This window comes from Kutzneria sp. 744 (genome assembly GCF_000568255.1).
Lineage (GTDB): Bacteria > Actinomycetota > Actinomycetes > Mycobacteriales > Pseudonocardiaceae > Kutzneria.
The window spans coordinates 4,849,799-4,895,730 of sequence record NZ_KK037166.1 but is presented as its reverse complement, the minus strand read 5'-3'; the positions used below and the strand labels follow the sequence as shown (position 1 = coordinate 4,895,730).

The window sequence follows — 45,932 nt, the reverse complement described above, 5'->3', positions numbered from 1 at the left end:
TTCGCCCTGGGCGACGACCAGCACGTCGTCGAGCAGCGGGCCCGCTACCAGGCCCGGCGCAAGGTCCTGCGGGAGGCGCTGCTCGGCGCCGGCTTCCGCATCGACCACTCCGAGGCCGGCCTCTACCTGTGGGCCACCCGGGACGAGGACGCCTGGGACACCGCCGCCTGGCTGGCCTCGCTCGGCATCCTGGCTGCTCCCGGCACCTTCTACGGCCCCACCGGCAACCGCCACGTGCGAATGGCGCTGACCGCCACCGACGAACGCATCGCCGCCGCCGCCTCCCGCCTGGCTGGCTAGCCGGAGCCTAACGCCCCTACGTCTGGCCGCCCACTTTTTTGCCACATGCGCTTCCCACTTGGCACCAGACGCCACATAGGAAGCGCATGTGGCGTTTCCACCCCCAAACGCCACATGCGCTTCCCGTTTGGCGCCTGGTGCCACATAGGAAGCGCATGTGGCAAAAGAGGGGGTGTTCAGCGAAGGACGGTTCTACCCTGGCGGTCTACCGCCGACCAAGCGGCGTGCCACAGGTCGCGGGTGGTCACGCGGCGGACGTGCTCCCGCTCCACCAGCCGTCCGGCCACGAACACCAGGTCCCAGTCGACGACGTCGCCCTGAGCCGCCACCAGTCGCCGGACCTCCTGCTCGGCGACGCAGGCGTCCTGGTGCTCGCCCAGCACCTCCTGCAGCTCCTTCGACGCCCGCACCAGCTCCTTGAGCTGCTTGCCGGTGATGGGACGGACCAGCTCGGCGGCGTACCGCAAACGCTTGCCGAGGATGCGCAGCCGGTGCAGGTCCTCATCCGGCGGATCGGCCGGCAGGGCCCGCACCGCCTTGCGCAGCTTCCGGTACGGCGCCCGCACCAGATCCATCAGCTCGGGCTCCGACGCGGTTGGGTCGAGCTCGGAGTTGGCGGCCTGGGCCAGGTGCCCCAGCAGCGTCCGGTAGCGCGAGCTGTTCAGAGCCGAGGTGAGCCGCGCACGGGCGGAGACCCGCTCGTTGACGAGGCCGTCCAGCAGGGTGGTGGCGACGGTCCGCTCGTCATCGGGGAAGTCGTCGGACTCGGCCCGGAGACGATCGATCAGCACGTCCAGATCCCGCACCGGTCCCAGCGCGCCGCCGAGCCAGCCCAGCTCGACCCGCAGCTTGGCACTGTCGGGCGCGGACTTGAGCACAGCTCGCAGCCGCCGCACCGACACGCGCATCTGGTGCAGGTCCTCGGGATCCTCGCCGGTGCGGGTGCCCGGCTCGTAGTGCAGCATGGCCAACGTCTGGGCATGCAGCGCCGCTCGGACGTGGCGGGCGACCGGATCCTTCGCGGTGGCCGGGACGGGGAGCGGCGCCAGGCCCAACCGTTCCGGCGTGACGGGCCGGCGAGCTGGGGCGATGGACGTGCTCATTGGTGAATGGTAGGTGACATGCGGATGAATGGCTCCCCCGAAGAGACGCACGCGGACCTGCTCGAAGCGGCCGTTCGTGAGGCCAGGGCCGGTCGGGCCGAGGGCGGCATCCCGATCGGCGCCGCGCTTTTCCACGTGGACGGCACGCTGTTGGGCAGCGGCCACAACCGCCGCGTGCAGGATGGCGATCCCTCGATGCACGCCGAGACCGCCGCCTTCCGCAATGCCGGCCGGCGACCGACCTATCGGGACACGATCATGGTGACCACGCTGTCGCCGTGCTGGTACTGCTCCGGCCTCGTCCGCCAGTTCAACATCGGCCACGTCGTGATCGGCGAGGCCCGCACCTTCCACGGCGGCCACGACTGGCTGGCCGAGCACGGCGTGGCCGTGACGGTGCTCGACGACGCCGAATGCGTCAGCATGATGACCGAGTTCATCGCGGCCGAACCGCACCTGTGGTTCGAGGACATCGGGGAGACTCCGTGACCCACGCAGTGCCCAGCATCGACCTCCAGGCCTGGTTCCACGGCGACGACCGGGACCGTGCCGAGGTCGCCGCCCGCGTCGACGAGGCCTTGCAGACGGCCGGCTTCCTGCTGATCACCGGGCACGAGGTGAGCACCTCGTTGCGTGACGACACGCGGGCCGTGGCCCGGGAGTTCTTCGCGCTGCCCGAGGACGTCAAGCAGACCTACGCCACCGCCGTCGGCGGCCGCGGCTGGCTGCCGCCCGGGGCCGAGGCCAACGGCTACGCAGAGGGCACGCCCACGCCGCCGGACATGAAGGAGTCCTTCACCGCCGCCTGCGACACCCCCACCGGCAACCCCGCCGTCGACGCCGAGTGGTTCGCCCCCAACGTCTGGCCCGACGCCCAGCTGCCCCGGATGCGCTCCGTCGTCGGCGAGTACCTGGACGAGATGCACGCCCTGTCCGACGAGCTGATGGCCCTCTGCGCCGTCGCCCTCGGACTGGACGTCGACTACTTCGAGCCGTTCCTGTCCGAGCCCACCTACGGCTTCAACATCAACTGGTACCCGCCCCTGACCCGCGTCGGCCCCGCTGCCGAGGGCCAGTTCCGCATCGGTCCGCACACCGACTTCGGCACCGTCACCGTGTTGGACCGCGAGCCCGGCCTCGGCGGCCTCCAGATCTACACCGCCGACGGCCAGTGGATCGACGCCCCCTACGACCCCGCCGCCTTCACCGTCAACATCGGCGACCTCATGGCCCGCTGGACCGGCGACCGCTGGCGCTCCACCCGCCACCGCGTCCTGCCCCCACCCGCCGACGCCCCCACCGAGGACCTGGTGTCGTTGGTCTTCTTCTACGAAGCCAACCACGACGCCGTGGTGGAGTCCATGGCCCCGCCCATCGGCCGGCGCAGCTACCCGGCCACCAACTGGGGGCAGTACCTGAAGGAGAAGCTGGCCGCGATCAGCGTGGGGTGAACAGGCTCCCACCCAAGGTGGTTTCTAGTGGTCGTTGCAACACCTGAGTGATCAGGAGACGCAACGATGACCAGACGACACCGTGACCGGATCCCCGAGGGCATGACCAGGGACCCGTCCCGGCGTGGCAAGCGCCTGACCGCCGAGCGCGGCACTTACTTTGCGTTGGTGGACCTGGGTGTGGGCAGCCGGGAAGCGGCCCGGCGGGTCGGGATCAATTACCGCACCGCGAAGTACTGGCAGGCCGCCGCGAAAGCCGCCGCCACGGCGGCGCCACCAGCGCAGCCGGTGGTGTCGTCCCGCTACCTGAGTCTGGACGAGCGGATCGTGATCGCCGACCGGGTCCGCCAACCCGGAGTGTCGCCCGACCAACCAAGGTGGCATGTGAGTCACGAGACGATCTACCAAGCCCTGTATGTGCAGGCTCGGGGCGGTTTGCGGCGGGAGGTCGCCGGCTGGTTGCGGACCGGCCGTATCGCGCGACGCCCCCGCACCCGTGCGGATGCGCGTCGGCCGCGGATGGCCACCGACATGGTCATGATCAGCGACCGGCCGGCCGAGGTGGCGGATCGGGCGGTGCCGGGGCACTGGGAAGGCGATCTGGTCATGGGCGCGTTCAACCGGTCGGCGATCGGCACGCTGGTGGAGCGGACGACCCGGTTCGTGATGCTGCTGCACCTGCCGGATGGCTACACCCCGACGGCGGTCCGTGACGCCCTCGTGGCGAAGATCGCCACCTTGCCGGCGCAGTTGCGGCGGTCGTTGACGTGGGATCAGGGCAGCGAGATGCACCTGCACGGCCAGTTCACCGAGACGACGGGGATGCCGGTCTACTTTTGCGACCCGCACTCACCCTGGCAGCGCGGCTCCAACGAGAACACCAACGGCCTGCTACGCCAGTACTTCCCCAAGGGCACCGACCTGTCGGTCCACACCGCCGAGCACCTGGACGCGGTCGCGGCCGAACTCAACGACCGGCCCCGCGAGACACTCGGCTGGGACAGCCCAGCTGAACGCGTGACACGACTGCTCACCACCACCGGCTAGCAGCAGTGTTGCAACGACCACTAGAAACCGCCCAACCCGGGGGGCTGGCCCCGCTGCCAGTCTACTCGCGGCGGGGCCGGGTGATCTTGGTTGAGGGCTGCCTTGTGGATAACCGGTGAGCTGTGGATAACTGTCAGTTCGCGTGCAAGGCGGCGTTGAGTTCGATGCCCTGGCCCTTGCGGGCCTTGACCTCGACGACGCCGGTGGTGGAGTTGCGGATGAACAGCAGGCCGGACTGGCCGGCGAGCTCCAGGGCCTTGACCACCGAGCCGGAGGGCAGGGTGACCTTGGTGCCGGCGGTGACGTAGAGGCCGGACTCGACGACGCAGTCGTCGCCGAGGGGGATGCCGATGCCGGCGTTGGCCCCGATCAGGCAGCGCTCGCCGAGGGAGATGACCTCCTTGCCGCCGCCGGAGAGGGTGCCCATGATCGAGGCGCCGCCGCCGACGTCGGAGCCGTCGCCGACGACGACGCCGGCGGAGATACGGCCCTCGACCATGGAGGCGCCGAGGGTGCCGGCGTTGAAGTTGACGAAGCCCTCGTGCATGACGGTGGTGCCGGTGGCCAGGTGTGCGCCGAGGCGGACGCGGTCGGCGTCAGCGATGCGGACACCGGTGGGCAGCACGTAGTCGACCATGCGCGGGAACTTGTCGACGCCGTACACGGTCACCGGCCCACGGGACCGCAGGCGGAGGCGGGTGGCCTCGAAGTCGGCGACGGAGCACGGCCCGAAGTTGGTCCACACGACGTTGGCCAGCAGACCGAATTGTCCCTCCAGGCTCAGTCCGTGCGGCTTGACCAGGCGGGACGAGAGCAGGTGCAGGCGCAGGTACACGTCGTGGGTGTCGACCGGCGCGGCGGACAGGTCCTCGATCACCGTCTCGACCCGGACCACGGTCACGCCACGGGCCTTGTCCTCGCCGAGCACGTCGGCGAAGTCGGGCTGGTCGGCGGCGGGGGAGTCGAGGGTCGGCGACGGGTACCAGGTGTCCAGGACGGTTCCGTCGGCGGCGATGGTGGCAAGGCCGGTGCCGTAAGCGCTGGTGGTCACGGCACAACGGTAACGTGCCGGTCGTGACGACAAGCCTGGACCTGACCGCCGATCCCGTCGAGCTGACCGCTGCCCTGGTGGACGTGCCGAGCGTCTCCGGCGACGAGGAAGCGCTGGCCACGGCGGTCAAAGCGGCGCTGGAGAAGCAGGCCCCGCACCTGGAGATCAAGGTGTCCGGGAACACGGTGATGGCCCGCACGAACCTGGGCCGGCCGTCCCGCGTGGTCCTGGCCGGCCACCTCGACACGGTGCCGATCAACGGCAATCTGCCGTTGCGCCGCACGGGTTCGGGCGACGATCTTGTGCTGCACGGCTGCGGGGCCGTCGACATGAAGGGCGGCGACGCCGTCTTCCTGCACCTGGCCGCGACCATCGCCGAGCCGGTGCACGACCTCACCTTCATCTTCTACGACTGCGAGGAGATCGAGGCGACCCGCAACGGGCTGGGCCGCATCGAGCGGGAGTTGCCGGAGTGGCTGCGGGGCGACCTGGCCATCGTGGGCGAGCCGTCCAACGGCGTGATCGAGGCCGGCTGCCAGGGAACGCTGCGGATCGAGTTGCGCACCAAGGGAATCCGCGCCCACACGGCCCGGGCCTGGATGGGCGAGAACGCCATCCACGCCATGGGCGGGGCGCTGCACAAGCTGGACCTGTACGAGGCGCGGCAGGTGGACATCGACGGCTGCCACTACCGCGAGGGCCTGCAGGCGGTGAAGATCACCGGCGGTGTCGCCGGCAACGTGGTGCCGGACGAGTGCGTGCTGACGATCAACCACCGCTTCGCCCCGGACCGCAGCGCCGAGCAGGCGGTGGAACACCTTCGGCCGCTGTTCGAGGGCTACGAACTGACGGTCATCGACGCGGCGGAGGGCGCGCTGCCCGGTCTGTCCGCGCCGACGGCCCGTGAACTGGTCGAGGCCGCGGGCGGCACGCCGGTGGCGAAGCTGGGCTGGACGGACGTGGCGCGGTTCGCGGCGCTGGGCATTCCGGCGGTGAACTTCGGCCCGGGCGACCCGACGTTGGCCCATACCCAGCAGGAGAACGTGGCCGCCGAGCAGATCGCGCGGTGCGAGCGGGTGCTGCGCCGCTTCCTGAGTAGGGTTTCATGATGAACGAGAACCAGGAGCAGCCGCTGAACGAGCGGCAGCGTGGTCCGGTGACGCTGCGCCGGGACCGCTCCAGCGACTCCACCACCACGGACCAGCGGCTGCTGGACTCCCGCGGCCCGTCCGACTGGGTGCACACCGACCCGTGGCGGGTGCTGCGGATCCAGGCCGAGTTCGTGGAGGGCTTCGGCGCGCTGGCCGAACTGCCCAAGGCCGTCACGGTGTTCGGCTCCGCCCGCACCAAGCAGGACCACCCGGACTACGAGACCGGCCGCAAGCTCGGCGGCGCGCTGGCCGAGGCCGGCTTCGCCGTGATCACCGGCGGCGGCCCGGGCTCGATGGAGGCGGTCAACCGCGGCGCCTCGGAGGCCGGCGGCTACTCCGTCGGGCTGGGCATCGAGCTGCCGTTCGAGCAGGGCCTGAACCCGTGGGTCGACCTCGGCGTCAACTTCCGCTACTTCTTCACCCGCAAGACCATGTTCATCAAGTACGCCCAGGCGATCATCTGCCTGCCGGGCGGCTTCGGCACCCTGGACGAGCTGTTCGAGGCGCTGACCCTGGTGCAGACCAAGAAGGTCACCAAGTTCCCCGTCGTCCTGTTTGGACGGTCCTACTGGCAGGGCCTCTACGACTGGCTACACGATTCGGTGGAAGGCGGCGGCAAGATCGGGGCCAAGGACATGAAGCTGCTACATCTGACGGACGACATCGACGACGCCGTCCGTGTGGTCCAGGACGCCTATCGGGCGTGGGAGCAGGTGCACTGATTCCCGACTTTCGGACCTGACGGTTGGCACGCGGCACCCCCTTGAATGGGCGGGGTCGGCTGATCTGGAGGGAAGCCATGGTGGGACGTTCGGTCAAGTCCGCGGGTGTGCTGGTGGTCGGGGCCGCGCTGGCGCTGGGTGGCGTCGTCGCCGCCCCCGCCGTCGCAGCGCCCGCCCCGGGCCAGCACAGCTTCAGTGCGGCGGCGCGGTCCTTCGTGGGCGCGGACACCGTGGAGCAGAAGGTGCGGCGAATGGAGGCCGCGCTGGCCGCGCTGCCCCGGCTGGCCACCGCCTACGACGTGAAACCGTTGTGGGACAAGGGAACCGATGGCACTGGTATTACCGTGGCCACGCTGGTCTCCTTCGGCGACAAGGCCATTCAGTCGGTCATCGACTCCTACGACCAGCGCAACGGCCTGCCCAAGGCCAACGTGCAGATCCTCGAGCCGGTCGGCCACGTGCCCGGCTGCCGCGACTCCGGCGTGGACACCGCGACCTGCCAGTCCTGGGGCGGCGAGACCGACCTGGACGTGGAGATGATCCACACCCTGGCGCCGGGCGCGAAGATCGTCGTGATCGCCACCCCGGTGGCCGAGACCGAGGGCATCGACGGGCTGCCGGAGATGATGCGGGCGGTGGACTACGCCACCACCAACAAGTCCGCGGACATCATCTCGATGAGCTTCGGCACGGCCGAGGACAACTTCGACTCCAACGCCCAGATCACCGGCCTTGACCCGGCGTTGCAGCGTGCGAGTGCGGCCGGCATCACGTTCACGGCCTCGTCCGGCGACTCCGGCGCCACCAACCACAAGAAGGCCGGCGGCTACTTCAGCACCCGGACCGCCAGCTGGCCGGCGTCCGACCCGAACGTGACCGCCGTCGGCGGCACCAACTCGGTGAGCGGCAAGCCCAACACCACGCTGTGGGCGGACTCGGGCGGCGGCCTGTCCAAGGTCTACAACCGGCCCGGCTGGCAGGACAGCGTCTCGACGATCACCAAGAGCACCAAGCGGTCCTTCCCCGACATCACGATGGAGGGCACCAGCGGCACCTCCGAGTCCTCGCCGCTGTTCGCCGCCGTGCTGGCGCTGGCCGCGCAGGCCAAGGGCGGCCGCCTCGGCCAGGTCAACACCGCGCTCTACGGCGGCAAGGTCACCGGCTTCGTCGACGTGACCAGCGGCAACAACAGCTACAACGGTGTCACCGGCTACTCGGCGGCCAAGGGCTTCGACATCGTGTCCGGCTGGGGCACCCTCGACGCCGCCAAGTTCGTCCCGTCCCTGGTGGCAGCACTGCACTGAGCGTGACTCGCAAAGTTCGGAAGGGACCATTCCTCCACTCGGAGTGGAGGAATGGTCCCTTCCGAACGTCTAGATGGTTACTAGGAGTGATGATGCGGGGTAGATCTCTGGTGGGGGTGGCGGCCGGTGTGGCGTTAGCCGCCACGGCTCTGGCGGCGCCGGCGGAGGCTGGGCAGCAGCCGCGGGCGGCGCAGCAGGCGCACCACATGTTCAGCGCGGCGGCGGCGTCGTTCATCGGCGCGAACACGGTGCAGCAGAAGGTGGATCGCCTCTCCGCGGCGGCGGCCGGGCTGCCGCGGCTGGCCAACGCGTACAACACGCCGACGCTGTGGAACCAGGGCGTGACGGGCGCCGGGGCGACGGTGGCGACGCTGGTGTCCTACGGCGACGCGGACATCAAGGCCGTGATGGACGCCTACGACCAGCGCAACGGCCTGCCGCCCGCGGACATCTCGGTGATCACGCCGGCCGGCGCGGTGCCGGGCTGCGCGGATTCGGGCGTGGACACCGGGACCTGCCAGGGCTGGGGCGGCGAGACCGACCTGGACGTGGCCATGTTCCACACCATCGCGCCGGCCGCGAAGATCGTCATCGTGGCCACGCCGATCGCCGAGACGCAGGGCTTCACCGGCCTGCCGGAGATGATGGCCGCGGTCGACTACGTGGCCAGGCACAAGCTGGTCGACGTCATCTCGATGAGCTTCGGCACGGCCGAGGACACCTTCCCGTCGGTCGACTCGGTGAAGAGCCTCGACCCGGCGCTGGAGCGGGCCAGCAGGGCCGGCATCACGCTGGTCGCCTCCTCGGGCGACTACGGCGCCACCAACCCGGTGCTCGTCGGCGACGGCACGTTCCCCTACCGCGCGCCCAGCTGGCCGGGCTCGGACCCCAACGTCACCTCGCTCGGCGGCACGGTGCTGTCCACCGACGCCAACGGCAACCGGACCGCGCCCGACGCCCTGTGGCCTCGGTCCGGCGGCGGCGTCTCCAAGACCTACGCCCGCCCGTCCTGGCAGAACTCGGTGAAGTCCAGCACCGGCAGCAAGTTCCGCTCGTTCCCGGACATCACCATGGAGGGCATCCAGGGCACCTCGGAGTCGGCCCCGCTGTTCGCGGGTGTGCTTGCGCTGGCGGTGCAGGCCAACGGCGGGCACTCGCTGGGTCAGATCAACCCGGCGTTGTACGGGAAACTCGGCCCCAAGGCGGCCAAGTCCGGCATCGTCGACGTGACCAGCGGCGACAACAGCTACGGCGTGGTCACCGGCTACACCGCGGCGGCCGGCTTCGACACCGTGTCCGGCTGGGGCACGCTCGACGCCGCGAAGTTCGTGCCGGCACTGGTGAAGGCCGTCAAGTAACGCTATAAAGCCAGAAGGCGGGGGCTCCCGCGCCGGGGCCCCCGCCTTCCGCTGTTCCTAGCTGACCGGAACCGTCAGCGTGCCGGACAGCGAAACCGTGCTGCCGAGCTTGCTGGACGACAGGTAGCGCGGGTCGACGGTGTCGACGACCAGCGCGAGATGGTGCCCCGCCGGCACATTCCAGGCGATGGGCTCCAGACCGAGGTCGATGGTGCGGGTCACGCCCGGAGTCGCGCCCAGCACCGAGTACGGCTTGTGCGTGATCAGCGATCCGAGCCCCAGCGGACCCACGTCGTAGAGGTACGCGAACAGCGTCGTGTCGGCGGCGCTGGGCGTGACGGTCAACTGCGCGTGCGGTGTGCCGTTGACCTCAAAGCCTTGGGCGGCAACGGATCCCGACCAGACGCCGGCCGCGGCCCGGGAGACCAGCGGCATCGAGACGCCGTTGGGAATGCCCAGGTAACCCTGCAGGATCCCGCTCACGAAGACGACGCCGCTGTCGGCGACGGTGTCCACTCCGGCCGCGAACTTGGTGCTGCTCAACGAAATCGTCTGCCGCTGCCACGGCCACGACTCGGAGCCCTGCCAGCCGCCGCCGTTGGCCGGCTTGACCTGGATCGAGTGCTCGCGGTCGATGCCGTTGTCCACACCGAGCAGGTAGTGGTCGAACCAGCGGTCGGCCGCGTCCCAGATCTCGTTGGGCAGGCCGGCCGCGCCGAAGACCTCGGGCGTGCCGTGGTCGCCGGGGGCGAGCATGAGGCGCTTCGGGCCGGTCAGCTTGCCGAAGAAGTCGACGAGCTGGCTGGGCGGGAACAGCGAGTCCTCCCAGGCGTTGGCCATCATCACGGCGGTGCCGTGCTGGTTGATCGCGTCGACCTTGGTGGCGGCGGAGCGCACCGGGGCGATCGGCAGCGCATCGGCGAACCTGCCGGCCAGATAGGCCCTTTCGGCGTTCTGGAGATCCGGTCCGGGTCGACCGGTCAGGTGCCCGGCGGCCAGCAGCAGGTCGACGCCCGCCGCGCTGACCGTCTGGTTCGGATACAGCGAGGCGGCCAGGTCGGACCAGCCGCTCAGCGACACCGCGGCGCGGACCCGCGGGTCGGCGGCGGCGGTGAGCAGGCTGATGCCGGCCCCGTAGGAGATGCCGGCCATGCCGATACGCGACGGGTCGGCGTTCGTGTTGGCCAGCGCCCAGTCGATCACCTTGCTGGCGTCGGCCACGTCCTTGGGCCCGGCCACCTCGATCTGGCCGGCCGAGTCCCAGAAGCCGCGGGCGGTGTAGCTGATCACCACGTAGCCCGACTGGTACGCGAGTTTCGCGGCCGCGCCGACGTACTCGATGTCCAGCGCGCCCCAGCTGCTCGGCATGACCAGCAGCGGGAACGGCCCGTCGCCGCGGCCGGTCGGCCGAATCACGAACGCGCCGAGCGAGTCGCCGCCGTCGCCGGGGATGGACTGATAGGTGGTGCTGAAGCCGGCGGCCGGGGCCGCCGTCGCGGTGCCCGATAGGCCGACCAGCGCTAGCAGCACGGCCAGCAGGGTCGCCATTGACCTGCGCACTTGCCCTCCGGAGTGACCTCGGTCACGACTTGGCTACTCGGCAGTAAACTTGGACCTACTCTGGAGTAGCAATCGACTGTGACGTGCGTCACGGCCAAACGGCGGTGTCACCACCCTGCGGTGACACCGCCATTCGGTCATGCGTCGAGCGTCATCGCTCAGTGGTTGCCGACGCCGCCGGAGTTGCCGCCGCCGACGGTGTTGCCGGAACCACCGTTGCTGTTCCCGTTGCCGCCGTTGTTGTTGTCGCCGATGTTGTTCCCATTGCCGCCGATATTGCCCTGGCCGGCGTTGTTTCCATTGCCGCCGTTGTTGTTGCCCGGGTGCCAGCGACGCGGTTCGAGCAGCGTGCGCTCCGACGAGATGGAAGCCGGCACGACCACCCGGTGTGAACGGTGGTTGCCGATACCGCCGGAGTTGCCGCCGCCGACGGTGTTGCCGGAACCACCGTTGCTGTTGCCGTTGCCGCCGTTGTTGTTGTCGCCGATGTTGTTGCCGTTGCCGCCGACATTGCCGCTACCGGCGTTGTTGCCGTTGCCGCCGTTGTTGTTGCCGGGGCCACTGGAAAGGCTGCGGCCGAAATACGGGTTCTCCGGAAGGTTGACCGCGGCCGGGCTCACGCCGTGGCCGTTGCCCATGCCGCCCGAGTTGCCGCCGCCGACGGTGTTGCCCTCGCCGCCGTTGCTGTTCCCGTTTCCGCCGTTGTTGGCGGAACCGATGTTGTTGCCGTTGCCGCCGGTGTTCTCGGAACCTGAGTTGTTGCCGCCGCCGACGTTGGTGTTGCCGGGACCGGCGACCGGCGCCGAGTCCGACCGGAGGAAGTCTGCGAAGGGGACCGAGGCCGCCTGGGCGAGCTTGGTCAGGCCGTTGTGCGCGCCGCCGGCGTTGCCGCCGCCGACCGTGTTGCCGGCCCCGCCGTTGCTGTTGCCGTTGCCGCCGTTGTTGTTGTCGCCGATGTTGTTGCCGTTGCCGCCGACATTGCCGCTACCGGCGTTGTTGCCGTTCCCGCCGTTGACGTTGCCGGTCGGCACCACGTTCTGGCTCAGGACATTGACGTTGGAAACGAGTGGCTGTTGGAAAAGGGGGTTGTCGGCCGGTGCCTCCGCCGCGAATGCCGGTGCCCCGATGACCAGCATTCCGGTGGCGGTGACCGCCACGACAAGTGCCTTCTTGGCCACGGTCTCTCCTTATTGATCTTGTGTTGTGCGCCGCGACATCGAGCGGAAGTGCGCCCCCTCCAGCTCGTGGATCGCCTCGGCCCGACCGAGGCTAGCCCGGCAAACGGAGATCTCACGGGCCGTGCCCTCGTTCGGGTGGACCAATTTCCGGTAATCGGTATCACCCGGCGGTGTCGATTGACTAGGCCGAATGGGTAAAAGCGCGGGTGGGGGACTCGGGCGGAATACCCGGCCGGGGGACAACGGCGGACACTGATCATCCGGCCGCGATTTGCCCTCTCTTCGACCCCTGTGGCATACAGGAGGGTCGCCGTGTTGTCGGAGCAGTTATTTGTTCCGGCAACAGTGATGGACATTACTCCAAACAGGTGGATCGGGCGCGTCGTGGCACGATGACCGTTGTGCGACCGTTGCGATTCGGGACCAGGCAGGTCGGCGCCGACCGTGCGCTGGTCATGGCCATCGTCAACCGGACGCGCGACTCCTTCTACGACCGCGGCGCCACTTTCGCGGTGGATGCCGCGATGGCCGCCGTGGACGTGGCTGTCGCCGACGGCGCGGACATCATCGACATCGGCGGCGTGCGCGCCGGCTCCCAGGGCGAGACCGTCGACGCTGCGGAGGAAGCCCGCCGCGTGGTTCCTTTCGTGGCGGCAGTTCGCGAACGTCATCCGGACGTCGTGATCAGCGTGGACACCTGGCGGCACGAGGTCGCCGCCCAGGTCTGCCACGAGGGCGCGGACCTGATCAACGACACCTGGGCCGGGGCGGACCCGCGGCTGGCCGAGATCGCGGCGGAGCACGGCGTCGGCATCGTCTGCTCGCACACCGGCGGCCTGCCGCCGCGCACCGATCCCTTCCGGCCGCGCTATCGGGACGTAGTGGCCGAAGTCGCCGAGGAACTCGCCGCCGCGGCGGAGCGCATGGTGGCGCTGGGCGTGCCGGCCGACGGCGTGCTCATCGACCCGACCCACGACTTCGGCAAGAACACCTGGCACGGACTGGAACTGCTGCGCCGGGTGGACGAACTCGTCGGCACCGGATGGCCGGTGCTGATGGCGTTGTCCAACAAGGACTTCGTCGGCGAGACGCTGGGCGTCGGCCTGGAGGAGCGGGTCGACGGCACGCTGGCCGCCACCGCCGTCGCGGCCTGGAGCGGCGCTCGGGTGTTCCGCGCGCACCAGGTCAGGCAGACCCGGCAGGTGCTGGACATGGTGGCGAGCATCGCCGGCACCCGCCCGCCGGCTGCCGTGCTGCGGGCGCTGGCCTGATGCTGGGGGCCACCGAGCGGTGGTTCCGCGAGCGCACCTGGCAGGAACCCGGGTGGACGGTGCCGGAACTGGTGCGCGCCAAGGGTGATCGCACCGTGAGCGTGGTGCTGCCCGCATTGGACGAAGAGGGGACGGTCGGCCGTGTGGTGGCCGCCGTTCGGCCGCTGCTGGGCTCGCTCGTGGACGAACTGGTCGTGATCGACTCCGGCTCGACCGACCGGACCATCGAGAAGGCGCGGGCCGCCGGCGCGCGGGTGGTGCTGCGCACCGACGTCCTACCCGAGCTGGAACCGTTACCGGGCAAGGGAGAAGTCCTCTGGCGCTCGCTGGCCGCGACCACCGGGGATCTTGTCGTGTTCCTCGACTCCGATCTCGTCGACCCCGACCCGGCCTTCGTGCCGGCGCTGCTCGGCCCGCTGCTGACCGAAGCGGGAGTGCACCTGGTCAAGGGTTTCTACCGCCGTCCGCTGCGGCTGGAGAGCACCGGCGGCGGCCGGGTCACCGAGCTGTTGGCCCGCCCGGTGATCGCGGCGCTGCGGCCGGAATTGTCCGGCGTGGTGCAACCGCTCGGCGGCGAGTACGCCGCCACGCGCGAACTTCTGGAGTCCGTGCCCTTCGCCGCCGGCTACGGCGTGGAGATCGGGCTGCTGATCGACACGCACGCCCTGTACGGACTGGACGGCCTGGCCCAGGTGAACCTGGGCGTGCGCAAGCACCGGAACCGGTCGCTGTCGCAGCTGGGCGCGATGGCCAGCCAGATTCTCGGCACGGCACTGGCCCGATGTGGTAGCGACGTCGGCGAGGCCACCGTGCTCACGCAGTTCGTGCAGGTGGACGGCGAATGGCTGCCGGATCCGACCACCGTGTCGACCGCCGACCGGCCGCCGATGCGGACCCTGCGCGGGCGCGGCGGGCGGGTTTCGGACGACCCCCGTGCACGGGTGGCCCCGGACGTGCCACGATCGAAGGCGTGACCACCGTACTCATCTACCTCGTCGTGATGGCCGTGGTGGCCGGCGTGGTGTTCCTGGCCGCGTCGCTGGTGTTCGGCCGCGGCGAGGAGCTCGCCCCGCTGCCGCCGGGCGCGTCGCCGACGCGGCTGCCCGCCGACGCGGTCACCGAGCAGGACGTCCAGGACCTGCGCTTCCAGCAGGTGTTCCGCGGCTACAAGATGTCCGAGGTCGACTGGGCCCTTGACCGCCTCGGCCGCGAGGTGACCGAGCTGCGGGCCAGGGTGGCGGAGCTGGAGGAGCGGCTGTCGGTGGAGGAGAACGCCCGGTGACCACACCGGTCCGCTGCCCGTGGGGTGACTCCACAGAGGACTACCAGCGCTATCACGACGAGGAGTGGGGCGTCGAACTGCGCGGTGTGCCCGAGATGTTCGAGCGGCTCAGCCTGGAGGGCTTCCAGTCGGGCCTGTCGTGGATCACCATCCTGCGCAAGCGCGAGGCGTTCCGGGCCGCTTTCGATCATTTTGATCCGAAGAAGGTCGCCGCCTACGACGAGGCCGACGTGGAGCGGCTGATGGCCGACACCGGCATCGTGCGCAACCGGCAGAAGATCACCGCCGCCGTCCGCAACGCCGGCGTGGTCAACGGTCTGGACCAGCCGCTGGACGACCTGCTGTGGTCGTTCGCGCCGACCGGCCGCCGCCGTCGCCCGCGCACCGTCGCCGACGTGCCGGCGGTCACGCCCGAGTCGACGGCGATGGCCAAGGCCTTGCGCAAGCTCGGGTTCGCCTTCGTCGGGCCCACCACGTGCTACGCGCTGATGCAGGCCACCGGCATGGTCGACGACCACATCGCCGCCTGTTGGCGGGCCCGCCGCTGACCGTCCACACCGGACATCCGAGGGTGAGTGCAGGGGTGCGCGCGTGGGCCCGTACGGGCGCCGCCCGGCGTGCCGCCTCGGCGGCAGGGGGCCTGACTTGCCAAGATGGTGCCGGCGGCGTGCGGCCGAAAAGATCGGTTCGGTTTCACGCCCGATGGCGGATGGGGGAGAATGGACGTGACCCGGCAGGCTGGGAGGCGGTCGGGCCGAGCTGGACAGATGGAGGGAGCACGCTATGGCGGCCATGAAGCCCAGGACCGGCGACGGTCCCCTTGAGGTCACCAAGGAGGGGCGAGGCATCGTGATGCGGGTGCCCCTCGAAGGTGGTGGGCGCCTCGTCGTCGAGATGTCGGCGGAGGAGGCGAGCGAACTGGGCGATGCCCTCAAGGGCGTCGTGGGCTAGACGCCGCCCCCGCGTGCTGTGCCCCGAGCCCCGGTTTCCCTCGTGGAGCCGGGGCAGAATTCGTTTCCCTGCTGGAGGTTCTCCGTGCGCTCGACGGCGCCCGCCGTGCCAACCCCGTTGCCCGCGATCGAGGTCGCCGCGGCCCCGCGTCGCAGCCTCCCGGCGGTGGTGATCGTCACCGACGGCCCGCAGAAATTCGATGGAAACGCCATCAGAGTTAATCAAGATCACGCCGGGTCCTAAACTAGGTGTGGTCAACGGTAGTGAATAAGGCTGAATTATTCCTTCCCGTACCGGTTACTGTAGGATATTCTCTCGTCAACCTCTCCTCCGTATGGAAGTCCCGAACGTTATCCTTTTCCAGAGGGTAGCCGACCCACCTCGTGGTCCGGAGTGGCTCGTAACTATTCAGTGATAAAGAATGTCGAGACGCATCTGGACCGTGTGCAATCACTGGCTAGAGTAAGTACCGGGAAGGCGTCCGTCGCTGCGTCACTCCGGGCCTCGAGAAACTTCGTTATACCCTTCGGAAGTGTGGTCGACACTCCATTCGCCTACAGTACTAATATTACGCGTGCCGACTGCAGCCAATTATTATACAGGGGACTCATCTGTTGGACATTTATTGTCGCTCAGTCATAACAACGACACCTTTCACTCGAAAGTGTATGTTTCTTCGTCCCCTGGGGCGGTCCGCCGGCGCCGCGCTGGTCCGCGCGGCCGACGAGCGCGAGCTCGCCCGCTACCAGGTGCTGCTGCCCGAGGACGTCACCGCCGAGCAGGCCGGCGCGTTCGCGCTGGGCCTCGCGCTGGGCGGTTACCGGTTCAAGGTCACCGGCGACACGCCGGACGCCCGCACGAAGTCAGTGCTGCTCGTCACATCCGCTCCGGTGGCCGACGCCGTGGCCGAGGCGCTGGTCCTCGCCGCCGCGACCGCGTTGACCCGGGACCTCGCCAACACGCCGTCCAATGTGAAGGATCCGGCCTGGCTGGCCGGCGCCGCCGCGCGGCTGGCCGAGGGCGTGACCGGGCTGACCGCCGCCGTCCGTGACGAGAAGTGGCTGGCCGAGCAGGGCTTCGGCGGCGTGCTGGCCGTCGGCTGCGGCTCCGCGCGGCCGCCTCGGTTCGTGGAGTTGACGTGGCGTCCACGCGGCTCGGCCAAGGCGCCGCATCTGGTGTTCGTGGGCAAGGGCATCACCTTCGACACCGGCGGCATCTCGATCAAGCCCGCCGACGGCATGCACCTGATGCGTACCGACATGGCCGGCGGGGCCGCGGTGATCGCCGCCCTGCTTGCGGTGGCCGCACTGAAACTGCCCCTTCGTGTCACCGGTCTCGTGCCGTGCGCGGAGAACCACGTGTCCGGCACCGCCTACCGCCCCGGCGACGTGGTGACCCACTACGGCGGCAAGACCACCGAGGTCGCCAACACCGACGCCGAGGGCCGCATGGTGCTGGCCGACGCCATGACCTGGGCCGTGCGCAAGCACTCCCCGGACGTGCTGGTCGACGTCGCCACCCTCACCGGCGCCATGAAGGTGTCGCTGGGCGTGCGCACCGGCGGCCTGTTCGCCACCACCGACTCCCTCGCCGAGCAGCTGATCACCGCCGGCTCCGAGGTCGGCGAGGCGCACTGGCGCATGCCGCTGCTGGAGGACCTCGCGGACTCCGTGCGCAGCGACATCGCCGACGTCAAGCAGGCCCCCGGCGGCCCCGGCGCCATCGCCGCCGCCCTCTTCCTGCGCGAGTTCAGCGGCCAGCTGCCCTGGGCCCACCTCGACATCGCCGGCCCCGCCCGCTCCGAGTCCACCTACGACGAGGTCGTCCCCGGCGCCACCGGCTTCGCGGCGCGCACCCTAGTGAGATTCGCACAGAACTACGCCTGACACCCCCTCTTCTGCCACATGCGCTTCCTATGTGGCATCTGGCGCCACATAGGAAGCGCATGTGACAAACAAGGGGGGTGCCGGCGTTACGCTGTGACGAAGGCACGAAAGAGTTCCACGGCGGGCGGCAAGGGCACAGCGGCCGACCAGACCAGGCCGATGGTGCGGCTGGCCGACGGGGTGAGCGCCAGCTCGACGACGCCGTTCAACGCGGTGTCGGACTGCGGCAGCAGGGCGACACCGAGACCGGCGGCGACGAGACCGCGCACCGTGTCGACCTCCTCGCCCTCGAAAGCCAGCACGGGCAGGAAGCCGGCCTGCTGGCAGAGGCCGTCGGTGATGCGGCGCAGGCCGTAGCCGGCCTTCATGCCGACGAACTGCTCCTCGGCCACATCAGCCAGCCGCACTCGGCGCCGGTCGGCCATCGGATGCCCGGTCGGCACGGTCAGTAGCAGTGGCTGCTCGTACAGCGGCTGGCACCCCAGGTCGGCCTGGCCGACCGGCAGCGGAGCGGTCAACGCCAGGTCGACGTCGCCGGCCCGGACCCGGGTCAGCATCTCCTCGTGCGCGGCCTGCTCCAGGGCGAACTGCACCTTGGGGTGCTCGGTGCGAAACGCCCGCAGCAGCTCCGGCACCCGCACCCCGCCCATGGTGTGCAGGAAGGCCAGCACCACCTGCCCGCGCTCCGGATCGGCCTCGCCGATGGCCCGGCGGCAGCCCGCCTCCAGCACGCCCAGCGCCTGCTCGGCAGCCTCGGCCAGGATCTGCCCGGCCCGGGTCAGCCGCACACCCCGCCCGTTGCGGACGATCACGGGCGTGCCCAGCTCGGCGCTGAGCGTGGCCAGCCAGCGGCTGACCGTCGGCTGCGGCACGCCGAGGCGGTCGGCCGCCCGCGTGACGTGCTGCTCGGCGGCGAGCGCCCGCAGCAGGGCGAGCCTGGGGGCCAGTCCCGCGGCGAGCTGCTCGTGCGTCATCCGAAGTCCAGGGGCAGGTCGATCGCGCCGGTGGCGGTCAGGTCCACGCGCCCGAGGGCGGACACCTGGACGGAACCGACGCTCACGCCGATCTTCACCGACTTGACGTCGGCCGGCACCTCGAACACCAGCGCGGCCGGCAGCAGGTCGCCGTCGTAGCGGACGCCGACCAGCTTGGCCCTGGAGCCGTCGGGCAGCGTCATGGCGAAGGAGTTCTTGGTGACCGGGCCGCCCATGATCGCCGGCAGCTGGCCGGTCGTCCTGATCGCCACCTCCAGCAGCGCCTTGCCGTCGGTAGTCTCGGTGACCAGCTGGTAGTCGCCGCTGTCCAGCTTGATCGGCCGCTGCCGGCCCAGCCGCACGCCGGTCACGGTCAGCTCGGCGGCGTGATCGCCGGCCGGCAGGCCGCCGTAGGGGACGATCGTCCTGGCCACGAACTTCTGGGTGGCGTTGGCCGGCACCTTGCTCACGCCGCTGGCCGTCGCCAGCGAGTCCGGGGCCTTGGCCGCGCGCTTGCCGTCCGGGATCCGCACCGGCTGTTCCAGCGAGTTCGCGCCGACGCTGCCGAGGATCAGCGACTCCCCCGGCTCCGCCTTGTCCGGCACGGCGTAGATCAGGAACACGTCCCCGGAGTCGGGCAGCCGGTCCGGCGACAACACCGTCCGACGACCCTCGACCACCAGCGACAGCGTCGACTGCTGCGGATGCCAGCCCGTCCACTGCTGCGCCGAGAACGCGGGATCGGTCTTGCCCGAGCGTTCCACGTGCAGGCGCAGCACCCGCAGCTGGATGCCCTTGCCCGGGATGAGGGTCGCGCCGTCGCCGATCGGGAAGCTGCTCGGCCGGCCGTAGCCGGTGGCGTTCACCGCGAGCAGGTCGTCGTGCACGCGCAGGGTGGCCGGGTCGGTGAGGCCGAGATCGGCGTTCGACTTGTGCTCGGAGTCGGCCAGCACGGCCACGAAGTTGGCGCTGGCGGTGCGGTTGACCACGGCCTTCGGGCTCGTGGTGGTGCCGTCCGCGCGGATGAGGCTGTCGCTGACCGGCGTGCTGCGGTTGCCCGGGAGCGGCACGTCCGGCGGCTGCACCTGGAGCTGGATCTGGGTGTCGTTCTCGCCGGTCTTCTTCATGGCGATCGGGACCCAGGCGTTGGTCGGCGGGCTGCCCGGCACCTGCACCGGGCCGCACCACAGCCGCTCGTCCACCGAGCCGGACAGCCCGAGCTGGGCGAACCAGCAGCGCGGCAGCCCGGTCCCGGACGGCGAGACGTAGCCGAAGCCGACCGTGTAGGCCAACTCCCGTTCCCCATCGGCCTCCAGGCGCGCCGGATCGACGATCTGCTTGCCCCCGATGGTTAGGGTCGCCGTACCCGACGCGCCCGCATGGGACGTCGAACAGGCGGCCGCGCCCAGCAGCAGCGCGCCCGCCGACAGCAGGATCGCGGCACGGCCCCCAGGCCCGTGCACGGTGAGTGACACCCGTCCTCCGATAGCTCGATCAAAGTCGCTCTATCGGGTAAAGGTGGCCGGCGCGGGTTCCGGGTTGCCGTGACCAAACGTGACCTAAATCACACTGCGGTAGACGTCGACCGTCTGCGCCGCCACGCCGCCCCACGAAAACTCCCGAACTGCCCGGTCACGGCCCGCGCGGCCCATTTCCGCCGCCCGCGCCGGATCGGCCAGCACCCGCGAGATCGCCGCCGCCAGATCCGTGCGGAACGTCTCGGTGTCGGCCTCGTCGTAGTGCACCAGCAGCCCGGTGACGCCGTCGTCCACGACCTCCGGGATGCCGCCCACGTCCGACGCGACGACCGCGGTGCCGCAGGCCATGGCCTCCAGGTTCACGATGCCCAGCGGCTCGTACACCGACGGGCAGACAAAAACCGTGGCGTGGCTGAGCACCTGCTTGACCTCTTCGGTCGGCAGCATCTCCTGGATCCAGAACACGCCCGGGCGGGCCTTGGCCAGCTCGGCCACCGCCGCCTCGGTCTCCGCGGCGATCTCCGGCGTGTCCGGCGCGCCCGCGCACAGCACCAGCTGGGCGTCCCCGGAGATCCGGTGCGCCGCCGCGACCAGGTGCCCGACGCCCTTCTGCCGGGTGATCCGGCCCACGAACGCCACGATCGGCTTCGCCGGGTCGATCCCGTGCTCGGTCAGCGCGTCGGTGCCGGTCACGGACTCGTAGAGCGTCGTGTCGATCCCGTTGCGGACAACGTGCACCCGGGCCGGGTCCAGCGCCGGGTAGCAGTCCAGGACGTCGGCCCGCATGCCGTCGCTGACCGCGATGATCGCGTCCGCCGACTCGTAGGCCGTGCGCTCCACCCAGGACGACAACCGGTAGCCCCCGCCGAGCTGTTCGGCCTTCCACGGTCGCCTCGGCTCCAGCGAGTGGGCCGTGATCACGTGCGGCACGCCGTGCAGGATCTTCGCCACATGACCGGCGAAGTTGGCGTACCACGTATGTGAATGCACGAGGTCCACGCCCTCCACCGCGGCCGTGATCTCCAGGTCGACGGACAGCGTGGACAGTGCCGGGTTCGCGTCCCTGAGGCTCGGCGCCGGCTGGTGGGCGGTCGCATCCGGCCGCTCACCACCGAAACAGTGCACGTCGACGTCGACGATCTCGCGCAGCCGTGGCACGAGGAAGCCGACATGGACGCCTGCCCCGCCGTACACCTCGGGCGGGTACTCGCGTGTCAGTAATCCGATCCGCACAGCTGACAACCTAGTGCCCGGCGGATAGGGTCACTGATCGTGAAGGGCCAGCCCCACGTTCTGGGAATCGTGCTCGCCGGCGGTGAGGGCAAGCGGTTGTGGCCCCTGACCGCGGACCGGGCCAAGCCTGCGGTGCCGTTCGGCGGCAACTACAGACTTATCGACTTCGTGCTGTCCAACCTCGTCAACGCCGGCATGTCCAAGCTGTGCGTGCTGACCCAGTACAAGTCGCACTCGTTGGACCGCCACATCTCCACCACGTGGCGGCTGTCCAGTGTGCTCGGGCAGTACATCACCCCCGTGCCGGCGCAACAGCGGCTCGGGCCACGCTGGTACACCGGCAGCGCCGACGCGATCTTCCAGTCGCTCAACCTCGTGCACGACGAGAAACCCGACTACATCGTCGTCTTCGGCGCCGACCACGTGTACCGGATGGATCCGGGGCAGATGGTCGAGCAGCACATCGAATCCGGCTGCGGGGTCACCGTCGCCGGCATCCGGGTGCCGCGGGCCGAGGCCAAGGCCTTCGGCTGCATCGACTCCGACGCTGACGGCCGGATCACCCGGTTCCTGGAGAAGCCGGCCGATCCGCCGCACGTGCCCGACGACCCCGACGTGACCTTCGCGTCCATGGGCAACTACGTGTTCACCACCGAGGCGCTGCTCGACGCGTTGCGCACCGACGCCGCCGACCCCGACTCCGACCACGACATGGGCGGCAACATCATCCCCATGCTGGTCGACGCCGGCAGCGCCTACGTCTACGACTTCGACGACAACGTCGTGCCCGGCGCCACCGAGCGGGACCGCGGCTACTGGCGGGACGTCGGGACCCTGGACGCCTACTACGACGCCCACATGGACCTCGTGTCCGTGCACCCGGTGTTCAACCTCTACAACCAGGCGTGGCCCATCCGCACCGCCACCCCGCCCCTGCCGCCGGCCAAGTTCGTCAACGGCGGCATGGCCGTGGAGTCCATCGTCGGGCCCGGCTCGATCATCTCCGGCGCCACCGTGCGGGAGTCCGTGGTCAGCTCCGACGTCGTCGTCGAATCCGGTGCCATCGTCGAGGGCAGCGTCCTGCTGCCCGGCGTCCGCATCGGCAAGGGCGCCGTGGTGCGCAAGGCCATCCTCGACAAGAACGTCGTCGTCACCGACGGCGCCATGGTCGGCGTCGACCGCGCGTACGACCTGGAGCACTACACCGTCAGCGCGAGTGGAGTCGTCGTGCTCGGCAAGGGAGCGCGCGCCGAGTAGCTCTTGTTTCGAGGGGAACATGACCGGGCAACACCCGGACGAGGTGCGCTTCGAGCACAAGCGGTTCGCGCTGACCGCGGTCGACGGCTCCGGCCTGTTCGACCCGGTCCAGCACGACGTCGAGCCGCGGTGGCTCGGCACCGGTTGCTACCGCGGCTTCATCTGCCACTACGCCGTCGTCCGGCGGCGGTTTGTGCTGCGGCAGCTCGTACTCGGATCGGACGACGAGCCCGGTCCGATCGGCGGCGTGCGCCCGGTGATTGGTGACTACGGCTGGCAGTACCAAGGGATGGCCATGCCGGTCGCCTTCACCGGGCGCACGCTCATCGGCAACGACTTCGTCGGCCCCGGCGTGCGCATGGGGTTCGTGCCGGCCTGGCTCTTCACCCACGTTCGCGAACTGACTTTTCAGGACGGGGCCCTGCACACCGCCGCCGACCGCTCCGCCGAGCTGGCCGAGGTGCGAGAGGTCCTGGACGAGCTGGGCACCGGTCCCGACCTCGCCGAGGATGCCGGCGACTGGATCGCCCGCACCTTCTCGCTGAGCTACGACTACAGCTGGCCAGGACGTGAGCGATCGGACGATCAGTGGCACGCGCTTTCGGCCGCCGTGCTGAACCGCAGGTCAACCCCCATGCCCACAGCCGCCGCGGGGGATGGGCCCCCGGATCGCAAATCCTAGCCGGGTTGGCGGCTTGATCGCTTGGCCAAGATCATCAGCTTCGGGCTTCTGCCACATGCGCTTCCTATGTGGCAGCTGGCGCCACATAGGAAGCGCATGTGGCAAGAAGTGCTGCGTTCACGGCTGGAGGAGCTCCAGGTCGGCCAGCAGGCTGGGGTGCTTGGGCTGCCAGCCGAGGGTCTGCTGGGTGTGCGCGCTGGACGAGGGCTGGTCGTTGGCGAAGATCAGCCCGAGCGGGCCGTAGGTCTCGACGGGCACCGACGAGACCGGCAGGCCCAGGCGGCGGCCGATGACGGCGGCGATGTCCCGCACCTGATCACCCTCGTCGGCCACGGCGTGCCAGGCGGTGCCGGCGGGGGCCTGCTCCAGGGCGAGCCGGAAGAGGGCGGCGGCGTCGAGGGCGTGCACGGCGGGCCAGCGCTGGGAGCCGTCGCCGGGGTAGCCGGAGACGCCGGTCTGGCGGGCGATGCCGGTCAGGACGCCGGCGAAGCCGCCCTGGCCCTCGTTGTGAACGGTGCGGGGCAGGCGCACGGCAGAGCTGCGAACGCCCCGTGACGCCAGGTCGAGGACGGCCGTGACGGCGCGGCCACGGCCGCCGACGGGACCATCGGTCGGCACGACGTCGGCCTCGGTGGAGAGGCGGCCGGGCACCCACGGCGTGCCGGAGCAGGTGACGAAGGGCTTGCCGCTGCCGATCAGCGCCTCGCCCATGGCGGCGAGGGCGGCGCTCTCCTCGGCGACGCCGCTGGCGACGGCCTCGGCGCTGCTGAAGTCGTTGCTGAAGGCCAGGTGGATCACGCCGTCGGCCTGGGCGGCGCCGGAACGCAGCGTGTCCAGGTCGGACAGGCCGCCGCGGACGGGCTCGGCGCCGGCGGCCAGGGCAGCCTGCGCGGAGGCGTCGGAGCGGGCGAGTGCGAGGACGGAATGGCCGTTGTTCAGGAGCTCGGTGACGACGGCGGAGCCGATCAGGCCGGTGCCGCCGGTGACAAAAACGCGCATGGGACGCTCCCGTAGTGATGGGACTCTTGTCCCGTCACGCTAGCACGGTGATGGGACAAGAGTCCCATCACCTATGATGGGCGCCATGGGCCGATGGGAACCGGGGGCGCGGGAACGCCTGGTCGTGGCGGCCGTCGACCTGTTCACCGAGCAGGGCTACGACGCCACCACGGTCGCCCAGATCGCCGAGCGCGCGGGCGTCACGAAAAGCACCTTCTTCCGGCACTTCTCCGACAAGCGGGAGCTGCTGGTGGCCGGGCAGGAGACGCTGAGCCGGCTGCTGGCCGAAGGCATCGCCGAGGCGCCGGCGGCGGCCAGTCCCCTGGAGGCCGTCGCGGCCGGCCTCGTACGGGCGTCCGGCGCGATGGGGCCGATGAACCGCGAGCTCGGCCCACGCCTGAGGGCCGCCGTCGCCGCCAGCGCCGAACTCCAGGAGCGGGACGCCCTCAAGAGCGTCAGCCTCGCCGCCGCCATGACCGCCGCCCTGGTGGCTCGCGGCGTGCCCGACGCGACCGCGGCGCTGGCCGGTGAGCTGGGGGTTCTGGCCTTCAAGCGCGGGTACGCGGCGTGGTCGGACAGCGGTGACGACGACCTCGCCCCACACGCCCTGAAGGCCCTGAACGACCTCCGAGCGGCGAGCCTGTCGCTGGGCTAGCGCTTGGCGGCGACGAGGAGGCCGTCGCCGACCGGGAGCATGATCGACACCAGGCGGTCGTCCTCGCGGACGGCCTTGTTGGTCTCGCGGATGGCCTGGGTCTCGGCGTCCCGGTCGGCGGGATCGGCGACCTTGCCCTTCCAGAAGACGTTGTCGAAGGCGATGACGCCGCCGGGGCGCAGCATCCGGACGCCGTGGTCCAGGTAGCGCGGGTACTCCTGCTTGGCGGCGTCGACGAACACCAGGTCGTAGCCGCCGTCGGTCAGCCGGGGCAGCACGTCGAGCGCCTGGCCCATGATCAGGCGGGTGCGGCCGGGGCTGATCCGGGCCTCGGAGAAGGCCCGCCGGGCCACCCGCTGGTGCTCGGGCTCCACGTCGATCGAGGTCAGCACGCCGTCACGGGCCATGCCGCCGAGCAGCCACAGGCCGCTCACGCCGGCCCCGGTGCCGATCTCCACGACGGCCTTGGCCTGCAGGGACGCAGCCAGGAAACGCAGGGCGGCCCCGCCGGTGACGCCGATGGGCACACAGCCCAACTCGGTCCCCCGGGCCCGTGCGGCCGAGGTGACCTCGTCCTCGGCGGCGTAGCCGTCCACGTAGTCCCGGAGCGTCACAATGTGCGAGGTTAGCGGCGCGGAGGGCCATTCTGGGTGAACAACCCGCATCGGAGCATTCTCAGACTGCTCTCAGGCCTCTCTCACGATGGTTATAAGCGCGGCGGCGACAGTAGAGGGGAACAACGGGGACGTCCGCCACGTTGTCCCCACCGAAGGGCAGCCGCCCGCTGGAGGTGCCGTACCACCGATGCGCACTCAGACGACCGAACCGGCCGCCGAGCCGGTCGCCGCCGCCCCCGTCGCCGTCGCGCCGGTCGAGGCCGCCTGGACACCGCCGTCGTGGGACGAGGTCGTGCGCGAGCACGCCGACCGGGTCTACCGGCTCGCCTACCGCCTGTCGGGCAACCAGCACGACGCGGAGGACCTCACCCAGGAGACCTTCATCCGGGTGTTCCGCTCGCTGGCCTCCTACAAGCCGGGCACGTTCGAGGGCTGGCTGCACCGCATCACCACGAACCTCTTCCTGGACATGGCCCGCCGTCGCTCACGGCTGCGCATGGAGGGCCTGCCCGAGGACACCGACCGCCTCGTGGGCGACGACCCGAGCCCCGAGCAGGTCTACTCGGACACCCACCTGGACCCCGACCTCCAGTCCGCGTTGGACGAGCTGCCGCCGGAATTCCGTGCCGCTGTAGTGCTTTGTGACGTCGAGGGCCTGTCCTACGATGAAATCGGGGCCACGCTCGGAGTCAAGCTGGGCACCGTGCGCAGCCGTATCCACCGGGGCCGGCAGGCCCTGCGCGCGAGCCTTGAGCGTCGCGCCGAGCTTGCACGGAAGGACGTGGGATGACCGAGCTGCGCGGGTGGAGTCTGCCGAGCCTGCCGGAGCAGCACCTGCTGCCGGACGCGGTGGTGGCCTTCGTCGACGGCGAGCTGTCGGCCACCGCCCATGACCGTGTGGCGGCGCACCTGGCGCGCTGCCCGTTCTGCGCCGCCGAGGCCGCGACCCAGCGGCACGCCCGGTCGGCGATGAAGTCGGCGAACGCGCCGGTCGCCTCGGCCGGCCTGCTGGCCTTCGCTGATGTCCATCCCCCAGGACGTGGAGCTGCCCAGCGGCCCCGACATCTTCGGCGTCACCGAGGACGGCCAGGTTGGTCACCGTGCTGCGGCCGGGGCAAGGGCATGCGAGAAGCTTCCGCCTTTTCGGCAGCGGGCCCGCCTTCGGGTCATCCCAGCCCCTCGCAGGCGGTCCCTAACGGTCCTGAGCAACCGCGGCCTCTCCCGCCGCACCAAGCAGGGTGCGGGCGTCGTCGTGTCGGGCCTGGTGCTCGGTGCGATCGCCATCGTGACCATGCACGGCGACACCCCGCCGTCCGGCGACAACGTGACCGTGCCGGTGGACGCCAACCAGGTCATGCAGGTGCAGTCGTCGACCACTCCGACCACGGTCACGCAGCTGCCTACACCGTGAATTCACCGCTGGTGAGGCACACTTCCGGTTGATGAACGAGCAGCCGCCCAGCCCCGAACAGTTGCCGGTGACCCCGGTCTCGGGCGTCGACGACGGCGAGGGCCGCCGCATCGGTCCCCGGCCGCTGGACCGCCCGGCCGTCGATCCCTCGCTGACCGCCCAGTTCGGCCGCCCCGACGGTGTGGACAGCGCCTTCGCGCCGCGCGCCGACACGGCCGCCACCAACGGCGCCATCGCGCTCGCCCCGCCGCCGCCCGAGGCCCTGAGCATGGCCTTCGGCCGCCCGGCCAGCGCCGACGACGTGTTGTTGCAGCGCGCTCCCGGCTCTGTCCCGTACGGCTCCGAGCCGGATGTCGAGCCCGTGTTCTGGCCGGACTCCGCCGACCGCGACCCGTGGCGTGACCCGGGCGCCGGCGCGATCCTCGGCCCGCCGGCCGCCGGCTCCGAGAAGGACGGCGAGTCCACGGCCAAACCGGCCGCCAAGACCGGCCCCATGCTGTCCGTGCCCGAGCTGCTGTTCGGCCGCCGGGTCAAGCCGGTCGCACTGGCCACGCTGGCCGGCGTGGCGCTGCTGATCGGCGTCGGCGGCGGTGTCGCCGGCTGGGGCATCGCGCAGTCCGGCAACCCGCTGACCAGCTCCGTCACGCTGGCCCAGGTCGACGACTCGGGCAAGAAGCCGGCGCCGGGCTCGGTGGCCGACATCGTCAAGCGCACCCAGGCCGCCGTCGTGCAGATCGAGGTCCAGGTCGGCACCGGCGGCGGGCTCGGCTCCGGCGTCATGATCGACGGCGCCGGCTACATCCTCACCAACAACCACGTGGTCTCGGCGGCGGCGTCCGACCCGTCGGCCACGCTGCGGGTGGTGTTCGCCGACGGGACCAAGACCGACGGCAAGATCGTCGGCCGCGACCCCAAGACCGACCTCGCGGTGGTGAAGGTCGCCGTGACCAATCCGACCGTGATCCAGCTCGGCAAGTCCGGCAACCTGTCCGTCGGCGACGAGGTCATCGCCATCGGCTCGCCGCTCGGCCTGTCCAGCAGCGTCACCAGCGGCATCGTCAGCGCCGTCAACCGGCCGCTGCAGGCCGCGGGCGACGGCGGGGACCCGCCGGTCACCTACGACGCCATCCAGACCGACGCCGCCATCAACCACGGCAACTCCGGCGGCGCGCTGCTGGACGACACCGGTGCGCTGGTCGGCATCAACAGCGCCATCCTGTCGGCCGGCGGCCCCGACGGCGGCTCCATCGGCATCGGCTTCGCCATCCCGATCGACTTCGCGCGGCGCATCGCCCAGGGCCTGATCAAGGACGGCCAGGTCAAGCACGCCGACATCGGCCTCAACGCGCGGTCGGTCTCGGCCGTGTCCACCGACGGCGCCCAGGTCCAGAACGTCAAGCAGGGCGGGGCCGCGGCCAAGGCCGGCATCGCCGAGGGCGACGTGATCACCAACTTCGCCGGGCGGACCATCCGCACGGCCGACGAACTCAGCGTCGCGATCATCGAGCGGACCATCGGCGAGACCGTTCGGGTCACGATAGTCAGGCAAGGGCGGCAGATGGTGCTACAGGTCACCACGCAGTCGGATTAGGCTGGGAGACGTGTTCGGAATCAGCGGGGGCGAGCTCCTCGTCCTGATCGTCGCCGGCCTGTTCATCCTCGGGCCCGAGCGACTGCCCGGTGCTGCCGCCTGGCTGGCCAACGGCATACGTCAGGTGCGGGACTACGCCACGGGGGCTCGCGACCAACTCCGGTCGGAGCTCGGCCCGGAGTTCGACGAGCTCCGCAAGCCGCTGGAGGACCTGCGCCAGCTGCGCGAGTTCAACCCCAAACGGGCGTTGACCCGCACGCTGCTGGAGGACTTCCCGACCGAGGACACCAGCTACAAGCCCAACGGCTACCCGGCGGCCGCCGAGCCGCCGGCCGCCCAGCGCCCGGAGCAGCGGCCGCTGTCGCCGGGCGAGCGTCCCCCGTTCGACCCGGACGCCACCTGACCCACGACGCACAGAAGGGGCCTTCCCACTCGGGAGGGCCCCTTCTGCGTGGCTGTGCACAGGGCGGCGTGCGAACGATTGCTAGGAGGACATCGGCCGGCCGGGGCAGGGTCCGGCGGCCGCGAAAAACGCTGCGGTGAGCCCGTCAGGGGGTGTCAGGCAGCGGCGGCGAGGCAGCCGCGAGCTGCTCGCACGTGCGACCGAAGGCGGCGATGGCGGTCTCGTCCAGCGCCTCGACGAAGTGACGCACCACGCCGGCCAGGTGCACGCCGGACGCGCTGCGTAACCGGTCGAGTCCCGTCTGGGTGAGCACGGCCACCACGCCGCGGCCATCGCCGTCGGCCCGCTCGCGCGTGACGAGGCCGGTCCGCTCCAGGCGGTCGACCAGTCGGGTGACACCGGAGCGGGACAGCAGCACGGCGTCGGCGAGCTCCGTCATCCGCATCCGACGTCCCGGCGCCTCGGCCAGCTGCACCAGGACGTCGTAGGACGCCAGCGACAGGCTCTGCTCGGCGACGAGCTCGGTCTCCAGATGTCGGACGATGCGGGCGTGCGCCCGCAGGAATGACCGCCACACGGCTAACTCGGTCCGGGTCGGAAGTCGGGTCCTACCTGTGTCCAGCACGACCCATCATGTTACGGAACGCGTCCAGATGGTCGCGCAGTGCCCCTATCGTGATTCGGAGAACTCCGGCTGACCGGTCGGTAACAACGGCTCGTAGCATGGGTCTCGTGACCCCACTCCCCAGTGCCGACGCCGTGCGGGCCGCCCTCGGCGGCGTCCAGGATCCCGAAATCCGCCGCCCGATCACCGAGCTTGGCATGGTGAAGGACGTCACCATCGGCGAAGACGGCGCCGTGACGGTGGCCGTCTTCCTCACGGTGGCAGGCTGTCCGCTGCGAGACAAGATCACCGCGGACGTGACCGCCGCCGTCAGCGCGGTGGCCGGCGTCACCGGCGTCAAGGTCGAGCTGGACGTGATGAACGACCAGCAGCGCTCCGAGCTGCGCAAGTCGCTGCGCGGCGACGCGGCCGAGCCGGTCATTCCGTTCGCCCAGCCCGGCTCCCTGACCAGGGTCTACTGCGTCGCGTCCGGCAAGGGCGGCGTCGGCAAGTCCAGCATGACGGTCAACCTCGCCACCGCGATGGCCGCCCGCGGCCTGTCCGTCGGCATCGTCGACGCCGACATCTACGGGCACTCGGTGCCCCGCATGCTGGGCGCGACCGCCCGCCCGACCCAGGTCGAGAAGATGATCATGCCGCCGCAGGCCAACGGCGTGAAGGTCATCTCCATCGGGATGTTCGTGCAGAACAACGCCCCCGTCGTCTGGCGCGGCCCGATGCTGCACCGGGCCCTGCAGCAGTTCCTGGCCGACGTCTTCTGGGGCGACCTGGACGTGCTGCTGCTCGACCTGCCCCCGGGCACCGGCGACATCGCCATCTCGGTCGCGCAGCTCATCCCCAACGCCGAGATCCTGGTCGTGACCACGCCGCAGCAGGCCGCGGCCGAGGTCGCCGAGCGGGCCGGCGCCATCGCCCTGCAGACCCGGCAGCGGGTGGCCGGCGTCATCGAGAACATGTCGTGGATGGACATGCCCGACGGCAGCCGCATGGAGCTGTTCGGCTCCGGCGGCGGCAAGACCGTCGCCGACTCCCTGACCAAGGCGGTCGGCTCCGACGTGCCGCTGCTCGGTCAGGTGCCGCTGGACCCGCGCCTGCGGGAATGCGGCGACGCCGGCACCCCGCTCGTGCTGTCCGACCCTGAGGCCCCGGCGGCGAAGGTGCTGACGGAGGTCGCCGCGAAGCTCACGGTGCGCTCCCGCGGCCTCGCCGGCCGTCTCCTGTCGGTGACCCCCGCCGGCCGCTGACCAGGCTCCGAACCGGCCGGCTGCTCACACCAGGGTGCGCAGCCGGCCGAGCCACTCGGCGGCCAGCCGGCGTCCGTCCGGGAGTTGGTCGTCGCGATCCCAGCGCCAGGTGGTGATCATCGCCAGCATCAGGATCCGACACTGCCGCAGCAGGCCCTGATCGACGCCCGGGTAGTGGTCGGCGACCTCGTCCGGGGCGTGGGCGAGGTCGAACTCGACAGGCCCGCGGCAGCAGGTCTCGAAGTCGATGAACAGCGGGCCGTCGCTCGTGGTGAGGACGTTGCCCGGGTGCGGCTCGCCGTGCAGCAGCTGCTCGGGGCCGCCGGTCAGTCGTTCCGCGCCGTCCAGGACGCGGCTGAGCAGGTCTCGCTCGGCGTCCGGTAGGTCCGGGGTCAGGGTGCGGTCGGCCAGCAGCCGCCGGGCCTCCTCGACCCGATCGGTGAAATGCGGCGCGGGGACGTCGAGGTCACGCATTCCGGCGTGCAACCGGTGCAGCGCCTGGGCGAAATCCGTCGGTGAGGCCGGCGGACCCGGTTCGTAGTAGGTCCAGAACGTGATCACGAACCCGTCGCGCTCGTACGGACGAGGCTCCACGCGGGGCTCAAGTGCGGCCGCCGGGCTCCCGACCAGCCGTGACGCGAGGTCGACCTCGAACTGCGCGCTCTGATCCGCCACCGGCGCCACTCGGGCCAGCACGTCGCCCGGCAGCAGCCGCAGGATCACCTTGTTGGAGTTGCTGAGCACGATCGCGTCCTCGACGGCCAGGCCCAGCGCCGCGGCGGTTGACAACGCCGAAGTCACCGCTTTCTGCAGGTCAGAAGCCTGCATCACCCTGCCCTCCGCCCCGTCGACACCCGCCTCGCCCGGCTCTCACCCCGACTGCCAGGTTGATCTGCTCTCCTGGATCGGGGGCAGCTCGATTCGAAGATCAACTCTTGTGCGCGACGGACTCCTCGTCGTCCCACCTCGGGTCGTCCCGGATCTGCTCGGCCGAGGGCGTGGAGGACTTGCGGGTCCGCTCCCGCTTCTTGCCGCCGGCCAGCTCGGCCCGCAGCCGGTCGAGCTCGCCCCGCAGGTAGTCACGGGTGGCCACCTCGCCGACGGCGATGCGCAGCGCGGCCAGCTCCCGGGCCATGAACTCGGTGTCCGCCTTGGTCTGGGCGGCCCGGGCCCGGTCCTCCTCCAGCGAGATCCGGTCCCGGTCGTCCTGACGGTTCTGCGCCAGCAGGATCAGCGGGGCGGCGTACGCGGCCTGGGTGGAGAACGCCAGGTTGAGCAGGATGAACGGATAGGGGTCCCACTGGAGGCTGAGCATGAACAGGTTCAGCGCGATCCAGATGATCACGATCAGCGTCTGCCAGAACAGGAACTTGCCGGTCCCCAGGAAACGGGCCAGCCGCTCGGAGAACCGGCCGAACGCCTCCGGGTCCACCTCGATGGCCCACCGCCGGGGCGCGCGGGGCTGGTCGAGCCGCCGGCGCGAGGTCAGCTCAGGCATTGGCGACACCCTCCTCCTCGTGGTGCAGGGTCTCCCGCCAGTCCTCGGGCAGCAGATGGTCCAGCACGTCGTCAACGGTGACCGCGCCCAGCAGGTGGTCCTCGTCGTCCACCACGGGCGCGCACACCAGGTTGTAGGTCGCGAAGTACTTCGTCACCTCGATGAGGGACGCGGTCGGCCGCAGCCGGGGCAGGTCGGCGTCCAGCGCGCCGGCGACCAGGCTGGACGGCGGCTCCCGCAGCAGCCGCTGAAGGTGCACGCAGCCGAGGTACCGGCCGGTGGGAGTGGCGGTGGGCGGCCGGCAGACGAAGACCATGCTCGACAGGGCCGGGGTGTGCTCGGGATTGCGGGCCCGGGCCAGCGCCTCGGCGATGGTGGCGTCCGGGGTCAGCGCGACCGGCTCGGGCGTCATCAGGCCGCCCGCGGTGTCGAAGGAGTACTCCAGCAGCCGCTTGACCGGCGCGGACTCCTCCGGCTCCATCAGCTCCAGCAGCCGGTTCTTGTCCGGCTCGGACAGCTCGGACAGCAGGTCGGCGGCGTCGTCCGGGTTCATCGCCTCGAGGATGTCGGCCGCGCGCTCGTCGTCGAGGTGGCCGAGCAGATCCTTCTGGTCGTCCTCGGGCAGCTCCTCGATGACGTCGGCCAGCCGCTCGTCGTCCAGGGCGTCGGCGACCTCGTACCGGCGCTTGATCGGCAGGTCGCGCAGGGCGTTGGCCACGTCGGCGGCCCGCATCCGGTCGAACTGGGCCAGCAGCTGCTGGGCGCCCTGCGGTTGTGAGGACAGCTCGGCCATGCCGAGGCCGGCCACGTCCTCCCAGCGCAGCACCTGCACCGGGCCACGGCGGCCCAGCCGCCCCGTTCGCTCTCGGACGGCCACGCGGCTGATCTCCCAGTCGCGGGTGCGGGTCGGCTCCATGGCGGCGTCCATGATGACGGCGCTGACCGTGCCGCCCTCGATGCCGACCCGGGCGTCCAACAGTTGCCCGACGGCAACAACTTCGTTGGGGCGCTGGTGGAAGTGGCGCATGTTCACCGAACCGGTGGACAGCACCACGGCGTGCGGCTCGATACCGGCCACCCGCAGCATCGGCACGAAGATGCGCCGCCGGGTCACCAGCTCCACCACGATGCCCAGCACCCGCGGCGGCAGGCGGTCCGCCCGGAGGCTGGCCACCACGTCGCGCACCTTGCCGATCGCCTCGCCGTCCGGGCCGAATACCGGCAATCCGGCCAGTTGGGCGACAAAAATCCTGTCTGTGGCTGCCACAGCCAAAGGCTAACGTTGTCCCGTGCCGACGCTGCGTTTCGACGTCCTCGACGTGTTCACCGACACCCCCTTCTCCGGCAATCAACTCGCCGTGGTCCACGGCGCCGACGAGCTGTCCGCCGAGCAGATGCGCACCATCGCCGCCGAGTTCGGCTACGCGGAGACGACCTTCCCGCTGCCGCCGACCCAGCCCGGGGCCGACTACCGGGTGCGGATCTTCACGCCGGCCGAGGAGCTGCCCTTCGCCGGCCATCCGAGCGTCGGAACCTCGTGGCTGCTGGCCCGTGACGGCGTGATCGGCGTCGGGCCGGCGGTCCAGGAGTGCCTGGCCGGCCTGCTGCCCGTGGTCGTCGACGCCCGTGGCTCGCGGATCAGCGGCGGCAAGCGGACGGTCGGCACCCGGTTGGATCGCGCCGCTGTGGCGGCCGCTGTCGGGTTGACCGTCGACGATCTGTCCGATGTGGACCCCGGTCATGCCGGTTGTGGCCTGGAATTCGCCTACTTGGGGGTTAAGCCCGATGCCGTGGGCCGGGCCGTCGCCGACCGGGCGGCGATGCGGGCCGCCGGCGTCGACCACGGCGTGGAGGTCTTCTCCCTGGTCGACGGCGAGGCCCACGTCCGGATGTTCGGCTACCAGGGCGAGGACGCCGCCACCGGCTCCGCCGCGCTGGGCCTGTGCGTGTTCGCCATCGACCGCGGCCTGATCGCCGAGACGGCCGACATCGTTGTGCGCCAAGGCATCGAGATGGAACGACCGTCCACTCTGTACTGCTCCGTCACCCCCGACGCCGCCACCGTCCGCGGCGACGTGGTCCACATAGCCAGCGGCCAACTCACCTTTTGAACCGCGAGTCCCGCTCTCGGGCAATCATGATGCAGGTTCCGAACCTCACACATGGTTGCCTGACAGCGGGACTCGCGGTGTCAGGTGGCGAGGGTGGTGGCTATGGACTGGCAGGTGGTGTTGACCCAGCCGTCGGCCTGGTGCCAGTTGACGACCGCGGAGACGAAGGACCAGGCCCTGGCCTTGTCGGCGTCGAGCTCCTCGATCTCCACCAGCAGGTCGAGGCGGTGCTGCACGCGATCGGGCTCGAAGCGGTTCCACAGCAGCGTGGCCAGGCCGAACTCGGGGTCGCCGACCAGCACCTTGGGGTCGATCACCAGCCACGGCTCGCGGTCGCCGGCCAGGATGTTCTCGAAGTGCTGGTCCTCGTTGACCATCACGGTGTCCGAAGCCGGCCCCAGGGCGCGGCAGATGTCCACGGCCTCGTCGATGATCCGGCGCGGAATGCCCTCGGCGGTCGGCAGCTGTTCGGCCCAGCGGCGGGCATTGGCCCGCAGGGTGCGCATGCCGTCCGGGCCGGGCCGCCGCAGCCGTCGGCGCAGGTCCCCGGCGATCAGCAGCGCTTCTCCGATGGGTTGGCCGGTAAGGGTTTCCGGGTGCAGCCGCTCCAGCAGCAGCACGCCTTCGTCGCCGCGATGGTCGAGCAGCCGCACGGCCCCTTCACCGTCCCACATGGACAGTGCAAGCCACTCGTGCTCGGATTCCTCGTGCGGCAGACCGAGTTTGAGCATCGCCGGTGTGCCGTCGGCCCGTCGCACCGGCTGCACCACGCTGCAGAACCCGTTCAGCGGCGCGCCGGCCGGCGTCAGGTCCCAGCGGTCGAGGTATTCGGCATACAGCTCCGGCAGGCCGAGTAGCCAGCGGGTGGCGTTGTCATCGCCCCAGCTCAGCACCGTGTCCGTGAAGTCCTTGGGAATCCGGATCAAGTCGGTACACCTCAGTCCAGGCCGGCTCGGCGTTGAGTCTGGCGGCCCGGAGCGCGTCCGTCACCTCTTTTTCCGGCTCGACCAGGGCGGCCGTGGCGCGGACGTCGGCCAGGTGAGAGTGCGTGGTGGGGGAGCGAACCGTGATCGTGCAGGTCACGCCGTCGCGCAGGCCCGGCACCTGCTGCTCGTCGCCGCCGACCGCCACCCACAGGGCCCCGTCGCGCCACAGCGCCCACACCAGCCGTGGGCCCGAGTCCACGGTGATCCACACGGCTGCGGCCTTGCGTAGGGCGTTGTCGAGCAGACGGGTCATCTCCACCGGTTCAGCTTCGCACGGGGCTGTGACGGGTGACTCAGCGAATGGCGGGCACCCTCCGGCCGTGCCAGCATCGCCGTAAGTTACCGGTCAGTACCGAGCTGACTTCCTCTTGGGAGGTACCGCCGTGCCGCGTCCCCGCCGATCCTGCCTCGCCGTCCCCGGCTCCAGCCAGAAGATGATCGACAAGGCCCGGACGCTCCCGGCCGACCAGGTCTTCCTCGACCTGGAGGACGCCTGCGCGCCGCTGGCCAAGCCGGACGCCCGCAAGACCATCGTGGCCGCGCTCAACGAGGGCGGCTGGGGCGAGCGGACCCGGGTGGTGCGGGTCAACGACTGGACCACCGAGTGGACCTACCGGGACGTCGTCGAGGTCGTCGAGGGGGCCGGGGCCAACCTGGACTGCCTGATGCTGCCCAAGGTGCAGACCGCGCAGCAGGTGCAGGCGCTGGACCTGCTGCTCACCCAGATCGAGAAGACCATGGGCTACGAGGTCGGCCGCATCGGCATCGAGGCCCAGATCGAGAACGCCCGCGGCCTGGTCGAGGTCGACGCCATCGCCACCGCCTCGCCCCGGGTCGAGACCATCATCTTCGGGCCGGCCGACTTCATGGCCTCCATCAACATGAAGTCCCTCGTCGTCGGCGAGCAGCCCCCCGGCTACGACGTCGGCGACGCCTACCACTACATCCTCATGCGCATCCTGATGGCCGCCCGCGCCAACGACGTGCAGGCCATCGACGGCCCCTACCTCCAGATCCGCGACGTCGACGGCTTCCGCCGCGTCGCCGGCCGCGCCGCCGCCCTCGGCTACGACGGCAAGTGGGTCCTGCACCCCGGCCAGATCGACGCCGCCAACGCCGTCTTCAGCCCCGACCAGTCCGACTACGACCACGCCGAGAACATCCTCGACGCCTACGAGTTCTTCACCTCCGACCGCGGCGGCCAGCGCGGCGCCGTCATGCTCGGCGACGAGATGATCGACGAGGCCTCCCGCAAGATGGCCCTCGTGATCGCCGGCAAGGGCCGCGCCGCCGGCATGACCCGCACCGACAAGTGGACCCCGCCGACGGAGTGATCCGGCGGAGGGATCTCGGCCTCTTCACCATTTCGGGCTTGGCCGACTCGGGCGTGAGTCGTGGAGAACATCCGCGCCTTCGGCGATGTCACCGGGGTCGGGAGTATTAGGCATGCGATGTGAAGGAACGGGCAGGCGGCGCGGTCCTGGGGGTGGATAAGGTGACCACCTCCAAAGGAAGGCGTCAGCGAAATGAGAGAGGTCGATCTCGGATCGGCGGGCCTCCGGGTGCCCGCGATCGGATTGGGCTGCATGGGGATGTCGGAGTTCTACGGCTCGTCATCGGAGGCGCAGAATCTTCGCGTTCTCGATCGGGCGGCCGACATCGGGTGCACGTTCTGGGACACGTCGGACATGTACGGCCCGTTCACCAATGAGATCCTGTTGTCGAAGGCGATCAAGGGCCGCCGCGACCGAATCACCTTGGCGACGAAGTTCGGCGTCTCCCGCGACACGGACGGCGGCTGGCAAGGTGTCAGCGGGCGGGCGGACTACGTGAAAGCTTGTTGCGATGCCTCGCTGGAGCGCCTCGGGACCGACCATATCGACCTCTACTACCAGCATCGCGTCGACCCCGGCACGCCGATCGAGGAGACGGTCGGCGCCATGGCCGAACTCGTCGCGGCGGGAAAGGTGCGCTACATCGGCCTTTCCGAAGCGGACGCGGAAACCATCGATCGCGCCCATGCGGTGCATCCCGTCAGCGCACTCCAGACCGAGTACTCGCTGTGGTCGCGACACGTCGAGGTCGACATTCTGCCCACGATCACGCGCCTGGGCATCGGATTTGTCGCCTACAGCCCGCTTGGTCGAGGCTTCCTGTCGGGGGCGATTCGGTCGCGGGCCGACCTTGAGCCCGGCGACTGGCGATTGGCGAATCCGCGGTTCACCGAGGAGGCGATCGCCACGAACAGCCGGTTGGCCGCCGGGGTTTCCGACATCGCGGCGGAGATCGAGGCCACCGCCGCACAGGTGGCATTGGCCTGGGTGCTGTCGCGCCATGACCCGCTTGCGGCGATACCGGGGACGCGGAAAACCGAACGCCTGGCGGAGAACTGGGCGGCAGCCGACGTGACTCTGTCGACGGAGCACCGGCGTCGGCTCGAGTCCCTTATCGATGATGGTGTGGTCGGCAGTCGGTTCTAGCCGGTCGCGTCGGCCAGGTCCTGGCTCGGGGGAAACCCGAACTTGCGCGTGTACTCGCGGCTGAACTGGCTCGGGCTCTCGTAGCCGACGTCGTAGGCCGCAGTGGTCACCATGGCGCCGCCCGTCTTCAGCAGCCGCCGCGCCTCAAGCAGGCGAAGCTCCTTCTGGTACTGCAGCGGCGTCGTCGATGTGATCGTCTTGAAGTGCTTGTGGAACGACGTCGCGCTCATGCCGACCCGTCGCGCGAGATCCGGCACGGAGATCGGCGAGCGGATGTCGTCGCGAATGTAGCCGATAGCGCGGGCGATCGCGCTCGCATTGCTGTCGCGGCGAACGAGACTGCGAAGCATGCCGCCGAAAGGAGCTGTCAACAGGCGGTAGTGGATTTCCTTCGCGGTGAGCGTGCCGAGTACCTTCGCGTCCGCGGGTGTGTCGGCGATCGCCAGGTATCGGAACAAAGCGTCCAACAGCCCGGGATCGGCCTGATGAGTCTCCGCCGTGCGGGCGTGGTCATCGTCGAGCGCTGAGTCGGCGATGCTGTCGTGGAGTTCTCTGATCGAGGCGACGTCCACTTCGAGCACCAGTGCAAGATAGGGAGCCTGCGTGATTCTGGACCACACCGGCAGGTCGTGACTCACGAGGAGGCACTCGCCCGGGCCGAGCGACAACGTCCGCTCACCGGTCGTCACCTCTTTCCCGCCTTGCAGGACCAGACACAGGACGGGTTCGTACAGCGAGGCTTCCAAGGTGCCCACTGAGCTGTGTCGGAGAATTTGGAGGCCGTTGATCGGCCGGACGACCTGGTGACGGCCATTCGCGGCCATCGGCAGACGACGGGAAGTGTCGTCGACGAGTCGTTCCAGGTGCACGGTTCGGCCTCCGTTGACGTCCCGGCAGGGCCGCTGGGACCAGGGCATTCTCTCAAAAATGTGTATGAGCGGGCAAGCCGTTTCGGTGGGCTGCCGGTCGAGTGTCAGGGAGAAACGAATGAGAACCACAAAGCTGACCGCGGGTGTCGAAATGCCTTACCTCGGCTTCGGCACGTACCTCATCGAAGACGGCGCGGTTGCCGCGGCGGTGAGTGAGGCTATTCGCGCCGGCTACCGCCACATCGACACCGCGGAGGGCTATCAGAACGAATCGGGTGTAGGCATCGGCATCAGGCAGGCGCGCGAGTCCGAAGCGCTGGCGCGGAGCGATCTTTTCGTCACCACGAAACTCTGGCCCGGGAATCCGGCCTGGGGGCAGCCGGCGAAAACCGTCGAAGCCACGGTGGCATCGCTCGACGAGAGCCTCGAACGGCTCGGGTTGGACTACGTGGACCTCTACCTGATCCACGTGCCGATCGAACGCGAGCACCGACTCGCCCAGTGGCGCGGTCTCGTCGAGTTGCAGCGGCAGGGCAAGGCGCACGCGATCGGCGTCAGCAACTTCGGCATCGGGCACATCGAGGAGCTGACCGCGGCCGGCCTGCCCGCGCCGGCGGCCAACCAGATCGAGCTTCATCCGTGGTCGCAGAAGCCCGAGCTGGTTCGCTACCTCCTGGACAACGCGATCACGCCCATCGCCTACAGCAGCCTGGTGCCGCTCGCCACCTGGCGCACCGCCGACGGGCACGACAGCGCGAAGTCGGACCAGATGAAGGTCGACGGCGCGCAGGCGGACGCCCCGTTCAAGGTGATGGCCCGGAAGTACGGCGTCGGTGAGGCGCAGGTCCTGCTGCGCTGGGCCGTCCAGCAGGGGTATCCGGTGCTGCCGAAGAGCACCGATCCCGACCGCGTCCGGCGCAACGCCGACATCTTCGGCTTCGACATCGATGACGAGGACATGGCGGCGATCGAGAAGATGGATCGCGGTGACGGGGTGGCCTGGGCGACGGGCGATCCCACGACGGCTCCGTGAGCCGGATGTCCTTCGGGGCAGCATTTCGGGACTGGGGAGCCGGTGGTGTACCGCGTTCCTGGCCTTGCCGATGTATTCGGCACCGCTAGGAACGTGTTACCGTTTGTGAGCCGGATCAAAGATCAGACTACGGAAATCGTGGTATTCGGTCACTGGGCGTGTTTGATCACGGTGACATAACGCACAGAAGGCAACCTTGGTTTGCGTTGGACCCCCGGTATCGGTTCAGGCTGGGGTCATGTCCAAGCACTCGAGAGGGATTCACCTGTTCCGCCGTCGGCGCCACGACGATCTGCTGGAGCGCAGTTTCGTGCCCTGTGGGGGATGCGCGCAGCCGGTGTACGTGTTCGCGGAGCAGTGCCGGTCCTGCGGCGACGCGGTGCAGGTGCGGGCCAGCTGAGCAGCTGAACCGATCGGGTGAGCACCTTCACAGGGTGAGACGTCGGCTGGTTGGGGATACTCACCGGTAACCAGTCAGCGACGACAAGGGGACGACCATGGCCCGGCTCGCCCAGACCGCCGGTCTCACCGAGGTGCAGCAGGAGATCCTGAGCACGGTTCGCGACTTCGTGAACAAGGAGATCATCCCGCACGCCCAGGCCCTTGAGCACGACGACGCCTACCCGACCGACATCGTCGAGGGCATGAAGGAGATGGGGCTGTTCGGCCTCACCATCCCCGAGGAGTTCGGCGGGCTCGGCGAGTCGCTGCTGACCTACGCCCTTGTGGTGGAACAGATCGCGCGCGGCTGGATGAGCGTCTCGGGCGTGATCAACACGCACTTCATCGTCGCTCACATGATCAAGCAGCACGGCACGGACGCGCAGAAGGCGCACTACCTGCCGAAGATGGCCACGGGCGAGATCCGGGGCTCCTTCTCCATGTCGGAGCCGGACCTGGGCTCGGACGTGGCGGCGATCAAGACGCGGGCCAAGAAGACTGGCGACGGCTACGTCATCGACGGCCAGAAGATGTGGCTGACCAACGGCGGCACGTCCAACCTGACCGCCGTCCTGGTCCGCACGGACGAGGGCGCGGACAAGCCGCACAAGAACCTGACGGCCTTCCTCGTCGACAAGCCGGTGGGCTACGGCGAGGTGACGCCCGGCCTGACCATCCCGGGCAAGATCGCCAAGATGGGCTACAAGGGCGTCGACACCACCGAGATGGTGTTCAGCGGCTACGAGATCGGCGCGGACCAGGTCCTCGGCGGCGCCACCGGCAAGGGCTTCGCGCAGATGATGGACGGCGTCGAGGTGGGCCGGGTCAACGTGGCCGCGCGGGCCTGCGGCATCTCGATCCGGGCCTTCGAGCTGGCCATCGAGTACGCCCAGCAGCGCAAGACCTTCGGCCACCAGATCGCCGACCACCAGGCCATCGCCTTCAAGCTGGCCGAGATGGCCACCAAGGTCGAGGCGGCGCACCTGATGATGGTCAACGCGGCTCGGCTCAAGGACTCGGGCCAGCGCAACGACGTCGAGGCCGGCATGGCCAAGCTCATCGCCTCCGAGTACTGCGCCGAGGTCACGCAGGAGTCGTTCCGCATCCACGGCGGCTACGGCTACTCCAAGGAGTACGAGATCGAGCGCCTCATGCGCGAGGCCCCCTTCCTGCTGATCGGCGAGGGCACCAGCGAGATCCAGAAGACCATCATCAGCCGTGGGCTGCTCCGGGAGTACCAGTCCCGGGGCTGATGCGGCACGCCCGGTTCGCGTGGTTCGTTGGTCGTGAGGACAATGGGAGACCACCGACCGTGAACGGGGTGATATCGGTGACGAGTTCGTTCTCATCGCCGGACCGACAGGCCGGTCCGCCGCGCCTGCCGACCAAGCCGACCGGCTGGCCGATCGGCTCCTACGAGGAGTACGGCCAGGCCCAGCGCGCCGTCGACTTCCTGGCCGAGAGCGAGTTCCCGGTGCAGGACGTGACCATCGTCGGGGTCGACCTGATGCTGGTCGAGCGGGTCACGGGCCGGTTGTCGTGGCGGCGCGTGCTCGGCGCCGGCGCGGCCTCGGGCGCCTGGTTCGGCCTGTTCGTGGGCGTGATGCTGAGCCTGTTCACGGGCGGCCAGCAGACGGGCGGCCTGCTGCAGATCGCCGTCTGCCTGGTGCTGGGTGTCCTGTTCTTCACGGTGTTCGCGGCTGTCGGCTACGCCTCCACGCGGGGTCGGCGGGACTTCCAGTCCTCCAGCCAGCTGGTCGCGGGCCGCTACGACGTGCTGTGTCAGCCACGCAACGCCGAACAGGGCCGGGATCTGCTGGCCAAGCTGGCCATGCGGCCGGCGGGCGGCGCCGTGTGAGGTGACCGCGGGCGGGCATTGGTACATCCGGGGAATAGGCACGCCCGGTGTCTGAATCGTTGCCCCGATCGCTTGCGGCTGCCAAAACACCGGCCATAGGTTGCCACCACCGCACAACGGGGTGCCGCAACTGGTCTGGTGGACTTCTGGTCCGCCGGTAGGCGCGCGGGTTCGGCCCCCTGGAGCGAAGGGAGGCAGGACCGATGGCACAGCCAACCGGCCGGCGCCCGGGGTGGGGACGGGGCGCGGTGGCACTGGCCGCCGCGACACTGGCCGCACCACTGGTGGCCGCCTGCGGAGGCAGTGCCGGCGGGGGAGTCACGCTCACCGTGTACTACCCGCCGGAACAGCACTTCCAGAACGTCATTGACCAGTGCAACGATCAGGCGAACGGCGCCTACCACATCGTCGATCTGACGGCCCCGCGCGACGCGGACGGCCAGCGCGAGCAGATGGTGCGAAGACTGGCGGCCGGGGACACCAGCCTGGACATCCTCGGCGTCGACGTGACGTGGACGCCGGAGTTCGCCAGCGCCGGCTGGATCGTGCCGTGGACCGGCGCGAACGAGGCCGAGGCGAAAAACGACGTCCTCGCCGGGCCGTTGGCCTCGGCCACCTTTGACGGCAAGCTGTTCGCCGCCACCAAGCACACCAATGTGCAGCTGCTGTGGTACCGCGACGACCTGGTGGGCAAGCCACCGTCCACCTGGGACGAAATGATCGCCGACGCGCAGCAGTTGAAGTCGCAGAAGAAGCCTTACAAGATCAGTTTCACCGGCGCCCAGTACGAGGGCCTCGTCGTCGGCTTCAACACGCTGACCGCGTCGGCCGGCGGCAAGCTCGTCTCCGACGACGGCACCAAGGCGGTGGTGGACGACGGCGCGGTGCAGGCCCTGGCGATGCTGAAGAAGTTCGCCACCTCGGGCGTCACCGACGCCGGCCTGTCCATCGCGCAGGAGCAGCAGACCGCGCTGCTGATGGAGAACGGGGACGCGGCCTTCGAGCTGAACTGGCCCTATGTCTACGCCGCCATGCAGCAGGACAAGCCGGATCTGTTCTCGCACTTCAAATGGACCCGCTACCCGAGCATGACGCCGGGCGGGCAGTCCCGGGTCACCATCGGCGGCGAGAACCTGGCCATCAGCGCCTACTCGCAGCACAAGGACGAGGCCTTCAAGGCGGCGCTGTGCCTGCGCAGCCCGAAGATGCAGGACTACTCGGCGGTCAACGACGGCGTGCCGCCGACGGTGGCCAGCGTGTACGACGCGCCGGACATGGCCAAGGCGTACCCGATGAAGGACGACATCAAGGCGGAGTTGGCCACCGCGGCCAGCCGGCCGATCACGCCCGCCTACCAGAACGTCTCCACCATCATGCAGAACCTGCTGTCGCCGCCGTCGGCCATCAACCCGCAGAGCACCGCGGCCGCGATGAAGCAGGCGATCCAGGACGCGCTGGACTCCAAGGGGGTGCTCCCGTGAGCCAGACCATCGACACGGCGCGGCCGGCCCATCGGGCGAAGGCGAAACCCGTGCTGAGTGAGGGAAAGCGGGCCGAACGGCGGCTGGGCCTGCTGCTGTGCGCGCCGGCGGCGATCGTGATGTTGGCGGTCACCGGCTGGCCGATCATCTACTCCGTCTGGCTGTCGTTGCAGCGCTACGACCTGAGGTTTCCCGGCAAGCAGGAGTTCGTCGGGCTGGCCAACTACGGCACCGTGCTGTCCAACGGCTACTGGTGGACGGCGTTCGGCACCACCGCGCTGATCACCGTGGTCTCCGTGGTGATCGAGCTGGTGCTGGGCATGGCGCTGGCCCTGATCATGCACCGCACGCTGGTCGGCCGCGGACTGGTACGCACGGTTTCCCTTATCCCGTACGGAATCGTCACGGTGGTGGCCGCGTTCAGCTGGAAGTTCGCCTGGACGCCGAGCACCGGCTACCTGGCCACCCTGATGGGCTCGGACACCGCCGTGCTGACCCAGAAGCTGCCGGCGCTGAGCGCGATCGTGCTGGCCGAAGTGTGGAAGACCACGCCGTTCATGGCCCTGCTGCTGATGGCCGGGCTGGCGCTGGTGCCGGACGACCTGCTCAAGGCGGCCTCGATGGATGGGGCCGGGGCGTGGCAGCGGTTCACCAGGGTGATGCTGCCGGTGATGAAGCCGGCCATCCTGGTGGCGCTGCTGTTCCGCACCCTGGACGCGTTCCGCATCTTCGACAACATCTTCATCCTCACCGGCGGCTCGCAGGGCACCGGCTCGGTGTCCATGCAGACCTACGACAACCTGATCCGCGGCCTGAACCTGGGCATCGGCTCGACCATGTCGGTGCTGATCTTCATCGCGGTGGCGGTCATCGCCTTCGTGTTCATCAAGGTGTTCGGCACCGCCGCGCCCGGTTCCGACTCGGGGAGGCGTTGATGGCCGTCATCACGACCGGCAAGCGCGTCCAGTGGACGATCATCGACGTGATCGTGGTCGTCTACGCGCTGGTGCCGGTGCTGTGGACACTGTCGCTGTCGTTCAAGTCCAAGGCGACGATCGGCGACGGCTCCTTCATCCCCAAGGAATGGTCCTTCCAGAGCTACCTGGACATCTTCAAGACCGACGACTTCCTGCTGGCGCTGGTCAACTCCATCGGCATCTCGCTGATCGCCACCGCGATCGCCGTGGTGCTGGGCACGATGGCCGCCTACGCCATCGCCCGGCTGGACTTCCCCGGCAAGACCGTGCTGGTCGGATTCTCCTTGCTGGTGGCCATGTTCCCGCAGGTGTCGCTGGTGTCGCCGCTGTTCTCCATCGAGCGCTCGCTCGCCCTGTTCGACACCTGGCCCGGCCTGATCCTGCCGTACATCACCTTCGCGCTGCCGCTGGCCATCTACACCCTGTCGGCGTTCTTCCGGGAAATCCCGTGGGAGCTGGAAAAGGCCGCGAAGATGGACGGGGCGACGCCGGGGCAGGCGTTCCGGCGGGTGATCGCGCCGCTGGCCGCGCCGGGTGTGTTCACCACCGCGATCCTGGTGTTCATCTTCTGCTGGAACGATTTCCTGTTCGCCATCTCGCTCACGGCGACCACCCGTTCCCGCACGGTGCCCGCGGCGCTGCAGTTCTTCACCGGCGCGTCCCAGTTCGAGGACCCGACCGGGCAGATCTGCGCGGCGGCCGTGGTGATCACGATTCCCATCGTGCTCTTCGTCCTGTTCTTCCAGCGCCGCATCGTGGCGGGGCTGACCTCCGGCGCCGTGAAGGGGTGAGGCCGGTATGGCCGAGATCGTTCTGGACAAGGTGACCAAGCGCTACCCGGACGGCGCGCTGGCCGTGTCCGAGGTCGACATCGAGATCGCGGACGGCGAGTTCATCATCCTGGTCGGGCCTTCGGGCTGCGGCAAGTCCACCACGCTCAACATGATCGCCGGGCTGGAGGACATCACCGGCGGCGAGCTGCGCATCGGCGGGCAGCGGATGAACGAGCGGGCGCCCAAGGACCGGGACATCGCCATGGTGTTCCAGTCCTACGCCCTGTACCCGCACATGACCGTGCGGGAGAACATGGCCTTCCCGCTGGTGCTGTCCAAAATGGACAAGGACACGGTCCGTCACAAGGTCGAGGAGGCGGCCCGGATCCTCGACCTGACCCCGCACCTGGACCGCAAGCCGGCCAACCTGTCCGGCGGCCAGCGGCAGCGGGTGGCCATGGGGCGGGCGATCGTGCGCAGCCCCAAGGCGTTCCTCATGGATGAGCCACTGTCCAATTTGGACGCCAAGCTGCGCGGGCAGATGCGCACCTCGGTGTCGCGGCTGCAGAAGCACCTGGGCACGACCACCGTGTACGTCACGCACGACCAGACCGAGGCCATGACGCTGGGCGACCGGGTCG

Annotated in this window: 48 protein-coding genes and 2 pseudogenes; 34 read left to right on the top strand and 16 right to left on the bottom strand. The window is 69.8% G+C overall.

From position 1 onward, the window contains the following. Window positions 1–300: aminotransferase class I/II-fold pyridoxal phosphate-dependent enzyme (locus KUTG_RS21745; RefSeq protein WP_043719115.1), on the top strand; the 300-nt coding region annotated here is incomplete at its 5' end. 176 nt (window positions 301–476) lie between these two features. On the opposite strand, the gene KUTG_RS21740 is transcribed toward KUTG_RS21745, so the two are convergent. Then, window positions 477–1,403 carry a CHAD domain-containing protein gene (locus tag KUTG_RS21740; RefSeq protein WP_043719113.1) on the bottom strand — a complete coding sequence of 309 codons (927 nt, stop codon included), beginning with the start codon at window positions 1,401–1,403 and terminating at the stop codon, window positions 477–479. A gap of 18 nt (window positions 1,404–1,421) precedes the next feature. On the opposite strand from KUTG_RS21740, the gene KUTG_RS21735 reads away from it, so the two are divergent. The 3 genes and pseudogenes from KUTG_RS21735 to KUTG_RS21725 all read left to right on the top strand — a co-directional run. Beyond that, window positions 1,422–1,892, top strand: a complete 471-nt coding sequence (locus KUTG_RS21735) for a nucleoside deaminase (RefSeq protein ID WP_043719111.1) — start codon at window positions 1,422–1,424, stop codon at window positions 1,890–1,892. Continuing rightward, the gene (locus KUTG_RS21730; RefSeq protein WP_043719108.1) at window positions 1,889–2,854 is read left to right on the top strand and encodes an isopenicillin N synthase family dioxygenase; all 966 of its coding nucleotides are present in this window, start codon (window positions 1,889–1,891) and stop codon (window positions 2,852–2,854) included. The genes KUTG_RS21735 and KUTG_RS21730 overlap by 4 nt, the downstream gene beginning before the upstream one ends. Window positions 2,855–3,217: 363 nt before the next feature. After that, window positions 3,218–3,901, top strand: a pseudogene (locus tag KUTG_RS21725) (IS30 family transposase); the annotation flags it as partial. A gap of 133 nt (window positions 3,902–4,034) precedes the next feature. Here the strand turns inward: KUTG_RS21725 and dapD are convergent. Then, on the bottom strand, window positions 4,035–4,952 hold the full coding sequence (gene dapD / locus KUTG_RS21720) for a 2,3,4,5-tetrahydropyridine-2,6-dicarboxylate N-succinyltransferase (RefSeq protein WP_043719105.1): 918 nt from the start codon (window positions 4,950–4,952) through the stop codon (window positions 4,035–4,037). A gap of 23 nt (window positions 4,953–4,975) precedes the next feature. On the opposite strand from dapD, the gene dapE reads away from it, so the two are divergent. From dapE to KUTG_RS21700, 4 genes are all read left to right on the top strand, one after another. Next, on the top strand, window positions 4,976–6,061 hold the full coding sequence (gene dapE / locus KUTG_RS21715; RefSeq protein ID WP_043730198.1) for a succinyl-diaminopimelate desuccinylase: 1,086 nt from the start codon (window positions 4,976–4,978) through the stop codon (window positions 6,059–6,061). Beyond that, complete coding sequence (locus KUTG_RS21710) at window positions 6,061–6,825, top strand: LOG family protein (RefSeq protein ID WP_043719103.1); 765 nt, start codon at window positions 6,061–6,063, stop codon at window positions 6,823–6,825. Before dapE ends, KUTG_RS21710 begins: the two co-directional genes overlap by 1 nt. Before the next feature lie 77 nt (window positions 6,826–6,902). Next, the gene (locus KUTG_RS21705) at window positions 6,903–8,129 is read left to right on the top strand and encodes a S53 family peptidase (RefSeq protein WP_043719102.1); all 1,227 of its coding nucleotides are present in this window, start codon (window positions 6,903–6,905) and stop codon (window positions 8,127–8,129) included. A 92-nt stretch (window positions 8,130–8,221) separates the two neighbouring features. Then, entirely contained in the window at window positions 8,222–9,487 is a 1,266-nt protein-coding gene (locus tag KUTG_RS21700) for a S53 family peptidase (RefSeq protein WP_043730196.1), read from the top strand. A 57-nt stretch (window positions 9,488–9,544) separates the two neighbouring features. Here KUTG_RS21700 and KUTG_RS21695 read toward each other — a convergent pair whose 3' ends face one another. Together KUTG_RS21695 and KUTG_RS21690 are read right to left on the bottom strand one after the other, a co-directional pair. Further along, window positions 9,545–11,047, bottom strand: a complete 1,503-nt coding sequence (locus KUTG_RS21695; protein ID WP_043719100.1) for a CocE/NonD family hydrolase — start codon at window positions 11,045–11,047, stop codon at window positions 9,545–9,547. 158 nt (window positions 11,048–11,205) lie between these two features. Then, window positions 11,206–12,225: a hypothetical protein gene (locus KUTG_RS21690; RefSeq protein WP_052395188.1), complete on the bottom strand. Its 1,020-nt coding sequence runs from the start codon at window positions 12,223–12,225 to the stop codon at window positions 11,206–11,208. A gap of 401 nt (window positions 12,226–12,626) precedes the next feature. Here KUTG_RS21690 and folP point away from each other — a divergent pair, with 401 nt between their 5' ends. The 6 genes from folP to KUTG_RS21665 all read left to right on the top strand — a co-directional run bounded on the left by folP (window position 12,627) and on the right by KUTG_RS21665 (window position 17,615). Next, window positions 12,627–13,496: a dihydropteroate synthase gene (gene folP / locus KUTG_RS21685; protein WP_043730193.1), complete on the top strand. Its 870-nt coding sequence runs from the start codon at window positions 12,627–12,629 to the stop codon at window positions 13,494–13,496. Continuing rightward, window positions 13,496–14,470, top strand: coding sequence for a glucosyl-3-phosphoglycerate synthase (locus tag KUTG_RS21680; protein ID WP_043719098.1), 975 nt, complete (start codon window positions 13,496–13,498; stop codon window positions 14,468–14,470). The genes folP and KUTG_RS21680 overlap by 1 nt, the downstream gene beginning before the upstream one ends. Further along, the gene (locus tag KUTG_RS21675) at window positions 14,467–14,778 is read left to right on the top strand and encodes a DivIVA domain-containing protein (protein WP_043719096.1); all 312 of its coding nucleotides are present in this window, start codon (window positions 14,467–14,469) and stop codon (window positions 14,776–14,778) included. Before KUTG_RS21680 ends, KUTG_RS21675 begins: the two co-directional genes overlap by 4 nt. Then, window positions 14,775–15,326 (top strand): DNA-3-methyladenine glycosylase I, encoded by a 552-nt coding sequence (locus KUTG_RS21670; protein ID WP_043719094.1) that lies wholly within the window; start codon window positions 14,775–14,777, stop codon window positions 15,324–15,326. Before KUTG_RS21675 ends, KUTG_RS21670 begins: the two co-directional genes overlap by 4 nt. Before the next feature lie 235 nt (window positions 15,327–15,561). Further along, window positions 15,562–15,729, top strand: a complete 168-nt coding sequence (locus KUTG_RS56535; protein ID WP_084579640.1) for a DUF3117 domain-containing protein — start codon at window positions 15,562–15,564, stop codon at window positions 15,727–15,729. Between the two features lie 668 nt (window positions 15,730–16,397). Continuing rightward, window positions 16,398–17,615 (top strand): leucyl aminopeptidase family protein, encoded by a 1,218-nt coding sequence (locus KUTG_RS21665; protein WP_052395186.1) that lies wholly within the window; start codon window positions 16,398–16,400, stop codon window positions 17,613–17,615. Between the two features lie 86 nt (window positions 17,616–17,701). On the opposite strand, the gene KUTG_RS21660 is transcribed toward KUTG_RS21665, so the two are convergent. From KUTG_RS21660 to glgA, 3 genes are all read right to left on the bottom strand, one after another. Beyond that, on the bottom strand, window positions 17,702–18,589 hold the full coding sequence (locus KUTG_RS21660; protein ID WP_043719092.1) for a LysR family transcriptional regulator: 888 nt from the start codon (window positions 18,587–18,589) through the stop codon (window positions 17,702–17,704). Continuing rightward, the gene (locus KUTG_RS21655) at window positions 18,586–20,064 is read right to left on the bottom strand and encodes a hypothetical protein (RefSeq protein WP_043719091.1); all 1,479 of its coding nucleotides are present in this window, start codon (window positions 20,062–20,064) and stop codon (window positions 18,586–18,588) included. The genes KUTG_RS21660 and KUTG_RS21655 overlap by 4 nt, the downstream gene beginning before the upstream one ends. A gap of 84 nt (window positions 20,065–20,148) precedes the next feature. Beyond that, window positions 20,149–21,300, bottom strand: coding sequence for a glycogen synthase (gene glgA, locus KUTG_RS21650; RefSeq protein ID WP_043719089.1), 1,152 nt, complete (start codon window positions 21,298–21,300; stop codon window positions 20,149–20,151). A gap of 39 nt (window positions 21,301–21,339) precedes the next feature. Here glgA and glgC point away from each other — a divergent pair, with 39 nt between their 5' ends. Together glgC and KUTG_RS21640 are read left to right on the top strand one after the other, a co-directional pair. Then, window positions 21,340–22,557, top strand: a complete 1,218-nt coding sequence (gene glgC / locus KUTG_RS21645) for a glucose-1-phosphate adenylyltransferase (protein ID WP_043719088.1) — start codon at window positions 21,340–21,342, stop codon at window positions 22,555–22,557. A gap of 19 nt (window positions 22,558–22,576) precedes the next feature. Next, window positions 22,577–23,239, top strand: coding sequence for a hypothetical protein (locus KUTG_RS21640; RefSeq protein WP_043719086.1), 663 nt, complete (start codon window positions 22,577–22,579; stop codon window positions 23,237–23,239). A 117-nt stretch (window positions 23,240–23,356) separates the two neighbouring features. Here KUTG_RS21640 and KUTG_RS21635 read toward each other — a convergent pair whose 3' ends face one another. After that, window positions 23,357–24,238, bottom strand: a complete 882-nt coding sequence (locus KUTG_RS21635) for an SDR family oxidoreductase (RefSeq protein WP_043719084.1) — start codon at window positions 24,236–24,238, stop codon at window positions 23,357–23,359. Between the two features lie 85 nt (window positions 24,239–24,323). Between KUTG_RS21635 and KUTG_RS21630 the strand changes: the two genes are divergently transcribed. Next, window positions 24,324–24,893, top strand: coding sequence for a TetR/AcrR family transcriptional regulator (locus KUTG_RS21630; RefSeq protein WP_043730189.1), 570 nt, complete (start codon window positions 24,324–24,326; stop codon window positions 24,891–24,893). Here KUTG_RS21630 and KUTG_RS21625 read toward each other — a convergent pair. Next, complete coding sequence (locus KUTG_RS21625) at window positions 24,890–25,558, bottom strand: O-methyltransferase (RefSeq protein WP_084579638.1); 669 nt, start codon at window positions 25,556–25,558, stop codon at window positions 24,890–24,892. The two genes, KUTG_RS21630 and KUTG_RS21625, sit on opposite strands and share 4 nt — an antisense overlap. A 139-nt stretch (window positions 25,559–25,697) precedes the next feature. Here KUTG_RS21625 and sigE point away from each other — a divergent pair, with 139 nt between their 5' ends. From sigE to tatB, 5 genes and pseudogenes are all read left to right on the top strand, one after another. Then, window positions 25,698–26,300, top strand: a complete 603-nt coding sequence (gene sigE / locus KUTG_RS21620) for an RNA polymerase sigma factor SigE (RefSeq protein ID WP_043719082.1) — start codon at window positions 25,698–25,700, stop codon at window positions 26,298–26,300. Further along, window positions 26,297–26,398, top strand: a pseudogene (locus KUTG_RS63790) (zf-HC2 domain-containing protein); the annotation flags it as partial. The gene sigE and the pseudogene KUTG_RS63790, both read left to right, overlap by 4 nt. A 133-nt stretch (window positions 26,399–26,531) precedes the next feature. Beyond that, entirely contained in the window at window positions 26,532–26,921 is a 390-nt protein-coding gene (locus tag KUTG_RS63785) for a hypothetical protein (protein ID WP_052395184.1), read from the top strand. A 31-nt stretch (window positions 26,922–26,952) separates the two neighbouring features. Then, a complete protein-coding gene (locus KUTG_RS21610) occupies window positions 26,953–28,512 on the top strand; it encodes a S1C family serine protease (RefSeq protein WP_043719080.1) in 1,560 nt (519 codons plus the stop codon). A gap of 10 nt (window positions 28,513–28,522) precedes the next feature. After that, window positions 28,523–28,915 (top strand): Sec-independent protein translocase protein TatB, encoded by a 393-nt coding sequence (gene tatB, locus KUTG_RS21605; RefSeq protein WP_043719078.1) that lies wholly within the window; start codon window positions 28,523–28,525, stop codon window positions 28,913–28,915. A 145-nt stretch (window positions 28,916–29,060) separates the two neighbouring features. Here the strand turns inward: tatB and KUTG_RS21600 are convergent, their stop codons facing one another. Next, on the bottom strand, window positions 29,061–29,492 hold the full coding sequence (locus tag KUTG_RS21600; protein WP_232240887.1) for a MarR family winged helix-turn-helix transcriptional regulator: 432 nt from the start codon (window positions 29,490–29,492) through the stop codon (window positions 29,061–29,063). Window positions 29,493–29,647: 155 nt separating this feature from the next. Between KUTG_RS21600 and KUTG_RS21595 the strand changes: the two genes are divergently transcribed. Beyond that, window positions 29,648–30,784: an Mrp/NBP35 family ATP-binding protein gene (locus tag KUTG_RS21595; protein WP_369794495.1), complete on the top strand. Its 1,137-nt coding sequence runs from the start codon at window positions 29,648–29,650 to the stop codon at window positions 30,782–30,784. A gap of 24 nt (window positions 30,785–30,808) precedes the next feature. Here KUTG_RS21595 and KUTG_RS21590 read toward each other — a convergent pair whose 3' ends face one another. The 3 genes from KUTG_RS21590 to KUTG_RS21580 form a co-directional block, all read right to left on the bottom strand. Next, window positions 30,809–31,612 carry a phosphotransferase gene (locus KUTG_RS21590; protein ID WP_043719074.1) on the bottom strand — a complete coding sequence of 268 codons (804 nt, stop codon included), beginning with the start codon at window positions 31,610–31,612 and terminating at the stop codon, window positions 30,809–30,811. 100 nt (window positions 31,613–31,712) lie between these two features. Beyond that, window positions 31,713–32,282, bottom strand: a complete 570-nt coding sequence (locus tag KUTG_RS21585; protein ID WP_043719073.1) for a DUF1003 domain-containing protein — start codon at window positions 32,280–32,282, stop codon at window positions 31,713–31,715. Next, window positions 32,275–33,549 (bottom strand): magnesium transporter MgtE N-terminal domain-containing protein, encoded by a 1,275-nt coding sequence (locus KUTG_RS21580; RefSeq protein WP_043719072.1) that lies wholly within the window; start codon window positions 33,547–33,549, stop codon window positions 32,275–32,277. Before KUTG_RS21580 ends, KUTG_RS21585 begins: the two co-directional genes overlap by 8 nt. Before the next feature lie 22 nt (window positions 33,550–33,571). On the opposite strand from KUTG_RS21580, the gene KUTG_RS21575 reads away from it, so the two are divergent. Then, the gene (locus KUTG_RS21575; protein ID WP_043719070.1) at window positions 33,572–34,393 is read left to right on the top strand and encodes a PhzF family phenazine biosynthesis protein; all 822 of its coding nucleotides are present in this window, start codon (window positions 33,572–33,574) and stop codon (window positions 34,391–34,393) included. Between the two features lie 80 nt (window positions 34,394–34,473). Here the strand turns inward: KUTG_RS21575 and KUTG_RS21570 are convergent, their stop codons facing one another. After that, the gene (locus KUTG_RS21570; protein WP_198047269.1) at window positions 34,474–35,319 is read right to left on the bottom strand and encodes an aminoglycoside phosphotransferase family protein; all 846 of its coding nucleotides are present in this window, start codon (window positions 35,317–35,319) and stop codon (window positions 34,474–34,476) included. Beyond that, window positions 35,267–35,632, bottom strand: a complete 366-nt coding sequence (locus KUTG_RS53700) for a hypothetical protein (RefSeq protein ID WP_232241469.1) — start codon at window positions 35,630–35,632, stop codon at window positions 35,267–35,269. Before KUTG_RS53700 ends, KUTG_RS21570 begins: the two co-directional genes overlap by 53 nt. Window positions 35,633–35,762: 130 nt before the next feature. Here KUTG_RS53700 and KUTG_RS21560 point away from each other — a divergent pair, with 130 nt between their 5' ends. Together KUTG_RS21560 and KUTG_RS21555 are read left to right on the top strand one after the other, a co-directional pair. Beyond that, entirely contained in the window at window positions 35,763–36,713 is a 951-nt protein-coding gene (locus KUTG_RS21560) for an HpcH/HpaI aldolase/citrate lyase family protein (RefSeq protein WP_255360892.1), read from the top strand. Between the two features lie 192 nt (window positions 36,714–36,905). After that, window positions 36,906–37,859, top strand: coding sequence for an aldo/keto reductase (locus tag KUTG_RS21555; RefSeq protein ID WP_043719066.1), 954 nt, complete (start codon window positions 36,906–36,908; stop codon window positions 37,857–37,859). Here KUTG_RS21555 and KUTG_RS21550 read toward each other — a convergent pair. Continuing rightward, the gene (locus KUTG_RS21550) at window positions 37,856–38,728 is read right to left on the bottom strand and encodes an AraC family transcriptional regulator (protein ID WP_043719064.1); all 873 of its coding nucleotides are present in this window, start codon (window positions 38,726–38,728) and stop codon (window positions 37,856–37,858) included. The genes KUTG_RS21555 and KUTG_RS21550 overlap by 4 nt on opposite strands. A 13-nt stretch (window positions 38,729–38,741) precedes the next feature. Here KUTG_RS21550 and KUTG_RS21545 point away from each other — a divergent pair, with 13 nt between their 5' ends. From KUTG_RS21545 to KUTG_RS21515, 8 genes are all read left to right on the top strand, one after another. Next, on the top strand, window positions 38,742–39,761 hold the full coding sequence (locus tag KUTG_RS21545) for an aldo/keto reductase (protein WP_198047268.1): 1,020 nt from the start codon (window positions 38,742–38,744) through the stop codon (window positions 39,759–39,761). A 238-nt stretch (window positions 39,762–39,999) separates the two neighbouring features. After that, window positions 40,000–40,161 (top strand): hypothetical protein, encoded by a 162-nt coding sequence (locus KUTG_RS58810; RefSeq protein WP_157494693.1) that lies wholly within the window; start codon window positions 40,000–40,002, stop codon window positions 40,159–40,161. A 97-nt stretch (window positions 40,162–40,258) separates the two neighbouring features. After that, window positions 40,259–41,455, top strand: coding sequence for an acyl-CoA dehydrogenase family protein (locus KUTG_RS21540; RefSeq protein ID WP_043719061.1), 1,197 nt, complete (start codon window positions 40,259–40,261; stop codon window positions 41,453–41,455). A 71-nt stretch (window positions 41,456–41,526) separates the two neighbouring features. Continuing rightward, window positions 41,527–42,060 (top strand): YflT domain-containing protein, encoded by a 534-nt coding sequence (locus KUTG_RS21535; RefSeq protein WP_369794648.1) that lies wholly within the window; start codon window positions 41,527–41,529, stop codon window positions 42,058–42,060. 203 nt (window positions 42,061–42,263) lie between these two features. After that, window positions 42,264–43,541: an ABC transporter substrate-binding protein gene (locus KUTG_RS21530; protein ID WP_043719059.1), complete on the top strand. Its 1,278-nt coding sequence runs from the start codon at window positions 42,264–42,266 to the stop codon at window positions 43,539–43,541. Next, window positions 43,538–44,476 carry a carbohydrate ABC transporter permease gene (locus KUTG_RS21525; RefSeq protein ID WP_052395180.1) on the top strand — a complete coding sequence of 313 codons (939 nt, stop codon included), beginning with the start codon at window positions 43,538–43,540 and terminating at the stop codon, window positions 44,474–44,476. The genes KUTG_RS21530 and KUTG_RS21525 overlap by 4 nt, the downstream gene beginning before the upstream one ends. Next, window positions 44,476–45,309 carry a carbohydrate ABC transporter permease gene (locus tag KUTG_RS21520; RefSeq protein WP_043730178.1) on the top strand — a complete coding sequence of 278 codons (834 nt, stop codon included), beginning with the start codon at window positions 44,476–44,478 and terminating at the stop codon, window positions 45,307–45,309. Before KUTG_RS21525 ends, KUTG_RS21520 begins: the two co-directional genes overlap by 1 nt. A gap of 7 nt (window positions 45,310–45,316) precedes the next feature. Further along, window positions 45,317–45,932 (top strand): ABC transporter ATP-binding protein (locus KUTG_RS21515; protein WP_043719058.1); only part of this gene is annotated, 616 nt, incomplete at its 3' end.

Coding starts and splice junctions, on each gene's coding strand:
- KUTG_RS21590 (WP_043719074.1), bottom strand. CDS start 31,612: ATGCAGGCTTCTGACCTGCAGAAAGCGGTGACTTCGGCGTTGTCAACC.
- KUTG_RS58810 (WP_157494693.1), top strand. CDS start 40,000: ATGTCCAAGCACTCGAGAGGGATTCACCTGTTCCGCCGTCGGCGCCAC.
- KUTG_RS21665 (WP_052395186.1), top strand. CDS start 16,398: ATGTTTCTTCGTCCCCTGGGGCGGTCCGCCGGCGCCGCGCTGGTCCGC.
- KUTG_RS21710 (WP_043719103.1), top strand. CDS start 6,061: ATGAACGAGAACCAGGAGCAGCCGCTGAACGAGCGGCAGCGTGGTCCG.
- KUTG_RS21530 (WP_043719059.1), top strand. CDS start 42,264: ATGGCACAGCCAACCGGCCGGCGCCCGGGGTGGGGACGGGGCGCGGTG.
- KUTG_RS21700 (WP_043730196.1), top strand. CDS start 8,222: ATGCGGGGTAGATCTCTGGTGGGGGTGGCGGCCGGTGTGGCGTTAGCC.
- KUTG_RS21630 (WP_043730189.1), top strand. CDS start 24,324: ATGGGCCGATGGGAACCGGGGGCGCGGGAACGCCTGGTCGTGGCGGCC.
- KUTG_RS21610 (WP_043719080.1), top strand. CDS start 26,953: ATGAACGAGCAGCCGCCCAGCCCCGAACAGTTGCCGGTGACCCCGGTC.
- KUTG_RS21640 (WP_043719086.1), top strand. CDS start 22,577: ATGACCGGGCAACACCCGGACGAGGTGCGCTTCGAGCACAAGCGGTTC.
- KUTG_RS21540 (WP_043719061.1), top strand. CDS start 40,259: ATGGCCCGGCTCGCCCAGACCGCCGGTCTCACCGAGGTGCAGCAGGAG.
- KUTG_RS21680 (WP_043719098.1), top strand. CDS start 13,496: ATGCTGGGGGCCACCGAGCGGTGGTTCCGCGAGCGCACCTGGCAGGAA.
- KUTG_RS21705 (WP_043719102.1), top strand. CDS start 6,903: ATGGTGGGACGTTCGGTCAAGTCCGCGGGTGTGCTGGTGGTCGGGGCC.
- KUTG_RS21555 (WP_043719066.1), top strand. CDS start 36,906: ATGAGAGAGGTCGATCTCGGATCGGCGGGCCTCCGGGTGCCCGCGATC.
- KUTG_RS63785 (WP_052395184.1), top strand. CDS start 26,532: ATGTCCATCCCCCAGGACGTGGAGCTGCCCAGCGGCCCCGACATCTTC.
- KUTG_RS21660 (WP_043719092.1), bottom strand. CDS start 18,589: ATGACGCACGAGCAGCTCGCCGCGGGACTGGCCCCCAGGCTCGCCCTG.
- KUTG_RS53700 (WP_232241469.1), bottom strand. CDS start 35,632: ATGACCCGTCTGCTCGACAACGCCCTACGCAAGGCCGCAGCCGTGTGG.
- KUTG_RS21635 (WP_043719084.1), bottom strand. CDS start 24,238: ATGCGCGTTTTTGTCACCGGCGGCACCGGCCTGATCGGCTCCGCCGTC.
- KUTG_RS21740 (WP_043719113.1), bottom strand. CDS start 1,403: ATGAGCACGTCCATCGCCCCAGCTCGCCGGCCCGTCACGCCGGAACGG.
- KUTG_RS56535 (WP_084579640.1), top strand. CDS start 15,562: ATGGCGGCCATGAAGCCCAGGACCGGCGACGGTCCCCTTGAGGTCACC.
- KUTG_RS21625 (WP_084579638.1), bottom strand. CDS start 25,558: ATGCGGGTTGTTCACCCAGAATGGCCCTCCGCGCCGCTAACCTCGCAC.
- sigE (WP_043719082.1), top strand. CDS start 25,698: ATGCGCACTCAGACGACCGAACCGGCCGCCGAGCCGGTCGCCGCCGCC.
- KUTG_RS21585 (WP_043719073.1), bottom strand. CDS start 32,282: ATGCCTGAGCTGACCTCGCGCCGGCGGCTCGACCAGCCCCGCGCGCCC.
- KUTG_RS21735 (WP_043719111.1), top strand. CDS start 1,422: ATGCGGATGAATGGCTCCCCCGAAGAGACGCACGCGGACCTGCTCGAA.
- KUTG_RS21520 (WP_043730178.1), top strand. CDS start 44,476: ATGGCCGTCATCACGACCGGCAAGCGCGTCCAGTGGACGATCATCGAC.